Raw genomic sequence first — 57,671 nt, 5'->3', positions numbered from 1 at the left:
CAGGCCCGGTTTTATTAATATCTACATTGAACCCAAAATAATGCGGAATAAACGGCTGATCTTTCAATATCTCTTCAACAAACTCATCTTCTGTCTGCTCTTTAAATGCCCAATTCCCCTGTCGCTCATTCCCTAAAGTACTAGAAGATGCGTCACTCATATTCTTTCCGCATAAAGAACCTGCACCATGCGCGGGATACACCAATGCCTCATCTGGCAGATCTGTGAATTTGTTCTGAATAGTATGATACATTTGCTTGGCAAGATCTATTCTTTTGGCCTTCATATTTCCGGCTTTCTCACGTAAATCGGGTCTACCAACATTCCCTATAAAAAGTGTGTCTCCTGTAAATAACGCCGTTTCATCATCTTTTTTAGCGACAACAGTGATACTATCTGGTGAATGTCCAGGTGTATTTATAGCCTTAAATTCTACGTCTCCAAGCTTAAATGAATCTCCTTCATCAAAACTTTTGTGAGGATAATCTGCTCCCACTTTTTCGCTCACGTAAATGGTCGCACCAGTTTCTTCGTGTATCTGCAAATGACTACTCACAAAATCTGCATGTGGATGTGTTTCAAAAACCGCGACGATCTTAGCATTCTGCTCTTCTGCATAGCGATAATAATCCATTGGATTTCGTGACGGATCTACCAGAGCCATTTCTCCATTGCTTACTATAGCATAAGAATAATGCGCCAGCGGACTATCTTTGAATTGTTTTATGGTCATTTTATTCGATTTTTTAAATATGATTTGGTTCTACTTTCTTTTTTCGGAATGGATACAAGGTTTGATTTCCAAAATCTTCAGGGAAATCTTTATCTCCGCTGAATCCTAATTCAATTTTTTTTCCATTCTTTGGAATATATGCCGTTCCGAAGAGATAATCCCAGATACTGAGACTTAGCCCATAGTTCATTCCGTAAGGTCGTTCTTTTGGTAATTCTTTGGAGTGATGCCAGATATGCATTTTAGGATTATTAAAAATATAACCTAAAGGTCCATAGTTCCAACCCAGATTTGCATGATTTAGATGACCTATAAAAACGGCAAGCATATGCACTACAAAGAATTCCTTTATTCCGAAACCTATCATCGCTAACGGAATATATTGTACCGTTTTATAAATGATCGTTTCCATAAAATGAAATCTAAACTGGGCAGCAAATCCCATTTCTTTCACACTATGATGTACTTTATGAAATTCCCACAGCCAGGGTCTTTTATGCAATTGTCTGTGCACATTCCACTGAATAAAATCTGCGATCACGAACATAATCAGCAACTGTACCCAAACGGCCAAACCATCTAATTCTATTGCTATGATATTCTCAATTCCGAAGAGAGCAAGAAAATCATTGAATAATTCAACTCCAACATTGCTCAGGGCATTATAAACAATAAGCGAAAACAGGAAAAAATTAAAAAGTATATAAAAACTATCTAACCAGAAACCTTTTCTAAAAGCTTTTTGATCTTTTCTCCATGGAATCACGATCTCTAAGATCCAGACTAAAAGCGACAAACCAATAAGCCAGTAAAAATAACTCGTCCAGGTAGGATTCGTTATTTCCGTTACCAGGTAATTAAAATACCCGGTAAACGATTCACTGATTATGTTTATATACTTTTCCAATCTTTTGAAATTCTACCACAAAAATATAAATATCATGTGGTTAAGGAAGTAACTTTTGTTACAGTTATCTACAAAAGCATTAATATCTCAAAAATGCTGAAATTCAGAAGGTGTTTAGAAAACTTAAATTTCAATGAGTCGAAGGTACTGGTTACGCCCGAAGCTTAAAAAATAAATCATATACCCTAGAAAGATCATTAGGAGGGTCCCCAGAAAAAGGCTGTTCGTATTGTATTTAAAATAAATAGCGAAATAAAGAAAGCCGGCAATAATTGCCAGTGGTAGAAAGTATCTAGAAAAAATGAATCCTTCTATTTTAATCCTTCTATTTTAATCCTTTTAATTTCATCTTCTTTAATTTCAATATTCAACGGCTGGCTACCACACCAATCTATTTTAGCTATGAGTTGGTATTTACCTTCCGGAATTTCAAAGGACAGAAGCTGTTTATCCTTAATTTCTGCAAATTTTCTTCCATTTAAATACAGATCGAATAATCTCATTTTATTGGCCCATTCTGAATTTCTTTTAATGATAAGTTTTGGCATTTCTTCGCTTTCTAACTATCTGCTTATTCCTGCTTTCTAAATTACTAAACAGTTATTATATCTATTTTGAAGTTTTACTTGACACAATTTTTTCTGCAAATAGAGATAAATATTACGTATAATATTGAATTACTTCCTCTAAACTTTTTCTATGTATGTCCGGCACAACGGCATCTTCAGAAGAATATCCAACCGGAAGCAATAGATAAGCCCGTTCATTTTTAGGTCTTTCTAATAATTCTGCAAGAAAATTCATGGGACTAGGCGTATGAGTTAGAGTCACCAGACCAGCATTATGAATGGCAGATATCAGCATTCCACAAGCAATCCCTACAGACTCATTTACATAATAATTCGTAAGTTTTTCACCATTCTCATCCAAATTATAAACTTCTTTAAAAACTACAATTAACCATGGCGCTATTTCCAGAAACTCTTTATTTGTATCTGTTCCCAAAGGAGCGAGATCTTTGAGCCATCGCTCACTCATTCGATTATTATAATTTTCCTGTTCTTCTTTCTCTGCTGCCTCCCTTATTTCTGATTTTAATTTCGCATTCGAAATAGCACAAAATTTCCATGGTTGTTTATGAGCTCCGGAAGGTGCAGTTGCGGCAGATTTTAAAATATTATTTATCACTTCTTCCGGTACTACATTATCAGAAAAGTGACGTACTGAACGCCTACTATCAAGGAATTGATAAAAGTCCTCGCTTCTACTGCTCATTTCTTCAGCTATAAAACCCTTATTCCTATAAGGAATATGTTTATAACCATTGATCATTTTTTCTTTGCCCGCCATATCAATATTATTGGTATTCATTTCAAATTCAAAAAGAAAATACTACGTTTTAAATCTTAATATCTTAGTTTTCCCTTCGATTACGCTAAGGGTGACAAAAGTACTTGTTAGATTTTTTAAACAATATTCAAGAATTTAATTTATGCATCAAACCTTTGTAAGTTTTCCCATGACCGTAATAAGCTTCCTCTTAAAATCGGTGAAAGGTGGATGAAGAAAATCTGAAGCTGCAAATCGTTTTTGGTGCATCACCGCGCGTTTCTTTGAAAAAGTTTTGAATCCATCATAACCATGATAATGTCCCATTCCGCTTGCTCCTACTCCACCAAAAGGCAAATTATGCTGAGCCAGATGATAAATACTATCATTAATAGTTACCCCGCCAGACAACGTGTTTTTAAGAAGCCAATTGATCCTTTTCGTATTATCATCGAAATAATAAAGAGCTAAAGGTTTAGCATTATCGTTTACATAGTCCACTGCTTCCTCCGGTGTTTCGAGATTGAGAACCGGTAAAATAGGTCCGAAAATCTCTTCCTGCATGAGTTCCATTTCAGCATTTACATTAAACACCAGTTTGGGAGTCATGAACTGAGGCTTATCAATAGAGTTATCGCTCAATTCTACTATTCTTGCTCCTTTTTCTTCCGCATCTTTAAGAAGGGAGTTCAACCGCTTAAAGTGATCGGAATTTATAATCCTGCTGTATTGCTCATTTTCAGAAATATCAGGATAGAATTTTTTCACAATCTTTTTAACTTCCTGCTCAAAATCGTCGTTTAAAGCCTGCGGCATGATCACATAATCGGGAGCAACACAGGTTTGTCCGCAATTAAATAATTTTCCGGCCATGATCCTTCTGGCAGCTAATGCTGTAGAATAAGAATTATGAATGATTGCAGGTGACTTCCCGCCTAACTCAAGGGTTACCGGGGTGAGATTGGGTGCTGCCGCAGCCATAATTAATTTTCCAATTTTGGTAGAGCCTGTAAAGAACAAATGATCAAACGGAAGCGAAGAAAAATCTTTAGCCAGTTCAGCATCGCCCGTAACGCAATGAATATATTCTTCGGCAAAATTGGAATTAATAATCTCTTTAATAACTTCTGCTGAAGCAGGAGCCATTTCAGAAGGTTTCAAAATAGCATGATTTCCCGCAGCAATAGCATCCACCAAAGGACTAAGTGTTAGTAAAACCTGGTAATTCCAGGCTCCCATGATGCCTACCGAACCTAAGCCCTGATATTGATAATAAGCTGAACTCGGTAATAAAAACCATGCCCCCTGTACATATCTTCTTTTCGCCCAGCTACGCAGATTTTTCATTGCATGCCTAATTTCATCCTGCAACGGGAAAATTTCCAGAAAAAGGGTCTCCTCCTTCGAGCGTATTCCAAAATCTTTGTAAACAGCGTTTATTAAACGGTCTTTGTTATTATCAACGATATCTGAAAGCTTTTTTAAATTATCCAGCCTGTACCTAACATCTGGAGGAGATTTTTTAAAAGCAGCCTGTTGCCTTTCCAGCAATCCGTTCAATTCAGTTTTATTCATGAGTTCTACCTTTAAATTTATCCATGGAATTATAGATTCCGAAAAACTTCCCTATAATGAGATCCAGCAACCTTTTAGGAAAAAGGCCTTGCATTAACGGAAGCGTATATATAATTTTTGGAGTTCTTAGCACTATTTTATTTTTATCAATAGACCGAATAATCTTCCAAGCGACCTTTTCGGGTTTTAAAATTGGAATCACCGGAGACTTTACTCCTTCAAACATGCCTGTATCTATATAATATGGCGTTACCGTGAGTACTTTAATCCCTGTCCTTTCCCTCTCCATTTCCAGTCGTAAAGAATCAGACCAGCCCGTCATGGCCCATTTGCTGGCACAGTAAACAGACATTCCCGGATTTGAAAGCATACTGGCTGCAGATGAAATATTTACAATATGACCGCTTTTTCTCTTTAACATTTCCGGAAGCAACAATTTAGTGAGTTTCATCGGTGCAATAGCGTTCACTTGCATATTGCGATCTATATCCTCAAGATTATGCTCGCTAAAATTCTTTCCGGTAACTACGCCGGCATTATTTATGAGAATATCTACCTGCAGGTTTTGGGCAGTAATTTTCTTTACAGCATTTTCTATTTGTATCTCATTAGACAGATCTGTTTCAAAACTTAAAATTTGGCAAATATTGGTCTTAAGTTGTAATTCAACCTGTTGTAAAGCTGGTTTATCAATATCTAGTATGATAAGTGCAGAAGCGCCTTTTTCTATAGAAAATTTAGTTAAAAGCAATCCGATACCTGAAGCGCCACCGGTAATAAGTACGGTTTTATTTCTAAATTTAGTCAAATGCTCATTTTTGAATGAGTTTAAAAATAGAGCTTTTAAAAATAATCACTTTAAAATTGCTAATCTCACCCTTACTTTCTTCTGAAAAGTCCGAAAGTAAAATTCTGTACCGCATCCCAGGGTGTTTTGTGATCAAGATTTTCTAAACGCACAACCTCAAAATCCTTTTCAAATAATTGCTGCATTTCTTCGGTAGAATATTTTCTAACTTCAATACCACTGCATTTATCAGGGCCCTCTTCAGAAAAAGTGGCTAAAATAAAATAGCCGCCAGATTTTAAGCAATTATTGAGTTTAGAAATATAGCGTTCTACCTGATTATCTTCGGTTAAAAAATGAAAAGCTGCACGATCGTGCCATACCTCAAAGCTTTGTTCAAAATCATGTTTAGTGACATCACTAGAGATCCACTGTACCTTTCGAGATTTTTCTCCCAGTCTGGACTGTGCAGTTTCTATTGCCGTTTCAGAAATATCTAAAACACTTACATTCTCATAGTCCAGTTCTAAAAGGTGGTCTACTAAATAACTATTCCCTCCACCAATATCCACAATGGAAGCTTTTTTTGAAAGTCCCAGGGATTGAATAATACTTAAGGAAAGTTCCGGTTTCTTCTGAAACCAGCTCGTCTCTTCAAATTCTTTTTTTGAATAGATATTTTCCCAGTGAGTTTTAAGATCTTTCATGATTGTTCTAATTCTAAAATAACATTATTGAGGTCTGTAGTTAACTATATTCCATTTTAAAGTTATAAAAAACTGATTATGAAGGTCAGAAAAATAACTCTTTTGTCAGTTCAATCGCAATTAAGAACTATTAGTCAGATACAGTTAGGTTTCGACTTCGCTCAACCTGACAAACAACAACATTATTAGCTTTTAAACAGGTAATAATCTCCTTACTTCTATTCATTTAAGCTTTACTCAAATTCTGCGCAATCGCCCGAAGGTATATTTACTCCTGCCGCCTGTTGATACACCAGTTCAGCTCCTAAATGACCCACGTACATTAACATCCCCGTTCCAAAAAGCATCAATAATACCAGGATAACCGAGACAATTCTGGTTTTAATAATATCTATATATCGCATTAATAATTCCAGTACCAATGCAGCTGTAAAGATCCATGCCGTGGTATAAGCATGATTTTCATGATCCTTAAGAATTGTAGGATCGCAGAGCTGTCTTGCCACGATTCCATCAGCGAGATCTCCGGTATAGATCGATATCCAGATACCAATCACCCCTAAAAGCAGCATTAGTCTTCCCCCGTGGTCCCAGGTGATTTTTGAAGACCAAAGCCCAATCAATTTGAAAAGCGTTGCCATGAGCAACAAAACTATTGGAAAATGAACGGACAGAGGATGAAACACCTCTGTCCGCCAAAAATCTGGTAATTCTGTCATTATTATTCCATTATCTTAACTGAAATAGGATCCAGTCTTTTTCCATTTTTTTCCACTTCAACTTCTACCTTCTGTCCTTTTTCTAATTCTGAAAAATCTACTTCACTCCCGTTTCTCATAAGACTGGTAGTTTCAGTGAAATAGAGCTCTAATGTTTTATCATCATCTGTAGAAACATAGATTTCGGTTTTTTCAGCTTCAACTTTCTTAATAGTTCCCTGGTAAGTTCCAGATTCTACCACATCGGTACTTTCTCCACAGGCGATAAACAAAATTAAAGTACTTAAAAAGAGTCCTTTTTTAATAATTGATTTCATAATATTCTGATTAAATTTAGTTTTCAAAATTGAAAATACCCAAAAAAGTAGGTTTACACAAAGTTAAACAAAGCTTTAAGCCTTTTTTAGGAATCTTATTCAAAAAGTGAATTATCACTCTTATGAAGATCTTGACGGAAGTTTAATCATATTAAATGATTTCATCAGATGAAACAACCCTGGTAAAATGATTCCTCCTCCAATGATCAGGGAAATTCCCAAAACTTTTATAACAGAATCTGGCGCCACTCCTGCAAGCATATTCACTTCCCCGGTTTGGGTAATAATGAGATTTGGAAAATGGGTATATACAGCAGCGAATATCACCAGTAGTATTTGCATACCCGCAAAAATTCGGGTAAGTAATCTGTGTTGATTCCTGATAGCTCGCCATAGCGGAATTAGTATTAAACCTGATAGCCCTACTGCGATAAGCGAAACCCAATTATGAAGAAAATCTTCTACAAAAACCATCTCCGTAAGGTATCCATACCCTAGTACCGTCCCCCCAATAACCACAAGCACCACCGTAAAAATCGCAGATTTTCTGCTATACATTTTTCTTATGTCTCCTGTTGTTTCCCCAATTAATAAAGTGGAAGCCAGGAAAGCACATAAAGAGGCGTAAAATAGCCCGGTTAGAAAAGTGAAAATATTAAGCCATGGATCCATAAATATCTCCGGAAAAGTTGTTTCAGAATAATCATTGGTAACCATAATCTTTCCACTAATCAAAGCACCGAAAGACATTCCAAGAAAGATTGGCGTTATTAAACTGGAAATTCTAAACATATGATTATACCAGTCCTGAGATTTATCTACTACGGCATCATAATGCCTGAAAATAAAGGCTACGCCACGCATGGTGATTCCCAGCAGTACCAGTGTTAAAGGTATGTGCAGGTATATTATGATGATATTGAAATATCCTGGGAAAGCGATCCAAAGAATCACGATAAGAATAATTAGCCAAATGTGATTCGCTTCCCATACCGGTCCTATCACATTATAAACAGTGTCTCTATTTAGTTTTTTGTTCTCTCGAGATGAGAACAATTCTACGATACCTGCCCCAAAATCGGCACCTCCAAGTAGTACATACAAAAACAGCGAAAAAAATGTGAAGAATAAAACAACGTATAGCATAATTATTCTGTTGGATTGTTAAGCACCTTTATCTGCCTGCTCATTAGCCAGGCTACTGTAATTGCTAAAATAATATACACGGCTACATAGAGATAAAAGCTATATTTTAATCCCGGCATTGGAGTCACAGCTTCAGAGGTACGCATAATATTGTAAACGATCCAGGGCTGCCTACCAACTTCGGTAACTATCCAACCGGCTTCTACCGCTACAAATCCTAAAGGACTCAGTAAAGCAAACAGCCACCAATAAATTCTTTTAGTCATCCAGCTTTTTTTCTTCAGACTTATAAAATAGATAAGTGCCGCCAGAATAAGTAGAGAGCCTATACCTACCATAGTTTGAAAAGCATAATGAACTATAGAAACCGGTGGTAAATTCTCTTCAGGAAAATCATTTAAGCCTTTCACTTCCGCATCAAAATCACCAAATGCCAGAAAAGAAAGTGCTTTTGGAATTTCAATTTTATGGGATACTTCTTTTTTCTCTTCATCTACAATCCCACCAATAAATAAAGGAGCTCCTTTTTCAGTTTCATAATGAGCCTCCATAGCCGCAAGTTTTATTGGTTGCCGCTCTGCAACATCTTTTGCTGAAATATCTCCGCTAATTGGTTGAAGCAAGGCAGCCACCGCTCCAAAAAATATGGCAATTTTAAAGGCTTTTTTATGGAGTTCTGGCCTATTATTTCTAAGAATTTGAAACGCATGAATCCCTGCTACGGCAAAACCTGTAGCAGCAAAGGCAGCTAAAGTCATATGCAAAGCCTGCGTAAACCAGGCATCATTCAGGAATGCGGCTACTGGATCTATATTCACATATTCACCATTTATGACGTCAAAACCTGTGGGTGCATTCATCCAGGCATTTGCTGATACTACCAGTATTCCCGATAGTACGCCTGAAATCCCAATTATTATCCCTGTAATCCAATGAAAGGTTTCAGGGAGTTTCTTCCATCCATAAAGGTAAAAGCCTAGGGCAATCGCCTCAACAAAGAAAGCCGCACCTTCCAGGGAAAATGGCATTCCAATTACAGGACCTGCATGTTTCATGAATTCCGGCCAGAGCATTCCCAGTTCAAAAGAAAGTGCAGTCCCGGAAACAGCTCCGGTAACAAAGAAAATTGCTACTCCCCTTTGCCATGCCTTTGTAAGATCCAAATAAATCGGGTTCCGGGTATTCAGCCATTTCTTATGGGAAACCACCATAAAAAAAGGCATGACCATACCAATACAGGCAAATATTATATGAAATCCGAGGGTAAAAGCCATTTGGAGTCTGGCGTAATCGAGGTTTTCCATCAAGGGAAGTTTTTCTTTGGTGAATTTTCAGCAATCGCTAAAATCACACTGTTCTTTCGGCTTATAAATTTAAGGAAAATTAGAGTTTTGGTTCCATTCACCCATGATTAATTTCAAAGATTTTGAAATATTAAGAACTGGAGATTAATAGAAAAATATTGAATAAAACGTTAATAAATATCCGGATAACTGAGCGGTATAACCATTCTAAACGAAGCCATAACCCAAAATACTTTCAGCTTCTATTGAGGATAAGGTTTATGCGGTTGCAACGCAGAGTTTACGTGCATTTGTTTCCCCCCAACCATCACTCCTGAAAAACATTGCTCAGAAATCCGGATAAAAATTTATAAATGAACTTTTATAATAAGTGTAACTAAAGCAGAACACTATTTTTAAATACCAGGGGGGATTGGAAATTTATTAATTTCCGCTAATCATAAAAATACACTAAATACCTGAATCTTAGTGGCTTTATGATCACAAAAATTAACTGTGCTCCCTACTTTTAGAATAATTCACTCCAAATAATATAAATACCCATAAGCAGGACAAACCAGCCGAAACCTTTTTTAAGTTTCTTACCATTTATAAAGTTATTTAGATAAACACCAAGCCAGATACCACCTATAGATATCCCTGTAAAGATCAATAAGAATTTCCAGTCGATTTCTATATTTTCAACATCACCAATAAAGCCAATAAGTGATTTTACAGCTATGATCATAAGAGAAGTAGCCACAGCTTTTTTCATTGGTAGTTTTGCAAGAATAACCAAAGCGGGAATAATAAGAAATCCGCCACCTGCTCCAACAATTCCAGTAAGCAAACCTACCACCAAACCCTCGATAATTATTAAAGGATAGTTATAGCTTACTTTATCCTCTTCGGTATTCTGAGTACTTTCTTTTTCGCTAATCATCGATATGGAAGCAATCACCATAATAATCGCAAAGAATAACATGATCCCAATATTTTTGGTGATCATTAAACCGAAAATGGAAAAAATCTCTTCAGGTATCGCCGGCACCAAAAATTTTCTGGTTAGATAAACCGCAATAAAAGCAGGAATTGCAAAAACGATGGCCGTTCTAAAGTCTATAAGTTTCTTAGGGATATTTCTGATAGCTCCTACCAGTGAAGAAGACCCCACTACGAACAAAGAATAGGCCGTTGCAGTAACAGGATTAATTGCCATAAGATATACCAGTACCGGAACTGTAAGTATAGAGCCTCCGCCGCCAATTAATCCTAAAACGACTCCTATAAGTAATGCTCCAAAATAACCCAGAATTTCCAGTATATCCATTTCAATATTTATTTGGAGCAAAAGTATCTCGTTGTATAAATGCCCACAGTAACAAGTGTTACAGAGATGTTTTAAAGATCTATGACCGTTATATTATTACGTTTTAGAGATATCTTTCCTTCATTTTCAAGCTTTTTAAGCAACCTGGAAACCACCACACGGGAAGTATTGAGATCGTAAGCAATTTCCTGATGCGTACTCTGGATGATTTCATTCGAATTCACTTTTCCTTTGTCCCGAAGATATCTCATCAGTCTTTCATCCATATTTAAAAACGCAATAGTATCAATGGTATCAAGCATTTCCGAAAGTCTAGTATGATACGATTCAAAAACAAAATTTCGCCAGGATTTATATTTTGCGGTCCACTCCTCCATTTTAGAAATTGGAATCATAATAAGAGTAGTGTCATTCTCTGCTACTGCGCGTATTTCGCTTTTAGTTCGTCCCAAACAGCAATTAAGAGTCATTGCACAGGTATCACCACGTTCGAGAAAATAAATTAATAGTTCGTTACCGTCATTATCTTCCCTAAGTATTTTGATAGCTCCATCCAACAGTAGAGGCATTACCGTGACATAATCTCCAATTTCAATAATCCTCACACCCGCAGCCGCCTTTTTAATAGTACCACTTTCAGCGATCTCGTTAATCAATTCTTTATCGAAGAGAAATCCGTAGGCCTCTTCCAGTTCAGTACGCATGGCTCCTTATTTTGAACAGTAAAATTAGGAAGAAAAATCAAGAAGAAAACCTAGCGGTATGGTAGGATTAATAAGATTCGTCCTACAACTAAGGATTCAGAATTTTACGAAAACTTTAATTAGAATCAATCATTTTCAAGCTTTGTTTAACAAGCCATTATTATATAAGGGCTTGTATTCTGTCTATCTTTATTCGAAGAAAAATATTGCTAATTAAAAGAAAAATTATGTCAGAAGAAAAAATGATGAAAACAATAGATCCAACCACCGGTAAAACGCTTAAGGAGTATAAGACCATGACGAATGATGAGATGAATTCAGCAGTTAAAGCCTGCCATGAAGCATTTCTAGAATGGAAAAATAAATCTGCGGAAGAGCGTGGAAAAGTAATTGCTAATATTGGGAAAAAGTTGGACGAGCATAAAGATGAGCTTGTAAAACTTATGACCAGTGAAATGGGGAAGCTTTTAAAGCAAGGGGAGCAGGAAGTTGAATTATGTTCAGGAATTTGTGATTATACCGCTAAGAATGGCCCGGAAAGCTTAAAAGATGAGGAGCGCGAATTGCCGGAAGGTGGTAAAGGTTATATAAGCTATTCTCCTATAGGAGTTATCTACGGAATACAACCCTGGAATTTCCCAGCTTACCAGGTAGTTCGTTATTCCATTGCAAATTTAATGGCTGGAAATGGAGTTCTTTTAAAGCATGCTGAAAATGTAACTGGAAGTGCACTCTTACTTGAAAAAATTTATATTGAAGCCGGGCTTCCTGAAAATCTTTTCAAAGTATTACTTATTTCACATGACCAAAGTGATTCGGTAATAGAAAATAAACTGGTACGTGGTGTTACCCTTACAGGAAGTCCTGATGCGGGTAAGATCATTGGAAAAAAGGCTGGTGAAAATCTAAAGAAAACGGTACTTGAACTGGGTAGTAATGATGCTTATATCGTCTTGGAAGATGCCGATATAGATTTAGCCGTAAAAACCTGCGTTGAGGGAAGATTATATAATAATGGAGAAACCTGTGTTGCTGCAAAACGTTTTATTGTAGTAGATAAAGTTTACGATAAATTTAAAGAAGCCTTTGTAGAGCAAATGTCACAGATAAAAGCTGGTGATCCTACCAAAGAAGATAGTGATATTGGCCCAATGGCGCGAAAAGATCTTAGAGATGAATTGCATGAACAGGTTGAAGAAAGTGTGAAAAAAGGAGCTAAAATTCTATGTGGGGGTAAAAAACCAGATGGTGATGGGTTCTTTTATCCGGCAACCATTCTCGATGAACTTAAACCCGGAATGCCGGCTTACGATGATGAACTATTTGGCCCCGTAGCTTCTTTAATTAAAGCTAAAGATGCCAAAGATGCTATGGATATTGCAAACAGCAGTAGATTTGGCCTTGGTGGTGGAATTTTCTCTAAGGATGAAGAAAAAGCAAGGGAACTTGCTAAATATCATTTTGATACCGGAATGGTGTTTATCAATTCCTTTGGATTAGCCAAGCCTAATATGCCTTTTGGAGGGGTGAAAGATTCTGGTTACGGCAGAGAGCACGGCGGATTTGGTTTACATGAGTTTGTAAATGTAAAAGCCATTATGCTAGCTTAGTACGCCTTAAATAAGAATATCCCAACCGGAACAAAATGTTCCGGTTTTTTTATATTCAAAAATGAAGTTAATAACGTAGAGATCAGTTGTTAAGTGCGTATAATTTTAAATTTATAAAAAACTGATTTAGAAGGCCTTAAAAATTAGCCAACTATCAGTTCGACCTCAGTCGAGAACTATTGGTCAAGTAGATTTAGGTTTTGACTTCACTCCCCCTGCCATGCACAGGTCTAATAAATATTTGAATATGAAACTATCTAATACCCTCTATAATTTCATTTCATAACTCAAACAAAACACACGAACAAAAGATCTTAATTTATTGATTTTCAGTATATTTAATTGATTTATTTATAACTGAAAAATATCAATGGAATTTAACCTTGCCGAAAAATTAGCGATTGTAAAGGCTATTGATAGAGTGATCCTTGCCGATAACAAAGTTGCAAATGCAGAAATGGCATACCTGGGTCAACTCATGGAACTTCTAAACTTCGATTCAGATTTTGTGGAAGAGGCGCGTAAATTCAACGTGAAACAGGCAAACGGGATCCTCGAAAATATGGGCACAGCTAAAAAGCATTCCCTGGCTATTATATTGCACGAAATGGCTTACGCTGATGGAGAAATGGATAAGGAAGAGATCAAAGTATTATTCACTGTATTTGAGAATGCCGGAATCAAAATTGAAAAATCCGGGAATACACTTTCAGTATTTGATATTTCAGATATATATTTTAAATCTTCCCGCCACTATATTCATTCGAAAGATCAGAATATATCAGAATCTTATTCCGGAGAAAAAAGAGCTATTAAGATAGAGCCTAATATTGAGGGGAAAAAAGGTTATTCCGTTACTAGCTTTTTTATTAATGGGATGAGTTTTCTATGGGGTAAGAAAGTAGAAATGTCTCCTAAGCAAATGGAAGTTGTACAGATAAGCAATAACAAAGTACTTTTACGAGGTTACGATGATCTGAATATTAAAGGTGAGAAACATTCAAATTACAGCATTAGTATATTTCATAACCATACGGAAGTGGAAAAGATCATTATTCATCACCACAATGAAAATATAGATGTAGAATATCTAAAATAAGCAAGCATTCTCTCCCTCAAATGAGTCAAACATTTTATGTCTATCTATCTGATTTTTAGCTAAATTTATGGTTTATTTCTTTCTATGAAAAAATTAAATCTTTTTTTGTTCTTGCGTGACAAACATGTAAATATAGGTATCGATTTTCGATATGATGAAAACGTGAAATCAAAACTAAAATTGATGCAGGAGGTCAAATGGTCTGATACGAATCGCTGTTTTTATATTCCGGCAGAACGTACTTTACTGAATAAACTTTTAGTACATTTTAAAGGTTCAGATGTAGCGATCGATGATTCCCTAATAGATTTTTCAAAACTTTCATCAACGTCAATTCCAAACAATCGCCTTCCCTCCCCCATAAATGCTTACAGAGTATACATGAAAGGTTTAAGATATAGCCAGAGTACTATAAAGACGTACTGTACTTTTACTGAAAAGTTTTTAAAATTTCACAATTATAAAACTACTTTTTCCCAGAATGATGTTTCCCGATTTATGGAGGCGGAAATAGCTTTAAAATCATATTCTATAAGTTCTCATAGGCAATGTATAAGTGCCTTAAAGCATTATTTTGAATTTAGCGATCAGGCTGAATTTGAGATTTCGGAATTAGTAAGGCCTAAGAAAAGCAGATTCCTCCCAACTGTTCTAAGCAAAGAAGAGATCATAGATTTACTTAGACTTACAAGAAATTTAAAGCATCGCTGTATACTCGCATTGATCTATTCTTCTGGTCTGAGAGTGGGAGAACTGATAAATCTTCATTTGAAAGATATTGATATTGACCGAAAACAGATTTTGATTAAGCAGGCGAAAGGAAGAAAAGACCGATATGTGATGCTGGCAGAAAGTTTTTTACCGCTTTTGTATAATTATCTGCAAACTTATGAGCCTAAGCGTTATTTCACAGAAGGCTATGATAATAAGAAATATTCCAGTTCTGCAATTAGAAGTTTTCTTAAAGATTCCTGTCGCAGGGCGAAAATCAGCAAAAAGGTAACTCCACATACCCTGAGACACAGTTTTGCTACCCACATGTTAGAAAACGGAACCGATCTTAGATATATACAGGAACTGCTTGGACATTCCAAACCGGAAACTACTATGATCTATACTCATGTAGCCAAAAAAGATCTAATGAAAATACAGAGTCCGTTAGATGCGAGTATCAAGGCGATTTTAAAGCGACACGATAAAGGAGAGTCAAACCTGCGTTTATCCCGAAACATACTCGGATAAATAACTATATTTGGTTTGATATAACGAGTTACATGCCATTCGCCAGCCCTGGGCGAGCTCTCAGCATCAAGCAAACAGGAAGAAGCTTAGGAATAAAAAATCGTGGTACCGCTATCTTAGCGAGTTTGCTTGCGGCTAACGAAGAAAAGCGTGCTTTTTAAAGTGATAGCTGCAAACTCGCTGTAAAGGAAGAAGAAAAAAATAATAAAAGAAATTAGGGATTCCACTCATTTTTAGCCATCCTACTGTTTGCTCCCCGTTCCAGAACGTCGCCTATCCTAAGGATAAACGCAATTCTAAACGGTTGAAGCGGGATGGCCCGAGGGTCAGGTCCGTCGAACGACGCTCGCAGCATTTCTGCAAAATGCCGCTCTACTGCACGTAACAACGAATAAGAAGAATAGGGGCAACAAAGAAATGTGTATATTTCAAAAAATATTAAAATAAAATTTAGAAGCCCCTACTCTTCTTATTCGCTAACGTTACACACAATGGCTCCGAAACAGTTGTAGCTACTATAAACTATGAAAATCTAAGCTGATAAGATCAAATCTTAATAAAGAAAATCAGGAAATAGGTAATTGATAAAATACCGTATAATATCAAAAGTTCAGAAAATAATTTGGCAAGAATTCAAAGCTAAAGAACCAAAAAAATCTCAAAAAAGAGTTCAAACTAAAGAAGCTTTTACTTTTTGCAAAAAAACAAATTAGCTACTAAAAATCTTGAAAGTTCTAAGCTGACAATTTTAAAATCCAAAGTAATCTATTAAACAAGGAATTTTTAGAAAATCGATAATTGACAAGATCCAGGTTCTATTCAAAATTCTTTAAAAATTAACTTCGAATAAAAATTTGCCTAAACAACTAAAAAGTGCGGTAGAAATTTTACAAAAAGAACCTTTTTTGTATGTGCTCAAAATCAAATTCGCAAATAAAAACAAAAAAGATTAAAAGAATATTTAGAACAAAATAACAGCAACTCACTCGGGCGCAATAATTGTAAAAAATGAGATAGATTTTTTTAAAAATAATGTGTATTCCCGAGATCGGCATATCTTTGGTTCTCACTCGGCTGTGTCGCCACAGTGTGTAACAACGGTTAATCGCAAATAACGGGTAGTTGGCTGAAAATTGCTATTTTAGAGACCAATTATAAAAATAACTAATCCGACAAGTTCGCGTTCCTATTCCCGCAACTTGCGATAACCGGAGCCGTTGTGAGCAATTTTGCAAGAAAGTTTTCGTGAATGAAATTTAAAATATCTAAACCCGAAAATAATTGGTATTCGATAAAAATTGAAGATGAAAGTTTTCAATGGGAATTATATGCTTCTGGTATTCCTGAAAACCCAATAACCATTCTCTGTGAAAACTTGATACTTACTATAAATGGCCTTGAAACATCAACCAGATTTAACTTAGAACCAGAAGAATTTATATTGGTTTTGAAAAAACATAAAAATCAATATAATTTGGAAATTTTTTGTCCGAAGAAGGGTGGTTCTATATTTTCAAAATCTGGAAAATTTGAGAAGATTATTTTGCCCATTTATCGAGGAATCAAAAACTTAACAAGTAGCAATAATTCTTCAGAAGAAATAAATTATGAAAAAGTAAAAAAATTAGAGGATTTAATTCGCGAAAAGAAATTAGAAAATAAATTTCAAATTGACGCCTATAATATTGTGGATTGGAAATCATTCCATAAGGAGTTTAAAAATAAGCTAAAATTTCCAAATTATTATGGCAAAAATATGGATGCTTGGATTGACTGCATCGATGAAATATCTGAAAATTCAGATGTCGTAATTAGAATAAAAAACAGCCGAAGTTTAAAGAATAAAAATCCTGAAATTTTTAACAGCTTGATAGAATGTTCAGAATTTGTAAATACAAGAAAAATTGATCAAGGGGAAAAGAACAGGGTAATTTTAGATTTAGAATAACTAAAAACATGCAGCAGCAAAACGGCTCACAACAACGGTTCATCGCCAATAAGCGGCACCGTTAGAAAGAAAATAATTAACTTGACCAACAAACCAATACTAAGCTGACAAATCCGCGTTCCTTACTCCGCCAACTGGCGATAACCGAGACCGTTCTACGCAATTTTGATGAAAAATTTTAACTCAATAATTATTATTCTGACTTTTCTGAGTTGCGGAACCCAGAGAAAAAATATTGATTCTAACAAATCATCCTATAAAAAAAATGAAATTAAAGAAATAGCTGAATGGAAATATGGTTACAATTTGGTAGAAAATAATTTTTGTGATCTATATATTATTGATGGAGTTCCCTATGATAATGAAAATATTGATTCTACTTTAGCGACATTTAAGAAATCTGACTTTGGAACAATAACCTTTTTTAAGAAAAACGAACAAAATACATGGATACATAAACCTTGTGATTTAATAGCAGTTTTAAGATTAAAAAATCAAAAGGATATTGAGAAAAAAGAAATTTTGATTAAAACTAAGAATCTTTTAAAAGAAAAGGTTCCGGATTTAAGTAATAGAGATTATAAATGTAGTGAATGTCCAGTTTTTATAATTGATCAAAAACTGATTTGGAGTCCATATGAAAAAAAGAAAATAATAGACGGTTTAAAACTTTCAGATATAGAATTTATTTCTTTTATAAAACAAAAATTGAATCAAGAAACATACGGTTTTGCAGCAAAAAATGGTATTATTGAAATAGAAACTAAGTGAAAAAATTTAAGTACATAATTCTGGTTCTAATTCTTATTTCTTGTAATAAGAGTCAAGAAAAAGTATCAGAAAAGAATCTTTCAAAATTTGATTTGAAATCAGATTTTAAAGACTTTAAATCTAAAATGGAAGAAGTTGATACACTCGAAATTTGGTTTGATCATTCTGTTTGTACTTATCAAGGTTATGAGAAAATACAGATCACAAAATTTTCGGACTCAATTAAAATAAAAAGTAGATTTAAAGAATTATCATATTCAGACAATTCAGAATGGATGAAAGTTTACGAAAGAAATATTGCTATTTCTGATACTACCTGGAAAATTGAAAAGTTTTTAAAAAGGAACAAAAACAGAATAAAAAAAGATAGTGCTGATTACCCACAACTTCAATTAAAATATAAAGATCAAAAAATTGAATATTTCACAGACGGATTAGTTGACTTAAATAGATTCTTAGAGGATTATTATCTAACTATGAGAAAGCTATTCCCAGAAAATAAAAACAATATTTACGGAGTAGATGTCGTACTTCAATAGAATTTTATTGGAACAAAACTGCGTAGAACAACGGTTCATCGCAAATAACGGGTAGTTTGCTGAAAATTGTTATTTTAGAGACCAATTATGGATAAAACTAAGCCGACAAATCCGCGTCCCAACTCCCGCAACTTGCGATAACCGAGACCGTTACATGCAATTGCTCCGAAACGATTTTAGCTACTAAGAACTTTAAAAATCTAAGCTGACAAATTTAAATTCATAAGCCTGCTAAAGAAATTATAACAAAGATTCTTTAATGAATCGATAATTGACAAAATCCAGGTTCGCTTCAAAATTCAAGGAAAATCCTTCAGAAAAAATTAAATAACTAAAGAATAAAAAAGTCTAATTGCATGTTTACACTAAAGAAGTTTTGGTAGGTGCTCAAATTCAAATTAGCTACTAAGAACTAAAAGGATCAAAAGAAAGCTTAGAACTAAAGAACGAACACTTACTCGGTCGCAATAATTGTAATAAATGAGAAAGATTATTTTTTAAAAAAAATATGTATTCCCGACGGCGGCATATCTGGAGTTCTTACTCGGCTGTGTCGCAACAGCATGTAACAGCGGTTCATCGCAAATAACGGGTAGTTTGATAAAAATGGTTATTTTAGAGACCAATTATAAAAATATCTAATCCGACAAGTTCGCGTCCCTACTCCCGCAACTTGCGATAACCGCAAACCGTTACATGCCATTCGCCAGCCCTGGGCGAGCTCTCAGCATCAAGCAAACAGGAAGAAGCTTAGGAATAAAAAATCGTGGTACCGCTATCTTAGCGAGTTTGCTTGCGGCTAACGAAGAAAAGCGTGCTTTTTAAAGTGATAGCTGCAAACTCGCTGTAAAGGAAGAAGAAAAAAATAATAAAAGAAATTAGGGATTCCACTCATTTTTAGCCATCCTACTGTTTGCTCCCCGTTCCAGAACGTCGCCTATCCTAAGGATAAACGCAATTCTAAACGGTTGAAGCGGGATGGCCCGAGGGTCAGGTCCGTCGAACGACGCTCGCAGCATTTCTGCAAAATGCCGCTCTACTGCACGTAACAACGAATAAGAAGAATAGGGGCAACAAAGAAATGTGTATATTTCAAAAAATATTAAAATAAAATTTAGAAGCCCCTACTCTTCTTATTCGCTAACGTTGTGTGTAATTTTATAGCGAAATTCTGCTAAGAAAATAATAAACAAAAATGATTAAAAATTTATTACTCAGTTCAATTTTTCTCATAGGTATTACAGCTTTTTCCCAAAACATTTCAGGGAAATATCAACGGAAAGATAAATTTAGTGGTGGAGAAGAAAGTTATATAGTAACGTTTAATATTGATTCAACTTTTGAAGATATTACAATTGAAAATCTCGGAATATCAACGAAAAGTATTGGGGATTATTCATTTAAAGGTGATACTTTAATTCTTAATTATCACGAATCTAAAATGAAAGAGGTTTTAATTCAAAAGAAAGAAAAGATAAAACAGAATAACATTTCTCATGATTTATTGACTAATTTATTTATAAATATTCACGATCGAGATGGAAAAAGAAACGAAGATGCCATACTCCATTTTAAAGATGAGAAAGATTACTTTTTAGCATTACCAATTAATTCAAATATCGAATTTAGTTTATATAATGATCAGTTAAAATCTTTTGTTATTTCTTCCCTAGGAAGACATGATATAAAAATAGATCTTGAACCGTTATTAGGATATAGTTCAACTATTGACATATATCTTTCTACAACGAAATATGAAAAAGTCTATCCTTTTAAACAGAAATTTTTAATTAAGGAGTTAGATAATAGTTATCTGAATTTAGTTTCTACAGATAAAAATGGAGCTAGTTGGATATTAGAAAAAATTTAATAAAACTACACACAACATCGGTTAAGCGCAAATAGCGGGCAATCTAGTGAAAAGTGCTATTTTAGAGACCAAGTAAAAAACTACAAAGCCGACAAGAACGCGTCCCTACTCCACGCCACTTGTCTTAACCAAGACCGTTACATGCCATTCGCCAGCCCTGGGCGAGCTCTCAGCATCAAGCAAACAGGAAGAAGCTTAGGAATAAAAAATCGTGGTACCGCTATCTTAGCGAGTTTGCTTGCGGCTAACGAAGAAAAGCGTGCTTTTTAAAGTGATAGCTGCAAACTCGCTGTAAAGGAAGAAGAAAAAAATAATAAAAGAAATTAGGGATTCCACTCATTTTTAGCCATCCTACTGTTTGCTCCCCGTTCCAGAACGTCGCCTATCCTAAGGATAAACGCAATTCTAAACGGTTGAAGCGGGATGGCCCGAGGGTCAGGTCCGTCGAACGACGCTCGCAGCATTTCTGCAAAATGCCGCTCTACTGCACGTAACAACGAATAAGAAGAATAGGGGCAACAAAGAAATGTGTATATTTCAAAAAATATTAAAATAAAATTTAGAAGCCCCTACTCTTCTTATTCGCTAACGTTGCCTGCAATACTTTAGAAAAATTTTGCTACAATTTATAATCCAAAAACTTCCAAAATGTAAACTAATTAGTTAACTTTGTTTCGTGATAAGAGAAATAATAAGTTACAAAAGAAATTTTGTTGATTTCTATAATTCCCAAGACGATAAAATTCAACGAAAAATTGAATATGTTTTGGATCTGGTACGATATGAAAAACGAGTTCCAAAGAAGTTCTATAAATTATTGAAAAATACGGACGGAATTTATGAAGTAATAGTTATAACAACATTTAAAAGTATTAGAATCTTAGGTTTTCAGGACAAGGGGAATTTAGTAGTATTGACAAATAGCTTTATTAAGAAAACTCAAAAAACCCCTAGAAAAGAAATTAAACTTGCTGAGAAACTAAAGAAAGAATATTTAAAAGAAAAAAATGGCTGAGATGAAAAATGTAACAAAATTTGAGGATTTACTTGTTGCTAAATATGGCAAAAAAGGAACAGAAAAAAGAGAAAAATACGATGCGGATTCTCTTTCATTTCGACTTGGAATAATGCTAAAAGAAGCAAGAAAATCAGCTCAATTAACACAAGAACAACTTGCGGAACGTACCGGTACAAAGAAAAGTTATATTTCAAGAATTGAACGTGGATTGAGTGATATTCAAATTACCACTTATCAAAAACTAATTGAGATCGGACTTGGAAAAGAATTAAACATTTCAATTGGATAAGGTAAAGTACAGCAGGCAACAACGGTTCATCGCAAATAACGGGTATTGCCGAAAAAGTGTAATTTTGGATACCAGGAAAGAAAATGGTTAAGCCGACAAATCCGCGTCCCTACTCCCGCAACTTGCGATAACCGGGACCGTTGGCAGCAAGGCAACAGGAAATCTATTAAAGAACAAAATCAAAATAAATGAAAAAAAGTATTGAATCTTTTTTCGAAGAAAGTAAAAAATGGAAGAAAGAATATACTTTTTTGAGAATGATCCTTTTAAAAACTGGATTAAAAGAAGAATTTAAATGGGGAAAACCCTGCTACACATTTCAAGGTAATAATATTGTTCTTATTCACGGGTTTAAAGACTATTGTGCTTTACTTTTTCATAAAGGTGTTTTACTTAATGACACAAACAATATCTTAGTTCAACAAACTAAAAATGTACAAGCTGCTCGTCAAATTCGATTTACAAATATTGAAGAAATAAAACAAATTGAAAATACCTTAAAAAAATACATTTTTGAAGCTATTGAGGTTGAAAAACAAGGTTTAGAAGTAAAAATGAAAAAAACTTCAGAATTTGAAATACCAAATGAATTTAAAATAGAATTAGATAAAAATAGAGATTTAGAAAAAGCTTTCAAATTATTAACTCCAGGAAGACAACGAGGTTATCTTTTATATTTTTCTGGTGCAAAACAATCTAGTACAAGATCAAAAAGAATAGAAAAATACAAGGAAAAAATTCTTATTGGATTGGGTTTGAACGATTAATATAAATTAGTAGTAGAGATAGCACCACTAAGCCCAGCTGCCAACATCGGTTATAGCAAATAGCGGGTTTTGCCGAAAAAAGTGTAATTTAGAAAACCAAGAAATATACGTTAAGCCGACAAATACGCATACTTATTCCCGCTACTTGTCCATAACCGTAACCGTTGTAAACAAGAAAAACTGAGAGATTTTTACAAAGAAGAAAAGAAAAAAGTAACCGGAAGAAAAGAAAAAACTGAAAATTGGCAAAATAAGCGACTGTTTTTCTGGATATAATTTTAATAAAAAGATTCTGCTCCGATTCACAAAAAATAAAAATACTTTCATTTAAAGTTTATCGATAAATGACAAAAAAAACAGACTATTTCAAAATGATGATTTTTCTTCACGATTAAGAAAAAAATAGATTCTCGATAATCGACAAAAATAACGCCGACTATTTTTAAGAAAAGTTGAGCTTAAGAAAACAACTTTAAAAAAATAAAATAAGAAAAATATGCCTTATAAAACCAACTCCTACTTAGCTCTGAAGGTTGCAAATAATGAAAAAGATTATTTTCAAATAGTTCTGAAAAAATAACTTCTAAACAAGTAAAAATTTGAAGGAAATGGCAGATAAAAACGAAAATCGAAAAAATTTGTTTAGGTTGTCAAAACAATAATGCTGGAGTTTTTCCAGTTTACAACATCGCATATTCGCAATTGTGGCAATACAAATAAAAGTGTATTTTTAGAGACCAGGAAAGTGTAATTGTAGCGGACTAATCCGCGTACCAACCACCACAACTGACGAATATACGTATTCCAAGGTTAAATCAAAGCTTTTTCTATTATTTCTCAGGCAGCAAATTTGTGTAGTTCCACATATGGGGTTCTTCTTTTTACTACCGCAAACACCCTGGATAAAAGCTTGTTACGAACATTGTTCAGCGCAATCATCTTAAGTTTACCTTCTTCTCGCTTTTTTTTATAATACTGCCGTAATTCACTGTCATATTGAATGGCTGTACAGGCCGCCATGCTAAGCAGGCTCTTCATTTGGCGATCTCCCATCGGGTGGCATTTTCGCTTTTTATGAATACTACTTCCCGAACTATGACCAAAGGGAGCCGTTCCGCAATAACTGGAGAATTGTCTCCAGGTCTGAAAACGTTTAAAGTTATTAGTATGATACAGCAATTGGGCACCTACTATCAGGCCTACACCTTTTAAAGAGGTCACTAGCTTATAATTCTGTGATAAGTGTTCAGAGTCCTTTATAACGGTTTTTAGTTGCTTCTCAATTTTATTTATTTGAGATGTTAGATGGGTAATAGAGCTTACGAGCGTCTTGCAACAGGTGTCCGTTGAACTGCTGTTTAGCAATTTCTTTAACTCTGAGTGTGTGTTTTTTAAACCCGTACGACTACGGACCAGCTGATCCCGTAAAGCCAGCAATCTGCCTACTTCCAATAGTTCATTATCTTTCAATTCACTTGGAGAAAGTTCCTCGCGATGAAGCCAGCCATACCGGGCGATCATCATCGCATCTACCACATCATTCTTCTCTCTGATCACTCCGGAAGAGCGTTTGATTACTACAGGGTTTTCTTGCACATATACCTGCTTCTTTGAAGATAAATACAATGCTAACTTTAACGAATAATGACCGGTATTTTCAAAACAGAAAAACACTTTTTGTTTCTTACCGTTAGCCCATTTAAGCAAGGCTTTATAACCTAACACATCATTACTGAATTCACGGTGGGAACCACGATTGTGCCCATAAGCATCTAACTTGCTTTTTGAAACATCAATTCCGATTACTTCTTGGTAATTTTTCATATTTTTAAAAAATTATTATTTGAAGGGCGCATTAACTAACTCCTTTAACGGGTCCATAAATAGACCTGGTATTCCAAATGGTTCTTGCTACCCATATGAAGAATGGAGGACTCTTACGGATATTGGATCTGTAATCTAGAGACCGTTTTAGTTCTCCTCCTTCTTCAATTCAAAGGTATATTTATTAATAAGCGAAGTAAAGGAGACCGTTGGCAACAAGCAAAGAAAAAATGAGTAATAAAGAATATGAATTGATTCTCGGAATACTTTGTTTAATTTTATCATTTATATTGCTTTATATTGAAATTAAAGATTGGCTTCAAATAGATAAAAAAGACTATATGAGAAAATCTTATAAGATTGAAATAATAACCGGAGCTGCAATATTTATGATTACTGGAATAACAGGAATCTATAGATATTTTAAATAAAATTAATTGGAGGAAAGAATGAAAACTATAGAAAACTTCCTTAAGAAGTACACAGAAAAACCTAATTCAACTTTTAAAAGATTATTCGTCACTTTCCTTTTCGGTTTTTTACCATTTGCTTTGTTCTTTTCAATCTTAAGTTTTTTAGAAGTTGAACCAGTAAGCTTCAACGGAGAAGAATATTATGGTTTTAGAGGCACTTTAATTGTAATGATTGCAACACCAATTTCAGCTTTTATTTTTTCAATTTTTATATATATTTATTTGTTGTTGGGATATTTAGTTTTAAACGGACTAAAGAAAATATTAATCAACTAATTGCCAGTTGCCAACAACGGTTAATCGCCAATAGACGGTAGCGTTAGAAAGAAAATAATTAACTTGACCAACAAACCAACACTAAACCGACAAATCCGCGTTCCTTACTCCGCCAACTGGCGATAACCGAAACCGTTACATGCCATTCGCCAGCCCTGGGCGAGCTCTCAGCATCAAGCAAACAGGAAGAAGCTTAGGAATAAAAAATCGTGGTACCGCTATCTTAGCGAGTTTGCTTGCGGCTAACGAAGAAAAGCGTGCTTTTTAAAGTGATAGCTGCAAACTCGCTGTAAAGGAAGAAGAAAAAAATAATAAAAGAAATTAGGGATTCCACTCATTTTTAGCCATCCTACTGTTTGCTCCCCGTTCCAGAACGTCGCCTATCCTAAGGATAAACGCAATTCTAAACGGTTGAAGCGGGATGGCCCGAGGGTCAGGTCCGTCGAACGACGCTCGCAGCATTTCTGCAAAATGCCGCTCTACTGCACGTAACAACGAATAAGAAGAATAGGGGCAACAAAGAAATGTGTATATTTCAAAAAATATTAAAATAAAATTTAGAAGCCCCTACTCTTCTTATTCGCTAACGTTAGGCAGCATAATTTTATCGTGCTTGGAACTTCTAATTTTTAATTTTTTACTTATCTTTGACGTTAGTAACGTAAAACAAGTTTATTTGTGATAAAATCATTTGCAGACAAAGAAGCTGACAAAATTTGGAATGGAACCCAATCAAGAAAGCTTCCTGCTAATATTCAGAACGTAGCTAGAAGAAAATTAAGAATGGTAAATAATGCTCAAAATATAAATGACTTAAGAATTCCTCCAGCTAATCGTTTGGAAAAGCTGAGTGGAAACTTAGAAGGTTTTCATAGCATTAGAATTAATAAACAATGGAGAATAATGTTTAAATGGGAAAATGACAATGCTTTTGAGGTTCAAATTGTTGACTACCATTAAACTTAAAAAAATAGAAAAATGAAAAAACTTAAAAACATACATCCTGGAGAAATCTTAAAAGAAGAGTTTTTAGATCCAATGGAAATTACAGCATACCGACTTTCCAAAGAAACATTTATTCCCCAAACAAGAATAAGTGAAATCATTAAAAAGAAAAGAAGAATAACTGCAGATACAGCACTCCGACTTTCAAAATATTTTGGAACAACTGCTAAATTCTGGTTAGGTTTACAAGATGATTACGATTTAGAAGAAGAAAAATCTTTAAAGGAGAAAGAATTCAATAACATAAAACCGTTAGAAAATGACGCAGCCTAACAACGGTTAATCGCCAATAAGCGGCACCGTTAGTAAGAAAATAATTAACTTGAGCAATGAACCAATACTAAGCCGACAAATCCGCGTCCCATACTCCGCCAACTGGCGATAACCGAAACCGTTAGCCACAAGCTGAAAAAAAATACAATGCAAACAATAATTTTGATCGGAATTATAACTTTATTTGTTAAATTCGGTTATTCTCAAGAAAAAACTGAATTAAACCAAATAGAAAAAGATATGGAACAAAAATCGATTTTAGGTTTAAGAACTACAATATACAAAGTGAGGGACATAAAAAAAGCAAAAGAGTGGTACGAAAAAGCATTTGAAACAAAAGCCTATTTTAATGAACCGTATTATGTTGGTTTCAATATTGGTGGTTATGAATTAGGACTTCAACCGGAAGAAGGACCAGAAGGAGAAAAAATAGAAAGTGTTATTTCTTATTGGGGAGTTGAGAAAATTCAAGAAGTTTATGACCGACTTATATCAATTGGAGCAACTGAAAACGAAAAGCCTTATAGTCCAGGTGGAGAAATGATGACAGCAACGCTAAAAGACCCATTTGGGAATGTAATTGGACTGATATACAACCCATATTTCAAACCAGCTGAATAATCTTTATGAAGAGCAAGACAAATATAAAATTAGAACTTTCTAAGAACGAAAGAAAAGGTCTGCGAAAAAACAAAATAAAGAAATCCGAAATTTTAGAATATGCTTCTGACGAATTAGCTGTATTGTTAAATATTTCTGATTTAAGAGCAAAAGAAATTTATGCTTTAGCCGATTTTCAGCGGATACCGTCAATCGGAATTGAATTAGCTAAAGATTTAGTTTTTTTAGATTTTTACAGCGTTCAGGAATTGAATGGAGAAAGTGGAGCGGTATTGACCGACCGTTATGAAAAAAAGAAAGGATACAAAATTGACCCTTGCGTAGAAGACCAATTTAGATTAGTAGTTAATTTTGCTAAAAATAAGGATTATTCGAAAAAGTGGTGGGATTTTACGGATGAAAGAAAACGATATAGAACCGATTTTGGTTATCCAGAAAACAGGCCAAAAGTGAATTGGACAGAATTTTAAATAGTGGAACAGCCAGTGGCTAACATCGGTTCATCGCAAATAACGGGTTTAGCCGGAAAAAGTATTATTTTAGAGACCAATTATGGAAACAACTAAGCCGACAAATCCGCGTCCTTACTCCCGCAACTTGCGATAACCGTAACCGTTACCCACAAGAGCTCCGAAACGATTTTAGCTATTAAAAACCTTAAGAAACCTAAGCTGACAATTTCAAATTCTTAAGCATTCTAAAGAAAATCTTGAATAAAGAACTTTTAGAAAATCGATATGTGACGAAATTCAATTTCAGTTCAAAATTCAGGAAAAATGGTCTCGAAGAAATGCAAAACTAAGGAACAAAAAAGTCCAATAGAAAGTTTACGCTAAAGAACTTTTAGAAAATCGATAATTGACAAAATCCAGGTTCTCTTCAAAATCCAAGAAGAATCGTCTCGAAGAAATTAAAAACTAAAGAACGAAAAAAGTTTAATTGAATGTTTACACTTTAGAAGCTTTTGGTAGGTGCTTAAATTCAAATTAGCTACTAGAGAACTAAAAAGATCAAAAAAACTTAGAACAAAGAAACGGACTCTTACTCAGGCGCAATGATTGTAAAAAATGAGAAAGATCTTTTTTTTAGAAGAATATGTATTCCCGACGGCGGCATATCTTTGGTTCTCACTCGACCGTGTCGCTCCAGTGGGTAACAACGGTTCACCGCAAATAACGGGTATCTAGTTGAAAATTGTTATTTTAGAGACCAGGTATTAAAACAACTAAGCCGACAAATCCGCATCCCAACTCCCGCAACTTGCGGTAACCGGGACCGTTGTACCCAATTAATATCAAACTTTGAACTTAAATGAAAATAACTGAATTAAGAGATTATCAGATTGAATTTGAAAAGAAAAGAGAATATTTTAATTCAGGTTTTAAAGAAATAAATGGCTTACGTAAAAAGTTCACAACTGACTATCCAATTAACGGAATTAAAGACCTGACAAAAGATGAATATGTCATAGGAAAAGGCGATTCAACATTTTGTAATAGAATAGAAAACGATCTTAATGAGTGGGGTAATATTCACGGAAGTCCAGCTATAAAGTTTGGCTTATATTTCGGTAAATACGGAGAAGATAAAACACGAAAATATCGAATTGGACGAAAAGAATATGGAACGGATGAAAATATTGCTTTTGAAAAAATACTTTCAGCAATCGTTGAACTATTAGAAAATAAAGATGATTTTAGGATTTTAAAAAAGAATCCAATATCACCAATGTTTAAAGGTAAAATATTATCGGTTTATTATCCAAATGACTTTTTAAACATATTCTCTGCAAAACATCTAAATTATTTCATTAACATTCTTGGATTAGATAATGAGTCAAAATCTGAATTAGATAAACAAGCACTATTACTTAACTTTAAAAAGAGCGACAAAGTAATGGAAAAATGGAGTGTCTATGAGTTTAGTAAATTCTTATACGCATCATTTGGAAATCCTAATAATGAAATTAAAGAGGAAAAAATCTCTAAAGAACTTAAAGATTTCAAACTCAAAGATTTTCCGCCAATTGAAATTTTAAAATTTGACTATGTTGACTTACAAACAAATGTATTGTCTGAAACACAAGGAAAAGGAAAAAATAAGGGAACAAAAATTGACTATTCTAACCGTTCGAGAAAATTTAAACGAATTGGAGACAGAGGAGAACAAATTGTTTTAAGAGCCGAAAGAAAATTTTTAAATGAAAATGGAAAAAAGGATTTAGCTAAGTTAGTTGATCAAATTTCAGAAAGAGATGATAGTGTAGGTTATGACATTCTATCATTTGAATTGGATGGTACAAAACGACTAATTGAAGTAAAGTCAACATTAAGAAAAATAGGAAAAAGCAGTATTTACCTTTCAGCAAACGAATTAAAAGTAGCGGAAAATGAAAAAAACTATTATTTCTATATCATTTACGAAGCTGGTAGTAAACGACCTAAAATATGGAAAGTAAAAAGCTCGGATTTATTGAGCAATAACAATATTATAAAAGAACCGATTTTATTCAAATTAAATATGAACACCAATTAACTGGGTACAACATCGGTTCATCGCAAATAACGGGTAGTTTGATGAAAATTGTTATTTTAGAGACCAATTATAAAAAAACTAAGCCGACAAATCCGAGTCCCTACTCCCGCAACTTGCGATAACCGTAACCGTTGGCACTAATTTTTCAATAGAAAAATGGAATATTTATTTAAGTATCATCAAATTAATATTAACCTTTATAAATCGTTACAAAAAAATGAAGTCTGGTTTGCGAATCCAAGCACATTTAATGATCCATTTGATTGTAATTTAAAATGTCATTATATAATTGATAAGTATTATCAAGAACAAATTAATGAGGAACAACGTATTGCTTTCAATTCAGCGACACATAACGAGATTTTTTTTAGACAGCATAAAAACTTGATGAAAATAGCTGAAGGACATGAAAAAGATCGGAAAGAGAAAACGGAAAAATTGAATTCGGACTTACAAAAGAGAGTTTCAGAAGTTGGTATTTCATGCTTTTCTAAAACACATTTAAGTATTTTAATGTGGTCACATTATGCCAATAATCATTCTGGTGTTTGCTTGAAATTCAACACCAAAGACAAATCCTTTTTTGAAGATTATAAAGAAGTAAAATATTCAGAGGAATTTCCCACTTCTGATGATATCGCTAAGCAGGACAAATCAGATAATTTTCTTTTTTTCACCAAATCACAACAATGGTCTTACGAACAAGAAGTCAGACTAATGAAAAAAGCAGATAGTCTTGAAATATTTGATCCACAATGTTTAGAAGCCATTTATTTTGGTCTTGATTGCGTTCCAAAAGAACAAGAAAAAATTATTCAGATTATTCAATTAAATAAAGGCTATAATAATGTAGACTTCTACAAAATGCAGAAATCACCAAAAAGTTTTGAATTAATAGAAGAAAAAATTAATTAATGGAAATTAACTTGTCTCATGTAATTACTTCAATAATAGCTTTTATAATTGGACTAATAGTTAAAACTCTCTTAGATCATAACTTGGCAATATGGATAGTAAAATATTGTCATAAAACTCCAGTCCGATTTATATACAGAACAAATCCCATTAAGCTGGCAGGAGATTGGGAACAAAATTGGAGCTTCTCTAATGCTAAGAAAAACTATAAAAAGGATACCGAACGTCACAGTTTTACAGAGGTAAAACAGTTAGGTAAATATTTGTATTGTGAATTTTATTCCAGAAATGATAAGTTTTATTTTTTCGGAGAAATTAAAAATAGTTTCGTTGTTGGGACTTGGGGTGAGATTTATGATGAAAATTCTTATCACGGAAGTTTTGAATTAAGAATAATTGATTCTAGTAACTTACAAGGAAAGTGGATTGGCCATTCAAAATTTCAACCAAAAATTAATGCAGATGAATGGATTTGGAGTAAGAAAAACTAGTGCCAACAACGGTTCATCGCCAATAAGCGGCAGCATTAATAAGAAAATAATTAACTTGACCAACGAACAAATACTAAGCCGACAATGCCGCGTCCCTTACTCCGCCAACTGGCGATAACCGTATTCCAAGGTTAAATCAAAGCTTTTTCTATTATTTCTCAGGCAGCAAATTTGTGTAGTTCCACATATGGGGTTCTTCTTTTTACTACCGCAAACACCCTGGATAAAAGCTTGTTACGAACATTGTTCAGCGCAATCATCTTAAGTTTACCTTCTTCTCGCTTTTTTTTATAATACTGCCGTAATTCACTGTCATATTGAATGGCTGTACAGGCCGCCATGCTAAGCAGGCTCTTCATTTGGCGATCTCCCATCGGGTGGCATTTTCGCTTTTTATGAATACTACTTCCCGAACTATGACCAAAGGGAGCCGTTCCGCAATAACTGGAGAATTGTCTCCAGGTCTGAAAACGTTTAAAGTTATTAGTATGATACAGCAATTGGGCACCTACTATCAGGCCTACACCTTTTAAAGAGGTCACTAGCTTATAATTCTGTGATAAGTGTTCAGAGTCCTTTATAACGGTTTTTAGTTGCTTCTCAATTTTATTTATTTGAGATGTTAGATGGGTAATAGAGCTTACGAGCGTCTTGCAACAGGTGTCCGTTGAACTGCTGTTTAGCAATTTCTTTAACTCTGAGTGTGTGTTTTTTAAACCCGTACGACTACGGACCAGCTGATCCCGTAAAGCCAGCAATCTGCCTACTTCCAATAGTTCATTATCTTTCAATTCACTTGGAGAAAGTTCCTCGCGATGAAGCCAGCCATACCGGGCGATCATCATCGCATCTACCACATCATTCTTCTCTCTGATCACTCCGGAAGAGCGTTTGATTACTACAGGGTTTTCTTGCACATATACCTGCTTCTTTGAAGATAAATACAATGCTAACTTTAACGAATAATGACCGGTATTTTCAAAACAGAAAAACACTTTTTGTTTCTTACCGTTAGCCCATTTAAGCAAGGCTTTATAACCTAACACATCATTACTGAATTCACGGTGGGAACCACGATTGTGCCCATAAGCATCTAACTTGCTTTTTGAAACATCAATTCCGATTACTTCTTGGTAATTTTTCATATTTTTAAAAAATTATTATTTGAAGGGCGCATTAACTAACTCCTTTAACGGGTCCATAAATAGACCTGGTATTCCAAATGGTTCTTGCTACCCATATGAAGAATGGAGGACTCTTACGGATATTGGATCTGTAATCTAGAGACCGTTTTAGTTCTCCTCCTTCTTCAATTCAAAGGTATATTTATTAATAAGCGAAGTAAAGGAGACCGTTATGCAGCAGTCAAAAAGATCGAGAAAAGAACGAAAAAATTAATCTCAAAATTGTAAATTTGAGTTATGGATATAAATATTCAAAATAAAAAGATCGAATTAATTCAGTGGTTATCTACCCTGAATGATGAATCCGTTATTGAAAAAATAATGAAATTGCGAGAAAAAGAGAAAACGGACTGGTGGCAAGAAATATCCAAAGAAGAAAAGAATTCCATTGAACAAGGAATTAAAGATGCCGACTCCGGAAAATTAAAATCTCATTCAGAAGCAAAGAAATTATATGAAAAGTGGTTATAAAATTTTGTGGACTGACCACGCACTTTACGAATTACAAGAAACAATTAAGTATTTAGAAGAAGAATGGACTGAAAAAGAATTAGAAAATTTTTCAGAACAACTTGACCATACTATCGAACTGATCTCTAAAAATCCAGAACTATTTCAAGTTTCAAAAAAGAAAAAGAATATAAGAAGAGCAGTTATAGCAAGATTTAATACAATGTACTATCGTTTGAATAATGAAAATGTAGAAATACTTTCATTCTTTTCAAATCGACAAGATCCTAATAAAAGAAAAATTTGAGATAACCGCTGCATAACAACGGTTCATCGCAAATAACGGGTAGTTTGCTGAAAATGGTTATTTTAGAGACCAATTATAAAAAAACTAAGCCGACAAATCCGCGTCCTTACTCCCGCAACTTGCGATAACCGGGACCGTTGGCAATAATTAAAATTTAATGAAATACTTTATAACATTAGGATTAATCATAAATCTTATCGCCTGTAAAAAACCAGTTGAGGATAAATTTAATGTAGATGTTAAAGTGAAAGGAGATTATTCTGGATATCTGTATTTAATTACTAATAAAAAATTAGACAGTTCATTAGTTATAAATGGAAAAAGTCAATTTTCAGGAAGAGTTGATTCTCCACTAAAAGCTGGTATAATTACAGACACCATTTCAGGGTACAACAAAGAATTTTATTTGGAGAATAATGATTTAGAACTGGAAATTAATGTTACAAAAAATAATTTTGGTAATGGTCCAGTTGATTGGATAATTGTAGAAAATGTTACGGGATCAAAAACAGAAAAAATTAGAGAAAATTTTGAAGAATTTAAATCTTTGAATGCTGAGAAAGAAAACTGGAATAAAAAGCTTTATAATGAATTATATAAATTAATTACAGAAAACCAAAACAATAGACTGCCTGGCGATCTACTTGCAGAAGTTTCTTCAACTTACACATTAAAAAAAATTCAGCTTCAAAACTTATATTTTAAGCTTGATAAAAAGGTTCAAGATCCTTTCACAATAAAAAAGTTAGAAGAAAATATTTATCCAGATAAAATATTCACCGTAGGTGATCAATTATTTGACATAAAAGGTGAAAATTATCTTTCCAAGGAAGTTTCAACTCAAGATTTTAGAGGCGATATTTTATTGATTGATTTCTGGGCAAGTTGGTGCAAACCTTGTATAGATCAGTTCCCTGAATTAAAAACACTAGAAAAAAGGTTCAAAGAGGATAATTTAACCATTATCGGAATTTCCTTAGAAGAAGAAAGAAATAAGTGGACAAAGGCTATAGATAAATACAATTTAACTTGGACGAACATTTTTATCAATCAAAATATGACGGGTGAAATCTCAAAAATATATGGTATAAACGCAATTCCATTTAATATTGTGATCAATAGAGAAGGTCAAATTATTGCAAAAAATGTAAGTGAAAATGATATATCCCAAATAATCGATGAATTAAAAGAAGCATCTTAGATTTTTAACTATTGCCAACAACGGTTAATCGCCAATAGACGGCAGCGTTAGAAAGAAAATAATTAACTTGATCAACAAATCAATACTAAGCCGACAAATCCGTGTCCCCTAATCCGCCAACTGGCGATAACCGAAACCGTTGGCAGCAAGCTGAAACAATAATATGACAAAAAAGAAAAATATTGCAATTTTGTTTCAAGCACAGAAACCACCTATTCAAAAAGGAATTCAAAAACCAATGAAACCAGGTGGATATTCTGACAGTGGAGCCGATATTGCTTATTCTTTAAAAAATAAGGACTTACCAATAATAACTCCTGTAGAAAATCCTGATTTAAAAAACGATTATGATTGGGTTTTTCCTGATACGAAAAATGGTATCCAATCCGCTTTAGATAAAGGGGCTACTATATTTTGGTTGAATACCGTTTTATTTAAAGATCATCCAATAGAAACTTTTTTTGATGGAAAAATAGAAATAGTTGGACAGCAACCAAAAGATGCGGATTTATACGATGATAAATGGAGGACAAATCAATTATTAAAAGAACAAAAATTGCCAATTCCTAGAGCTAAAATTTTTTCAAAAAAGAACTTAAAAAATAATAGCTTTGATTTCACTTTTCCCATTGTAACCAAACCTATTAGAGGTCGAGGAAGTCAAGGCGTTCACGTTGCCCAAAATCAAAAGGAATTATTTCAATTAATAAACGAGTTAATCGATTCAGATAAATATGGTAAAGAAGTTTATATAGAAGAATATTTATCAGGTCAAGAAATCACAATAACTGTGATGCCTCCAGGAAAATATCTTCTTCAAAATAAGGAAGAAAGAATTCATTCTTATTGGAGTTTGCCGGCTATAAAAAGATTTAATCATCATAATGGTATTGCTCCATATAATGGAACTGTTGCAATTATTGAAAATAGTTCAATTTTAAGCGATAGTGAACAACAAAAAGATGAAATTATATTAATATCAGAACAATGTGAAAAAGCTGCAAAAATCATAAAAGCAAAAGCACCGATTAGAATAGATTGTAGAGCAAATGACAACGGTGATTACTTCATATTTGATTTAAATATGAAACCTAATATGACTGGACCTTCAAGATCACACCGAAAAGATCAAGATAGTTTAACTTCTTTAGCTGCCAGAAAAATTGGTTGGAATTACGAAGACTTATTGATAAATTTATTAGAACAAAAATGGACTACGCCAGCTGCCAACAACGGTTAATCGCAAATAACGGGTTTAGCCGGAAAAAGTGTAATTTTACTAATCAAGAAAGAAAACAACTAAGCCGACAAATCCGCGTCCCAACTCCCGCAACTTGCGATAACCGTATTCCAAGGTTAAATCAAAGCTTTTTCTATTATTTCTCAGGCAGCAAATTTGTGTAGTTCCACATATGGGGTTCTTCTTTTTACTACCGCAAACACCCTGGATAAAAGCTTGTTACGAACATTGTTCAGCGCAATCATCTTAAGTTTACCTTCTTCTCGCTTTTTTTTATAATACTGCCGTAATTCACTGTCATATTGAATGGCTGTACAGGCCGCCATGCTAAGCAGGCTCTTCATTTGGCGATCTCCCATCGGGTGGCATTTTCGCTTTTTATGAATACTACTTCCCGAACTATGACCAAAGGGAGCCGTTCCGCAATAACTGGAGAATTGTCTCCAGGTCTGAAAACGTTTAAAGTTATTAGTATGATACAGCAATTGGGCACCTACTATCAGGCCTACACCTTTTAAAGAGGTCACTAGCTTATAATTCTGTGATAAGTGTTCAGAGTCCTTTATAACGGTTTTTAGTTGCTTCTCAATTTTATTTATTTGAGATGTTAGATGGGTAATAGAGCTTACGAGCGTCTTGCAACAGGTGTCCGTTGAACTGCTGTTTAGCAATTTCTTTAACTCTGAGTGTGTGTTTTTTAAACCCGTACGACTACGGACCAGCTGATCCCGTAAAGCCAGCAATCTGCCTACTTCCAATAGTTCATTATCTTTCAATTCACTTGGAGAAAGTTCCTCGCGATGAAGCCAGCCATACCGGGCGATCATCATCGCATCTACCACATCATTCTTCTCTCTGATCACTCCGGAAGAGCGTTTGATTACTACAGGGTTTTCTTGCACATATACCTGCTTCTTTGAAGATAAATACAATGCTAACTTTAACGAATAATGACCGGTATTTTCAAAACAGAAAAACACTTTTTGTTTCTTACCGTTAGCCCATTTAAGCAAGGCTTTATAACCTAACACATCATTACTGAATTCACGGTGGGAACCACGATTGTGCCCATAAGCATCTAACTTGCTTTTTGAAACATCAATTCCGATTACTTCTTGGTAATTTTTCATATTTTTAAAAAATTATTATTTGAAGGGCGCATTAACTAACTCCTTTAACGGGTCCATAAATAGACCTGGTATTCCAAATGGTTCTTGCTACCCATATGAAGAATGGAGGACTCTTACGGATATTGGATCTGTAATCTAGAGACCGTTTTAGTTCTCCTCCTTCTTCAATTCAAAGGTATATTTATTAATAAGCGAAGTAAAGGAGACCGTTGTGCAAAATGCATTGAAAATGAGATTAGTTTATAATTGAAAAACAATTTAATGTAATTGGATATTAAATGATCAAATTCAATTTTTTCAAAAAAGCAAGCGTGATAGCACAGAACATAGATTAGTCACCTTCACTGAGGGAAAAGCTTCCATCACCATTAAAGGAAGAAAGAGTAATTTTTACTGACCAGATTCCCGAAGTTCCACTGGATGTTACACCTGAAAAAGAATCAGGTTCCATTGAACCGTTTAAAGATTTATCTAAAACAATATTGCCATTTGCATCTTTAACCTCCATTTTAAATAAACCATTACTTAAAGAAGTAATATCAGCGTTATAATCTGCTGTACTTAGAGAGTTTTGCCAAAAAAATATACGTGTTGCACTACCACCATTACCAGTAAAATCCCCATCAATATCACCTACAAAATCATCTCCATCGTCAAAAATAACTGTTCCATTGACAGTTACTTCTGCGGACTGGGCTGAATCATCATCAGAACTACATCCAATATTTAAAGTTAGAAGAACTGAGAAAAAAACTAAAAAAGCTAAATTGGGAAATTGACTTTTAGACATAAGAAGGAATTTATAGTAATTGTAATAAAACGTCAAAATTAATTTAATATTACAAAATTTTATACTTTAAAGAAAATTTATGGATAAATGCACTTTGCACAACATCGGTTCATCGCAAATAACGGGTAGTTTGCTGAAAATTGCTATTTTAGAGACCAATTATGAAAAGAACTAAGCCGACAAATCCGCGTTCTCATTCCCGCAACTTGCGATAACCGAAACCGTTAGCTCCAATATTTTATCAAGAAAATAGTTCCCAATTTGGGATTTTAATTTATCTTTGTTTTAAAATAATTTAATGTGAGAATTATTGCAAAACGAACCTTACGTGATTTTTGGACAAAACACGCTGATAGTGAACAACAATTAAAAGCCTGGTATCGAGAAACGGAAAAAACAGAATGGAAAAATATCAATGATCTAAGGAATGATTATCCCAGCGCAAGTATTTTACAAGACAATAGAATTGTTTTTAATATTAAGGGAAACAACTATAGATTAATTGTAAAATTCAATTTTGAATATCAAGTTTGCTATATAAGATTTATTGGAACTCACGCGGAATATGATAAGATAGACGCTAATAATATTTAAAAAAATGAATATAAAACCAATTAGAAACGAAGAAGATTATCAGAATGCTCTTCAAAGACTTGATGAAATTTTTGATGCAAAAAAAGGTACAGAAGAAGGTGACGAACTGGAAATATTAATTATTCTCGTTGACAATTATGAGAATGAACATTTTCCGATTGGAATGCCCGATCCGATAGAAGCTATTAAATTCAGAATGGAACAAATGGGAATGAAGCAAAAAGACTTAGCAGAAGTTTTTGGTTTCAAAAGTAGAGTTAGTGAAATTTTAAATAAGAAAAGAAAACTGACTTTAGAAATGGTAAGAAAATTAAATACTACGCTACATATTCCAACAGAGGTTTTAATCCAAGATTATTAATTGGAACAAAAAATACTGGGAGCTAACAACGGTTAATCGCCAATAGACGGCAGCGTTAGAAAGAAAATAATTAACTTGACCAACAAACCAATACTAAGCCGACAAATCCGTGTCCCCTACTCCGCCAACTGGCGATAACCGTATTCCAAGGTTAAATCAAAGCTTTTTCTATTATTTCTCAGGCAGCAAATTTGTGTAGTTCCACATATGGGGTTCTTCTTTTTACTACCGCAAACACCCTGGATAAAAGCTTGTTACGAACATTGTTCAGCGCAATCATCTTAAGTTTACCTTCTTCTCGCTTTTTTTTATAATACTGCCGTAATTCACTGTCATATTGAATGGCTGTACAGGCCGCCATGCTAAGCAGGCTCTTCATTTGGCGATCTCCCATCGGGTGGCATTTTCGCTTTTTATGAATACTACTTCCCGAACTATGACCAAAGGGAGCCGTTCCGCAATAACTGGAGAATTGTCTCCAGGTCTGAAAACGTTTAAAGTTATTAGTATGATACAGCAATTGGGCACCTACTATCAGGCCTACACCTTTTAAAGAGGTCACTAGCTTATAATTCTGTGATAAGTGTTCAGAGTCCTTTATAACGGTTTTTAGTTGCTTCTCAATTTTATTTATTTGAGATGTTAGATGGGTAATAGAGCTTACGAGCGTCTTGCAACAGGTGTCCGTTGAACTGCTGTTTAGCAATTTCTTTAACTCTGAGTGTGTGTTTTTTAAACCCGTACGACTACGGACCAGCTGATCCCGTAAAGCCAGCAATCTGCCTACTTCCAATAGTTCATTATCTTTCAATTCACTTGGAGAAAGTTCCTCGCGATGAAGCCAGCCATACCGGGCGATCATCATCGCATCTACCACATCATTCTTCTCTCTGATCACTCCGGAAGAGCGTTTGATTACTACAGGGTTTTCTTGCACATATACCTGCTTCTTTGAAGATAAATACAATGCTAACTTTAACGAATAATGACCGGTATTTTCAAAACAGAAAAACACTTTTTGTTTCTTACCGTTAGCCCATTTAAGCAAGGCTTTATAACCTAACACATCATTACTGAATTCACGGTGGGAACCACGATTGTGCCCATAAGCATCTAACTTGCTTTTTGAAACATCAATTCCGATTACTTCTTGGTAATTTTTCATATTTTTAAAAAATTATTATTTGAAGGGCGCATTAACTAACTCCTTTAACGGGTCCATAAATAGACCTGGTATTCCAAATGGTTCTTGCTACCCATATGAAGAATGGAGGACTCTTACGGATATTGGATCTGTAATCTAGAGACCGTTTTAGTTCTCCTCCTTCTTCAATTCAAAGGTATATTTATTAATAAGCGAAGTAAAGGAGACCGTTGCCCACAATAATATTTTGAAAATTTTGCTTAAAAAATGAATAAAAAGCTTCTTCTGATAATAATACTAATTGGATTAAATTCCTGTGCGCAGGTAAAAAAATCTGAATTAAACTATAAAATAATAACTACTGATATTGATAACTTTTGGAATGCGTATGATGCTTTAGAAGGAAGTCAAGATAGCATTCAAACTTTTCAAAATCTTTATATTGACAAAGCAAGCCCCGAATTTGAAAAATTCTTAGAATTAAGAAATTTCACCGCAAAACAATATGTTAATTGGATAAAAGGAGCACCAGAATTTTGGAAAACGATTAGACCTCTCACATTAGAAGTTAAGAATAAAAAGAAAGAAATTGATTCTATTTACTTTAAAATGGATGAATACTATCCTAATTTTAAAGCACCAAATATTTGTTTCGCTATTTCTCCAATTCAATCTGGTGGTACAACAGATAAAGGTTTGATTTTAATAGGAACTGAAATTGCTACAGTGAATCCTCAAAAAGTAGAAATTTCAGAAATAAATGGATTTATGAAAAAGGTTTTTGAAAATAGTACCGGAGATATCAAATCTTTAGTTGCTCACGAATTAGTGCATACTCAACAACCAAATGGCGATAATGAAAATGAATCTCTTTTATCTCAAGCAATAACAGAAGGTTCAGCTGATTTTATTGCCACTCTATTATTAGAAAAACAATCTATGAATGCAGCAATATTTAGATATGGACAGAAAAACGAAGAAAAATTATGGTTAGAATTTAAGTATGATGTGGAAACTGAAAAAACTTTTGAAGAAACAGATTGGTTTTATAATTACAACTCTAAACGTCCAGCCGATTTAGGCTATTATATTGGATATAAAATAGCCGAATCTTATTACGAAAATTCTGATAATAAAAAAGAAGCTATCAAAGACATTATAAATATGAATGAGCCTAAAGAATTTTTAGAAAAGAGTTCTTATGATAAATCTTTCTAATTAAGTTTAGGTACAATATTACAGTGGGCAACAACGGTTCATCGCAAATAACGGGTAGTTTGCTGAAAATGGTTATTTTAGAGACCAATTATAGAAACAACTAAGCCGACAAATTCGCGTCCCAACTCCCGCAACTTGCGATAACCGAGACCGTTACAAACAAGAGCTCCGAAACGATTTTAGCTACTAAGAATCTTAATAATCTAAGCTGAAAAATTTGAATATTGAACTTTTAGTTGATCGATATTTGACTAAATTCAATTTCAGTTTGAAATTTTCAAAAAAATGGTCTCGAAGAAATGAAAAACTAAAGAACTTTCAGGAAATCGATAATTGACGAAATCCAGGTTCTCTTCAAAATCTAAGAAGAATCGTCTTGAAGAAATTAAAAACTAAAGAACGAAAAAAGTTTAATTGAATGTTTACACTAAAGTAGCTTTTGGTAGGTGCCTAAATTCAAATTAGCTACTAGAGAACTAAAAAGATCAAAAAAACTTAGAACAAAGAAACAGGCACTTACTCGGACGCAATAATTGCAATATATCAGATAGATTTTTTTAGAAGAATATGTATTCCCGACGGGGGCACATCTGTGGTTCTCACTCGGTTGTGTCGCTCCAGTTTGTAACAACGGTTAATCGCAAATAACGGGTAGTTTGCTGAAAATTGTTATTTTAGAGACCAATTATTAAAACAACTAAACCGACAAATTCCCGTCCTTATTCCCGCAACTTGCGATAACCGGGGACGTTATACACAAGTGCTCCGTAACGATTTTAGCTACTAAGAACCTTAAGAAACCTAAGCCAATAACTTCAAATTTTAAAGCTTTCTATTGCCAAATTTGAACAAAGAACTTTTAGTAAGTCGATAATTGACAGAATCCAGATTCGCTTCAAAATTCAAGTAAAATCGTCCAGAAGAAATTAAATAACTAAAGACCAAAAAAGTCCAATTGAATGTTTACACTAAAGAAGCTTTTGGTAGGTGCTCAAAATCATATTAGCTACTAAAGAATTAAAAAAATCAAAAGAAAGCTTAGAACAAAGAAATGGACACTCACTCGGTCGCAATAATTGTAATAAATGAGAAAGATTATTTTTTAATAGAATGTGTATTCCCGACGTCGGCATATCTGGGGTTCTCACTCGGCGGTGTCGCACCAGTGTATAACAACGGTTAATCGCAAATAACGGGTAGTTTGCTGAAAATTGTTATTTTAGAGATCAATTATGGAAATAACTAATCCGACAAATCCGCGTCCTTACTCCCGCAACTTGCGATAACCGGGACCGTTGTACACCATTTTATAGAAAAAATTCAATGAAAAACATACTTTCAATCTTCATACTTATTTTACCATTTCTTTTATTTTCTCAAAAACAAGAAACATTAAATTGGATTAAGAATAATTCTATTGAAATTGAAGATGCACATCCAGATTCTGAATTAAGAATTTTTGAGGAAAACACCCCTAATAAATTTTCCAGAGCCAAGATTTATGGATTTGGAGAAGCATCACATAACACAAAAGAATTTTTTGACTTAAAAGCCAAGTTCTTCAAATATTTAGTGAAAAAAGAAGGTGTAAAAACGTTTATAATGGAAGAATCTTACCAAGCTGAATCTGGAATAAATGAATGGATAAGTGGGGGAAAAGGAAATATTAAGACGATTGCAGAAAATTTTAATATTGGTTTTTGGCATACTAAAGAAATTGTAAATCTTCTACAATGGATGAGAGAATACAATAAAGGCAAATCCAAAGAAGAGCAAATTCAGTTTTATGGTATGGATATTCAAATAGGCAAAAAACTTAATCAAGAGATACGAGAATTTGTTGATAGCAATAAAATTTCAATAGACGAAAAGCTTTTAGCTGTTGCCGATAGTACTGCAAATAAGAAAATAGAATATGGTAAAAAAGAAACTTGGTGGCAAATTCAACTTCCAAAATTAAACGAACTTAAACATCAAATACTTAAATCAAACTTAGAAAGTGAGACTTATGAAAATGTCCTAAGAAGTTTAGATTACTTAATAAGTTATACGGAATATGCTTCCTTAGTTAAAGAAGAATATCCTAAGAGCACAGAATTCAGAGATTCAAAAATGTTCGAAAATGTAAAGTATATAGTAGAAAACCTATCTAAAAACAAAAAAGTATTTATATGGGCTCATAACGAACACATTAATAAAAAAGAAATGTACAGTACGGGTAGTAATATTATTAACCTGGGCCGTAATTTAAAAGATCATTATAATGACGATTATTACGCAGTAGGATTCGATTTTGGAATTGGAAAAATAAACGGTTTAGTAACTGATAATAAGAGGGGGAATTATTGGAAAACTTACGAAATAGAAAAGCCGGTTAGAAAAACTTATGCAAAAACCTTAATGTCTGTAGACAAAGATATCTATTTTATTCAATTCGACAAAAATTTAGAATTCTTCAACGAAAAGTCAAAGCATTTGCTAATTGGTGGTGGGGGATATAAACCAAAACCTTTGCATAGAATTTTAATTAATAAAGTATATGTAGAAACGTATGATGCATTAATTTTTGTAAAAAAAATTTCAGTGCCAGATTACAATTTAAATTGAGAAATAAAACGGTGTACAACATCGGTTAATCGCAAATAACGGGCAACATTTAAAAGAAAATAATTAAATTGACCAACAAATCAGGTCTAAGCCGACAAGTCCGCGTCCCTAATCCCGTGACTTGCGATAACCGTATTCCAAGGTTAAATCAAAGCTTTTTCTATTATTTCTCAGGCAGCAAATTTGTGTAGTTCCACATATGGGGTTCTTCTTTTTACTACCGCAAACACCCTGGATAAAAGCTTGTTACGAACATTGTTCAGCGCAATCATCTTAAGTTTACCTTCTTCTCGCTTTTTTTTATAATACTGCCGTAATTCACTGTCATATTGAATGGCTGTACAGGCCGCCATGCTAAGCAGGCTCTTCATTTGGCGATCTCCCATCGGGTGGCATTTTCGCTTTTTATGAATACTACTTCCCGAACTATGACCAAAGGGAGCCGTTCCGCAATAACTGGAGAATTGTCTCCAGGTCTGAAAACGTTTAAAGTTATTAGTATGATACAGCAATTGGGCACCTACTATCAGGCCTACACCTTTTAAAGAGGTCACTAGCTTATAATTCTGTGATAAGTGTTCAGAGTCCTTTATAACGGTTTTTAGTTGCTTCTCAATTTTATTTATTTGAGATGTTAGATGGGTAATAGAGCTTACGAGCGTCTTGCAACAGGTGTCCGTTGAACTGCTGTTTAGCAATTTCTTTAACTCTGAGTGTGTGTTTTTTAAACCCGTACGACTACGGACCAGCTGATCCCGTAAAGCCAGCAATCTGCCTACTTCCAATAGTTCATTATCTTTCAATTCACTTGGAGAAAGTTCCTCGCGATGAAGCCAGCCATACCGGGCGATCATCATCGCATCTACCACATCATTCTTCTCTCTGATCACTCCGGAAGAGCGTTTGATTACTACAGGGTTTTCTTGCACATATACCTGCTTCTTTGAAGATAAATACAATGCTAACTTTAACGAATAATGACCGGTATTTTCAAAACAGAAAAACACTTTTTGTTTCTTACCGTTAGCCCATTTAAGCAAGGCTTTATAACCTAACACATCATTACTGAATTCACGGTGGGAACCACGATTGTGCCCATAAGCATCTAACTTGCTTTTTGAAACATCAATTCCGATTACTTCTTGGTAATTTTTCATATTTTTAAAAAATTATTATTTGAAGGGCGCATTAACTAACTCCTTTAACGGGTCCATAAATAGACCTGGTATTCCAAATGGTTCTTGCTACCCATATGAAGAATGGAGGACTCTTACGGATATTGGATCTGTAATCTAGAGACCGTTTTAGTTCTCCTCCTTCTTCAATTCAAAGGTATATTTATTAATAAGCGAAGTAAAGGAGACCGTTGTAAAAAATTTTTAACAAAAAAATAGAATCAAAAAATGTCAAAATTTCTGAACACTACAGGTGTTTCTTATCATCTTGAAGAATTAATTAAAAACACAACAGATCGTTTAATCTTAATAAGTCCATATTTACAATTTCATAATAGAATAAAAGATCATATTCATAATCTTAATATTCAAAAGAAAGATATCAGAATTGTTTATAGAGAAAGTAAACTACAATTAGAGGAAAGTAATTGGTTAGAAACTCAGATCGGAGTAAGAACAAGTGTTTGTTCTACTTTACACGCAAAATGTTATTTAAATGAAAGCGAAGCTATTGTAACATCAATGAATTTATATTCTTTTTCCCAACAGAATAATGATGAAATGGGAATTTATGTATCAAAAGAAAAAGATCCTGAGTTATATAATGATATTTATACAGAAGCTCAAAGATTACTAACGATTAGCGAAGAAATTCGAGTTACAGTTAAAAAAGTTGATAAGCAAGCCGAGGATAAAGTAAGAGAAGATAAAAAACCAAATAAACAAACTAATGATTTCTCTAACTCAAAATACTTAACGACTAAAGAGCTTTCTAAAATAACAGGATTGAGTAGTCGAAAAGTCAATTCCATATTGGTGGAAAAAGAAATGATGTATAAAAAAGATGATGATTGGTATTACACCAAAAAGGGAAATGAGTTCGGTGCAGAGCAAAAAGAAGGTGCTTATGGTAAGTTTATTGTTTGGCCAGAGGAGATAACAGATAGTATTCTTAAATAATTTGAACAAAAAAACTTTTTACAACATCGGTTCATCGCAAATAACGGGTTTAGCCGGAAAAAGTGTAATTTTAGAGACCAATTATGAAAACAACTGAGCCGACAAATCCGCGTCCCAACTCCCGCAACTTGCGATAACCGTAACCGTTGTAATGCATTTTTTAAATGAGAATTGTGATTTTTAAGAAGAAAAAAGAAAGAATAAAAGATATATTAATTGATCACGTTTATGACTTCTGTAATAATGAGATAGTTCAAAAAATGGAAGGTGGTGGTAATTCTCTTACTTATGATGATCCTGTTCATTTAAAAGATCCAGAAACAAAGGTAATTGCAGAATATATTAAAAAATCAAAAGATTTAAAACTATATTATACAACTAGAAATGACGAATTCTGTGAAATCATTACAAAACCAGATTATTTACATTCTACATTAATTAAAAAACTTTTAAATTCAGGATTTTCAAAAGGAAAAAATCTTCATAAAAATGTTGTTAAAGCACAAGATTTTTTGGTCGCCAGAAGTTACTTTATAAAAGGAAATCCGATTAAATCAAAAGTAAAACTAACCGAAAAAGGAATTAAACACTATTTGGATGGTAAATCATTTGAGGATGATTATATAAATAGAAGAAATTCCAACATAGCAATAGTTATTAGTTTAGCTTCAATTTTAATAGCTATAATCGCAATTTTAAAATGAGAACACATTTAAATATTTCAGATTCTGGAAGAGAAATAGAATTGCAACCAGGAATTTACAGTGTAAGAGTATTAGGAGGATGGAAAATAAAAACGAATGAATTTTCACTTGAACTAAGACATACAAAGTCAGATTTAAAGATTGAATTAAAAAAGACCTTTTGGCGAACTCAATCTTTTGAATTAAAAACTAGAGCAAAAAAAATTGGTTCTGTAGATATTCCAAAATGGGGAAATTATACCATTCATTTCAAAAATTCGGAAGATTTAAAAGTGAAAAGAGATAATATTCCTTTTCTTAGTATTTTCCAGAAATATCAATCGACTGAGAAAATTCAAATCGTGATTGGATAATAAAAAACGCATAACAACAACGGTTAATCGCCAATAAGCGGCAGCATTTAAAAGAAAATAATTAACTTGACCAACAAACCAATACTAAGCCGACAAATCCGCGTTCCCTACTCCGCCAACTGGCGATAACCGGGACCGTTGGCAGCAATATTTTCATTTCATTTTCCAAATCCAAAGAAGCTTTTATGGATAAAAATGAATCATTTATCTATTTTTTTAGATTTTACCGTTAGAATTGATTTTTTAGTAATAATTTGATTTAAAATACTATCTAACAACCTTTTATCAACTTTATCTAATCATGAAAAATTCAACCAGATTACTACCATTATTGCTAATCCCTTTTCTATTATTCCAATCCTGCACTAACAATGAAAATGAAGATTTCCAGGTTTATGATTTAAAAGGCCAGAACTCAAAGGGAAATGAAGTTTATATTCCAGATGGGAATTTCTTGAATACATTGCTAAATACAAACTGTGTAGATGCAAATGGAGATGGAGAAGGTGACTTTAATGCAGATTCTAACAATGATGGAATTTTACAAAAGAATGAGCTAAATTCAATTGAAAACTTGATTTTGAAATTTAACTATGGTTCCCCAATTAAATATGTTGATTTAACTGGAATTGAAAATTTTGGAAATGTAAAATCTTTAAAAATTTCAGGTACTACAGATTATATTCAAGTTGATGATGTCCTTAACTCAGAAAATTTAAGTTATGATTTTACCGGTCTTAGAAAATTAGAATATTTGAAGATTAGCTATTTAGGAACTGAATACTTTGATAGTATAAATGTATCTGGTCTGAATAAACTAATGGAAATTGATTTATCACAAAATAGACCAATGGATTATTACACTGAGCGAAATAAATTTTTAAATATTAATATGGAAGGTTGCTCAAATCTTAAATCATTAAATATAACAAATAGCTTTATTAACATTGATTTTTGTCAAATCCCATCCTTAGAAAAATTAAATATGTTTTATCTAGAAGGCGGTGAACCTGATATTTTTGACTTTCATTGTCTAGTAAATCTAAAATGGTTAGATATTTCAGAAAATAGAATTAACAAGCTGATATTAAAAAATTCATCAGTATTAGAAACATTAATTTGCCAAGATATTGGTTCAGAAGATGAATTCATAAATTACCCATTCCCTAATTATTTATGTATTGATGATCTACCACTAGAATGGGAACAAGTAGCAACAATGATTGGCCCGGATAATATTGTTATAACTGATTGTACATTCTAAAAATACCTATATTACAAAATACAGCTGCCAACAACGGTTCACCGCAAATAACGGGTAGTTAGCTGAAAATTGTTATTTTAGAGACCAATTATTAAAATTGCTAATCCGACAAATCCGCGTCCTTACTCCCGCAACTTGCGGTAACCGAAACCGTTGGCAACAATATTTATAGAAACAGAATTATGAACAAAGTGAGAATTTTAGGTATAATATTATTAATCCTTGGTATTATAATATTGAATTATTTTGAGCATAAAAATTATCACCTATTAGCAGGGATTTTATGTGGTGCAGGATTAATATGGTCAATAACAGGAAAAATACAATTTAAGAGAAATGCAAAATAGAATTGCAATAATTGAATCTTTCAAATCATTTCTTGGAGAAAGAAAGAAATCAATTGATAATCGATTAAGATATGTTGAAGTACCCCCATTTATTAGGACAGCTTAGCTGCTAAATTAAGTTCTATTTTTCATTTATTAGGCAGCTTTTCTTTCTTGTTCTAAATATCGGTTAAGGGGTATTTCATTTTCTATTCCCTGATGTCTTCTTCGATGGTTATAAAAATCAAAATAGTTTTCTAGTTGTTTGTAAAGATCTACTCCAGATTCTGGCGGATTGAGATAGATGCTTTCATATTTCACACTTCTCCAGAGGCGTTCTATAAACACATTATCTATAGCCCTTCCTTTGCCATCCATACTGAGTTTAATGTTCTTAGAGAGTACACTATGAGTAAAAACCTCCGAGGTGAACTGACTTCCCTGATCAGTATTGAGTATCTCAGGCTTGCCATGTACGTCAATGGCTTCTTCTAAAGTTTCTTTACACCACTGGGCATCCATGGAATTGGATACCGACCAGTTGAGTACATAGCGGCTATGCAGGTCGATGATCGCTACCAGGTACATAAAACCTTTCCGCATCGGTATGTAAGTAATATCGATTGCCCAAACTTGATTGGGACGATCTACCTTCAAGTTCCGCAACAAGTAAGGATATACCTTATGTTCTTTATTGCGTCTGGAGGTATGCTTCCCAGGCATAATGGCCTGAAGCCCCATCACTCTGGAATATAAACGCTCAATACGTTTTTTATTGATCGTATATCCTTTATCCATCGTAAGCCAGGTATGCATCCGCCTGGCACCTTTAAAGGGATGATCGGTATAATGTTCATCCATCAGGCGCATCAGTTCTAAATTGAGCGTGCTTTCTCCGCGGGGTTTATAATAAATTCCGCTGCGGTGGATTTGCAATAGCCTGCATTGTCGCTGTAGGCTGAGTTTTGAATGATCCTTGCTTATCATTGTTCTACGCTCCTTTAAAGGTTTTATCGCAAGGCGTTTTTTAAAAAATCATTTTCCACTTTTAGCTCCCCAATTACTTTAAGGAGTTGGTCTTTCTTTTCCTCTTCTTCTGATTTCTTAGACTTACTTCCTTTAGAAAAGACCGCATCAGCATCTTTTAAAAATTCTCGTTTCCAGGTACTGATTTGTTGCGGAGTGATTTCAAATTTTTGTGCGAGTTCCTGAGTCGTTTGACGCTCTTTTAGCGATTCAAGGACTACTTTCGTTTTGAACTTTGAGGTGAATTTTCTTCGTGTCATAATACAGTAAAATTAAAGTTATTTTTGAACTTAACTTACTGTCCTAATTTTAGGGGGATGATCATGTCGAAATACTTAAATTTTTCACTGCTGCTTTCATTTTACTGGTAATTATCATCATTATAAGATCTCTTTTACCATTTAATATTTTAAGCGATAAACTAGAATGGAATAATTCAGCAGTAGTTATAATCTTTTCTATAACTTATTTACTACATGGACCAAGATATTTCTATGAATCAAAACTTTTAAAACATTTAAAAACACTAAAAAAGGAAGAAAAAGAATTTTCTGATAATGAAACTTTAAATGTTCAATTGAAAACTACAATTAATGATCTCAATAATCATAAAAAGAATTGGTTCATTGTTGCCTCAGTTGTAATCATAATGATTGCAAGTTTAATACATGTAATTATAGATGATTTTGAGTATTGGAAATATTTAAAAATCCCTTTCCTCCTATTTATAATATTAATTTCATTTGATTTTCTTAAAAATTATAATCGTTTAAGTAAGAACATCAAAGAATATGAAGAACAATAAATACAGTTGCCAACAACGATTCATCGCAAATAACGGGTATTGTCAAAAAAGTGTAATTTAGAAAACCAGGAAACAAAAACGGTAAGCCGACAAATCCGCGTCCTCACTCCCGTGACTTGCGATAATCGAGACCGTTGTGTACAATTATGAAAAAAATTTTACTCACAATTATATTATTATACTACTCATCAATTTTCTCTCAAATCAAAATTGATACTTCGTCTGTAACTTCAATTCAATATGAATGGAAAATTGATAAAAATGATTCTACACTGACGAAAATATTGACAAAGTACAAAGGCGGGATTTATAAAGAAGAATTTCCAAATTTTAAAAAACCAAATCACAAATATCCATTTGTAAATATTTTTGAATCAAAAACGGATTATCTAAATAAGGAAATAAAAGAAAGCTTAAAAATTCATTATTGGTCTTTAATGAATACTTATCAAGAAAATTATTATGATAAAAACGGCTATAGTGATAGCATTTATAGAAAAGATTTTCAAGATATCGGAGAAGTGGCTCGTAAGATTAAAAAAGAATATAACCGAAATGGCAAGATTAAATTTCTTATCAATAAGAACAAGGAAAAAGAAGTCTATCAATACAACTTATTCGGCCAATTAAATAAAATCAATATTTATAAAAATTCCATTCTTGTACAACAAAATAATTATAAAAAAGGTCTCCTAATAGATGAAATATATCCCGCAAAAAAGCTGAGTCATCATTATGAATACGATAGAAAAGGTAGATTGACTCGAAAATATGAATATGACTATTATTACTATAAATATTACTATTCGGACTTAGGTATAATTAGAAAAGAAAAATTAATACAGAAGAATGATCGTATAATAGAGTATAGTATTTATGAATACAACCCAAAGGGGGAATTGGTTAGTAAAAAAGACTATGACAAAAGCAACAATTTACAATCTAAATATACATATATAATAGAAAAATTCTAACACCATAACTGTACACAACATCGGTTCATCGCAAATAACGGGTAGTTTGCTAAAATTGGTTATTTTAGAAACCAAGTATTTAAAAACTAAGCCGACAAATCCGCGTTCCAACTCCCGCAACTTGCGATAACCGTAACCGTTAGAGGCAATAATTTTACACAGATGAGAATTACATATTTTTTTATTTTGTTCATTATAATTAGTTGTTCAACTCAGAAAAAAGGATTTGAAGAATATGATGATTTACTATATACAGGACTAATTGAATATAAAGATCAAGAATATAAAAGTGCTTTAAATCATTTAGAACAAGCTATAGAAATTTTACCTAAAGAAAATGAACAATCATATTTCTATGCTGCAGCAGCCGCTTTTCATTTAAATCAAGATGAAAAAGCCAAAAACTTACTGAAATCGGCTTTAGAAAATACATATATAAATCAGGATTATTTCAACAATTTTGAAGAATTTATTCCTTTTAAAAATAAAGCGATATTTAATGAATTAGATGAAAACTTTTCCAAAAACACTAAAACTTTCTATTCCAATTTAGAGCATCCAGAAATTTTTAAAGAACTTGATAGTTTATTAGATGCTGATCAAAAAGTTCGCACAGATGGAAGTACTACAGAAGAAATGGCTAAAATTGATTCAACTAACATTGTACGTCTAATTGAAATCACTAAAAAATATGGGTGGCAAGATAAAGGACAATTATTGCTATGGCACCAAAGAGGAAACTATAAGGAGCAAAATTGGGTTTGGAATTATTTCAAGCCCTTCATAAATAAAGAAATTGAAAGAGGAAAAATTAGAAAAAGCTTCTGGGTTCAATATGAAGAGTTCGAAAATGTTATCAATGAGAAATATCAGCTTTATGGAATGTACCCTCAGAACTATGATATGTTCCCTTTGAAAGATCCAAAAAACGTTGACAAAAGAAGAGATTCTTTAGGTTTACAACCATTATGGGTAATGAACAAGATTTATGATTGGCCTTTACCAGAAAATTATGACAAAAATTACAGCCTCTAACAACGGTTAATCGCCAATAGACGGTAGCGTTAGAAAGAAAATAATTAACTTGACCAACGAACCAATACTAAGCCGACAAATCCGCGTCCCTTACTCCGCCAACTGGCGATAACCGGGACCGTTAGGTGTAATTTTTTATGAAAAAGATTTTAGAGAAAACGTTTTTAATAATAATTGGAACTTTTGCATTCTTTGGACTGATAAGTTTCTTCACGATAATTCTGAATAAAGCCTATCTAAAAAATCATGAGTTAGTTATTGATACAAAACTAGCTTCAGAATTTGGTGACTTTTTTGGAGGTTTTATTGGTACAATTTTCAGTATTATCAGTGTACTACTTTTGATTTACACAATTTATAAGCAAGATTTCAATTCAAAGAAAATTGAAATTGAGACAAATTTTTTTAGAATGCTTGATTATCACAATCAAAATGTAAATCAACTAAAAATACCAAACGTATTTACTCACAAAAAAAGTCAAATATCGGAAGGAAGAAGAGGATTTGTAGAATTTAAAATTCAATTTCACTATCTACTTGAAATTATTCGAAAAATCAATAGTACTAAAAATTTTAATTTAAGGGAAAGAGAAATCGTTGATATTGCCTACATAATTTTCTACTATGGATTACAAGGATCTTGGATAGATTTTATAGAAAAAAAGTTAGATAAGTATGAAAATTATCAATCTATAACATTTTCAATTAGCCAGGAAATTTTACAGCAACCTGAAAAGGACTTAAAAAGAACAAATCAAACGAACTTAAGTACATATTTTCGAAATATGTTTAATGCTATAAAAATGGTGGATGAAAGTAAATATTTGAGTCACCGAGAAAAGAAAAACTTGATCAAGATATATAGAGCTCAACTTTCAAACCCGGAATTATATATTTTATTCTTTAATGTGCTTTCAAGATTTGGGAAAAAATGGATTTCCAATAATTACATCGAGAAATATGAGTTGTTCAAAAATATCCCACATAATTATTGTGATGGGTATGAACCAAAAAGATTTTTTAAAGGTAATTATGAAGAAGATTATTACTAAAAAACTACACCTAACAACGGTTAATCGCCAATAAGCGGCACCGTTAGAAGGAAAATAATTAACTTGACCAACAAACCAATACTAAGCTGACAAATCCGCGTTCCCTACTCCGCCAACTGGCGATAACCGGGACCGTTGTGCAAAATTAAACACTTAATTCTGCTCATCAATGAGAACAGATTTAATTGCTGAATTAAGACTATTAAAAACGACTTTTTTCTCTTTAGGAATATCCTCTTCACTAATAGAGAAAAAGAGAAGATAAGAAACGGGATACTCCAAAGCTTTACAGATTTTGTGAATAGTTTGCTTCTGAGGAAATGAAGAATTGATTTCTATTTGACTCAAGGCATTGACTGAAATATCACATAAATCAGCCAATTCCTTTTGAGTCATTCCTCTACTCTTTCTTAAAATCTTAACAGCACTTCCTATTTCCATAATTTTATAAATATTTGCCTATATCAATATCGAAAAGATCTAGAATATCTTTTCCAACTTCGCAAACGCTAAAAAAGGTTTTTAAGAATCCATCCAAATCAGGACTTCTACCTTCCAAATATTTTATTAACAACAATTTATCGTCAACTGATAAATTGCACTCTTTTACTTTATCTTTTAAATACTCAATATCTTTGTTTCGCATTTTGGTAAAAACTTTAAAAATTTAAATAATTTTAAAGCTTCTCCCGTAAAAAAATCTTTACCAGAGAAGCGTGAACGATTCGCTTCAATGGTATTATCTTCATCATCGGAAAAAATATGATAGTGAAAACAGACTAATATTGAATGTATACTAGAGCGTAAATCTTTTAATATATATTTTAGTTTTACATCAATTTTTATCCTATACCTAATTCGACTGAATACATCATCAGTAAAATTGTAATCAACAAGATTATTTAATTCTGAGATTGATTCCCGTAGCTCAATTTTATCAATTAACTCAAAGAAAAAATCAATTATAAGGCGCTCATCAAGTTTCTTTTTGAAAACCTGGTCTTTGGGATCAGGGTCAAAATAAAAAAACGTGCTCCTTTTAATAAATTTCGAGAAAAAGATTCTTGAATCCTCAATTTCATCCTGTGATAGATATTTTAAATTTTTGGATGTTCTACTGTAATATGATTTAACTGCTTTTACATAAGCCTTAGAAAGAACTCCTAGATGTGCATCATTTAACTTTGTAAACGGAATATTATAGATATCAAATCCTGCATTTCTTAATAAATTTATAACCCCCTCCTGTTCAATTCCTAAAATTGTTGAAATTCCAAGAAGGCTTACTCGTCCAGTTGCAAATTTTATTTCAGCACTCATTTTCTATAACTTTAAAACAAATATAAATTAAAAAAACAAAATTACAACTGAAACTTGTATTTTTCTGTCTATTATATTTTTAAGACATGTAGCAATTTAACTTTGCACAACATCGGTTCATCGCAAATAACGGGTTTTGTGGAAAATGTGTAATTTTAGAAACCAGGAAAGAAAATGGTTAAGCCGACAAGTCCGCGTCCCTACTCCCGCAACTTGCGATAACCGGGACCGTTACATGCCATTCGCCAGCCCTGGGCGAGCTCTCAGCATCAAGCAAACAGGAAGAAGCTTAGGAATAAAAAATCGTGGTACCGCTATCTTAGCGAGTTTGCTTGCGGCTAACGAAGAAAAGCGTGCTTTTTAAAGTGATAGCTGCAAACTCGCTGTAAAGGAAGAAGAAAAAAATAATAAAAGAAATTAGGGATTCCACTCATTTTTAGCCATCCTACTGTTTGCTCCCCGTTCCAGAACGTCGCCTATCCTAAGGATAAACGCAATTCTAAACGGTTGAAGCGGGATGGCCCGAGGGTCAGGTCCGTCGAACGACGCTCGCAGCATTTCTGCAAAATGCCGCTCTACTGCACGTAACAACGAATAAGAAGAATAGGGGCAACAAAGAAATGTGTATATTTCAAAAAATATTAAAATAAAATTTAGAAGCCCCTACTCTTCTTATTCGCTAACGTTGTAGCCAATATTTTTAAAAAAAATCGCGATCTAAAATTCATTTAAAAGATGAAATTATTAAAAACTGAAGAAATCGTAAACGAGATTAAAAAGAAAAAAATAACTGCATATCAGATTGCTTCAGAGACCGATTTAAGTGAAGTAGGAATAAATAAAATATTAAACGGACAAGTAAAAAAGCCCCGAAAATCAACTATCAAAATTTTAAGTAATTATCTAAACTCTTCGGATAACGAGAAAAATTCCACGCCAAAAACAGACCTAATAGATAAAAGATTTGAAGAAATCGTGGCTTTTAAAGTTAAAGAAATAATTCAGTCAGATATAAATGAACTTAATCAAGAAATAAATCAACTTCAACAAAAAGTTGATAATCTGATTTCTATTAATTCCAAATTACTTCTAGAAATTTCTCTTAAAAATGGAAAATAAAATCAATGCTATTTAATAAGTTTTGGAACAAAAAATACTGGCAACAACAACGGTTAATCGCCAATAGCCGGCAGCGTTAGAAAGAATATAATTAACTTGACCAACAAACCAATACTAAGCCGACAAATCCGCGTCCCTTACTCCGCCAACTGGCGATAACCGGGACCGTTATATGCAATTGCTCCGAAACGATTTTAGCTACTAAAAAGATTAGAAATTCAATCTGACAAATTCAAATTTTAAAGTCTTCTATTGATAATTTTCAACTAAGAATTTTTAGTAAATCGATAATTGACAAAATCCAGGTTCGCTTCAAAATCCAAGAAAAATCGTCCAGAAGAAATAAAATAACTAAAGAACAAAAAAGTCCAATTGAATGTTTACACTAAAGAAGCTTTTGGTAGATGCTCAAAATCATATTAGCTACTAAAGAATTAAAAAATCAAAAGAAAGCTTAGAACAAAGAAACGGACACTTACTCGGTCGCAATAATTGTAAAAAATGAGAAAGATTCTTTTTTTAGAAGATAGTGTATTCCCGACATCGGCATATCTTAGGTTCTCACTCGGCTGTGTCGCAACAGCATATAACAACGGTTAATCGCAAATAACGGGTAGTTTGCTGAAAATTGCTATTTTAGAGACCAATTATAAAAATAACTAATCCGACAAAGTCGCGTCCTAACTCCCGCAACTTGCGATAACCGGAGCCGTTACATGCCATTCGCCAGCCCTGGGCGAGCTCTCAGCATCAAGCAAACAGGAAGAAGCTTAGGAATAAAAAATCGTGGTACCGCTATCTTAGCGAGTTTGCTTGCGGCTAACGAAGAAAAGCGTGCTTTTTAAAGTGATAGCTGCAAACTCGCTGTAAAGGAAGAAGAAAAAAATAATAAAAGAAATTAGGGATTCCACTCATTTTTAGCCATCCTACTGTTTGCTCCCCGTTCCAGAACGTCGCCTATCCTAAGGATAAACGCAATTCTAAACGGTTGAAGCGGGATGGCCCGAGGGTCAGGTCCGTCGAACGACGCTCGCAGCATTTCTGCAAAATGCCGCTCTACTGCACGTAACAACGAATAAGAAGAATAGGGGCAACAAAGAAATGTGTATATTTCAAAAAATATTAAAATAAAATTTAGAAGCCCCTACTCTTCTTATTCGCTAACGTTACCTGCAATATGAAAACAAAATTTTTCTTATTATTTTTTCTGGTTATTCAACAATCATTTTCACAAAATAGATTGGAGGGAATCGTGTTGGATCAAGAAACAAGGAAGCCGATTGAATATGTAGATATTTACAACGATAAAGATTATACTTCTACCAACGAAGAAGGAAAATTTTTATTCGTTTCAAAAGAAGATTCATTGAAAATTGGCATTTTAGGATATGAACAAAAATTTACAACTTTTCAACTGCAAAAAAATGATACAATTTTATTGAGGAAAAAAATTCAGGATCTTGATGAAGTTGTAATCAATTCAGATTCTAACCTCTTTAAATCAGTATTAAAAAAATTAGATAAAAACTATCCTTTAGAAGAATATAAAGAAAAGTTTTTCTTGAGAAGTGTGCTTAAACGAAATGATAAAATAATAAAATTAGTAGATTTCAGTGGAAAAATAGAGAGAAAAACCCTATTCTCCACAAAGAGCAATCCAATGCCAAAAAAGAACTATTTCGTAGAAATAGAAAACTTAAGAAAAGCTGGAATTAAGGAAGAAAATATAGAATTTACACTTTCATCATTTGAGGAACTTTTTAATAGTTTCATTACAATATATATGAGTCCTGAGATTTATGATTTTAAACTTATTCCTTTTAAAGACTCAAAATTTGTAAAACTTGAATTCCATCCAAATAGTTCAAAAAAGGGAAATTCATCTGGATATTATTTAGTTAATTTAGAAGATAAAGCATTTAATGAAGTCCACATATCTAATTCTCAAAAGACAGATTACATTGATAAAAAAGAATTAAAATACCGGACTACCAACTATGATGTAAACATCACATTTAAAAAAGATCCAGGTTCAAAAAAATATTTTATAGATAAAGCTAGTATGTCTGCAACTGTAGAAGTTGTTCCTGACAAAGCAGATAAAATAATTTATACGGTAAACTACAAATTATACACTTTTGATAATTTTCAAGATTTTGAAATAAAAAGTAATATCAATCTATCCAAAGATATTTTTGATCTAAAAGAAAGTTACGATCAATCATTTTG

The 57,671-nt window shown here is 33.4% G+C and carries 60 protein-coding genes (2 of these 60 running past the window's edge); 36 read left to right on the top strand and 24 right to left on the bottom strand.

Annotation, left to right across the window (positions count from 1 at the left end; all coding sequences use genetic code 11):
• From GFO_RS04550 to GFO_RS04490, 13 genes are all read right to left on the bottom strand, one after another.
• Nucleotides 1-733, bottom strand: partial view of an MBL fold metallo-hydrolase gene (locus tag GFO_RS04550; RefSeq protein WP_011708865.1) — the 5' portion only. Its footprint begins 605 nt before the window's first position; 733 of the gene's 1,338 nt are visible here — the first part of the coding sequence; the start codon lies at nucleotides 731-733; its stop codon lies beyond the left edge, outside the window.
• A 13-nt stretch (nucleotides 734-746) separates the two neighbouring features.
• A complete protein-coding gene (locus GFO_RS04545; protein ID WP_011708864.1) occupies nucleotides 747-1,640 on the bottom strand; it encodes a sterol desaturase family protein in 894 nt (297 codons plus the stop codon).
• A gap of 311 nt (nucleotides 1,641-1,951) precedes the next feature.
• Nucleotides 1,952-2,188 (bottom strand): hypothetical protein, encoded by a 237-nt coding sequence (locus GFO_RS04540; RefSeq protein ID WP_011708862.1) that lies wholly within the window; start codon nucleotides 2,186-2,188, stop codon nucleotides 1,952-1,954.
• Between the two features lie 112 nt (nucleotides 2,189-2,300).
• Entirely contained in the window at nucleotides 2,301-2,990 is a 690-nt protein-coding gene (locus GFO_RS04535; RefSeq protein ID WP_041250245.1) for a nitroreductase family protein, read from the bottom strand.
• 147 nt (nucleotides 2,991-3,137) lie between these two features.
• On the bottom strand, nucleotides 3,138-4,544 hold the full coding sequence (locus tag GFO_RS04530; protein WP_011708860.1) for a coniferyl aldehyde dehydrogenase: 1,407 nt from the start codon (nucleotides 4,542-4,544) through the stop codon (nucleotides 3,138-3,140).
• Nucleotides 4,537-5,352, bottom strand: coding sequence for an SDR family oxidoreductase (locus GFO_RS04525; RefSeq protein ID WP_011708859.1), 816 nt, complete (start codon nucleotides 5,350-5,352; stop codon nucleotides 4,537-4,539). The genes GFO_RS04530 and GFO_RS04525 overlap by 8 nt, the downstream gene beginning before the upstream one ends.
• Before the next feature lie 71 nt (nucleotides 5,353-5,423).
• A complete protein-coding gene (locus GFO_RS04520; RefSeq protein WP_011708858.1) occupies nucleotides 5,424-6,038 on the bottom strand; it encodes a class I SAM-dependent methyltransferase in 615 nt (204 codons plus the stop codon).
• 233 nt (nucleotides 6,039-6,271) lie between these two features.
• The gene (locus GFO_RS04515) at nucleotides 6,272-6,757 is read right to left on the bottom strand and encodes a DUF2231 domain-containing protein (RefSeq protein ID WP_011708857.1); all 486 of its coding nucleotides are present in this window, start codon (nucleotides 6,755-6,757) and stop codon (nucleotides 6,272-6,274) included.
• 2 nt (nucleotides 6,758-6,759) lie between these two features.
• Nucleotides 6,760-7,074: a hypothetical protein gene (locus tag GFO_RS04510; protein WP_011708856.1), complete on the bottom strand. Its 315-nt coding sequence runs from the start codon at nucleotides 7,072-7,074 to the stop codon at nucleotides 6,760-6,762.
• 120 nt (nucleotides 7,075-7,194) lie between these two features.
• Nucleotides 7,195-8,220: a cytochrome d ubiquinol oxidase subunit II gene (locus tag GFO_RS04505; RefSeq protein WP_011708855.1), complete on the bottom strand. Its 1,026-nt coding sequence runs from the start codon at nucleotides 8,218-8,220 to the stop codon at nucleotides 7,195-7,197.
• Between the two features lie 2 nt (nucleotides 8,221-8,222).
• Nucleotides 8,223-9,524 (bottom strand): cytochrome ubiquinol oxidase subunit I, encoded by a 1,302-nt coding sequence (locus GFO_RS04500; protein WP_011708854.1) that lies wholly within the window; start codon nucleotides 9,522-9,524, stop codon nucleotides 8,223-8,225.
• A 508-nt stretch (nucleotides 9,525-10,032) separates the two neighbouring features.
• Nucleotides 10,033-10,833: a sulfite exporter TauE/SafE family protein gene (locus GFO_RS04495; protein WP_011708853.1), complete on the bottom strand. Its 801-nt coding sequence runs from the start codon at nucleotides 10,831-10,833 to the stop codon at nucleotides 10,033-10,035.
• Nucleotides 10,834-10,904: 71 nt separating this feature from the next.
• A complete protein-coding gene (locus GFO_RS04490; protein WP_011708852.1) occupies nucleotides 10,905-11,537 on the bottom strand; it encodes a Crp/Fnr family transcriptional regulator in 633 nt (210 codons plus the stop codon).
• 227 nt (nucleotides 11,538-11,764) lie between these two features.
• On the opposite strand from GFO_RS04490, the gene GFO_RS04485 reads away from it, so the two are divergent.
• From GFO_RS04485 to GFO_RS04440, 10 genes are all read left to right on the top strand, one after another.
• Complete coding sequence (locus tag GFO_RS04485) at nucleotides 11,765-13,147, top strand: NAD-dependent succinate-semialdehyde dehydrogenase (protein WP_011708851.1); 1,383 nt, start codon at nucleotides 11,765-11,767, stop codon at nucleotides 13,145-13,147.
• Between the two features lie 370 nt (nucleotides 13,148-13,517).
• Nucleotides 13,518-14,246, top strand: coding sequence for a tellurite resistance TerB family protein (locus tag GFO_RS17840; protein WP_011708850.1), 729 nt, complete (start codon nucleotides 13,518-13,520; stop codon nucleotides 14,244-14,246).
• 84 nt (nucleotides 14,247-14,330) lie between these two features.
• Nucleotides 14,331-15,488, top strand: a complete 1,158-nt coding sequence (gene xerA, locus GFO_RS04475) for a site-specific tyrosine recombinase/integron integrase (RefSeq protein WP_011708849.1) — start codon at nucleotides 14,331-14,333, stop codon at nucleotides 15,486-15,488.
• 1,249 nt (nucleotides 15,489-16,737) lie between these two features.
• Nucleotides 16,738-17,436, top strand: a complete 699-nt coding sequence (locus tag GFO_RS17220; RefSeq protein ID WP_011708846.1) for a barstar family protein — start codon at nucleotides 16,738-16,740, stop codon at nucleotides 17,434-17,436.
• Between the two features lie 168 nt (nucleotides 17,437-17,604).
• A complete protein-coding gene (locus GFO_RS04465) occupies nucleotides 17,605-18,207 on the top strand; it encodes a hypothetical protein (RefSeq protein ID WP_011708845.1) in 603 nt (200 codons plus the stop codon).
• Nucleotides 18,204-18,746: a hypothetical protein gene (locus GFO_RS04460; protein ID WP_011708844.1), complete on the top strand. Its 543-nt coding sequence runs from the start codon at nucleotides 18,204-18,206 to the stop codon at nucleotides 18,744-18,746. Before GFO_RS04465 ends, GFO_RS04460 begins: the two co-directional genes overlap by 4 nt.
• Before the next feature lie 1,195 nt (nucleotides 18,747-19,941).
• Nucleotides 19,942-20,616 carry a hypothetical protein gene (locus GFO_RS04455; RefSeq protein ID WP_011708843.1) on the top strand — a complete coding sequence of 225 codons (675 nt, stop codon included), beginning with the start codon at nucleotides 19,942-19,944 and terminating at the stop codon, nucleotides 20,614-20,616.
• 676 nt (nucleotides 20,617-21,292) lie between these two features.
• Nucleotides 21,293-21,631, top strand: a complete 339-nt coding sequence (locus tag GFO_RS04450) for a type II toxin-antitoxin system RelE/ParE family toxin (RefSeq protein ID WP_011708842.1) — start codon at nucleotides 21,293-21,295, stop codon at nucleotides 21,629-21,631.
• Nucleotides 21,624-21,923 (top strand): helix-turn-helix domain-containing protein, encoded by a 300-nt coding sequence (locus GFO_RS04445; RefSeq protein ID WP_011708841.1) that lies wholly within the window; start codon nucleotides 21,624-21,626, stop codon nucleotides 21,921-21,923. The genes GFO_RS04450 and GFO_RS04445 overlap by 8 nt, the downstream gene beginning before the upstream one ends.
• A 188-nt stretch (nucleotides 21,924-22,111) precedes the next feature.
• The gene (locus GFO_RS04440; RefSeq protein WP_011708840.1) at nucleotides 22,112-22,690 is read left to right on the top strand and encodes a YdeI/OmpD-associated family protein; all 579 of its coding nucleotides are present in this window, start codon (nucleotides 22,112-22,114) and stop codon (nucleotides 22,688-22,690) included.
• Between the two features lie 837 nt (nucleotides 22,691-23,527).
• On the opposite strand, the gene GFO_RS04435 is transcribed toward GFO_RS04440, so the two are convergent.
• Nucleotides 23,528-24,514: an IS110 family RNA-guided transposase gene (locus tag GFO_RS04435; protein WP_011708766.1), complete on the bottom strand. Its 987-nt coding sequence runs from the start codon at nucleotides 24,512-24,514 to the stop codon at nucleotides 23,528-23,530.
• 230 nt (nucleotides 24,515-24,744) lie between these two features.
• On the opposite strand from GFO_RS04435, the gene GFO_RS04430 reads away from it, so the two are divergent.
• The 9 genes from GFO_RS04430 (at nucleotide 24,745) to GFO_RS04390 (ending at nucleotide 31,103) form a co-directional block, all read left to right on the top strand.
• Nucleotides 24,745-24,945 carry a hypothetical protein gene (locus tag GFO_RS04430; protein WP_041250005.1) on the top strand — a complete coding sequence of 67 codons (201 nt, stop codon included), beginning with the start codon at nucleotides 24,745-24,747 and terminating at the stop codon, nucleotides 24,943-24,945.
• A gap of 18 nt (nucleotides 24,946-24,963) precedes the next feature.
• Nucleotides 24,964-25,263 carry a hypothetical protein gene (locus GFO_RS04425; protein ID WP_148264593.1) on the top strand — a complete coding sequence of 100 codons (300 nt, stop codon included), beginning with the start codon at nucleotides 24,964-24,966 and terminating at the stop codon, nucleotides 25,261-25,263.
• Nucleotides 25,264-25,941: 678 nt separating this feature from the next.
• Complete coding sequence (locus GFO_RS04420; RefSeq protein WP_011708837.1) at nucleotides 25,942-26,223, top strand: type II toxin-antitoxin system RelE/ParE family toxin; 282 nt, start codon at nucleotides 25,942-25,944, stop codon at nucleotides 26,221-26,223.
• 18 nt (nucleotides 26,224-26,241) lie between these two features.
• The gene (locus GFO_RS04415) at nucleotides 26,242-26,541 is read left to right on the top strand and encodes a HigA family addiction module antitoxin (protein ID WP_011708836.1); all 300 of its coding nucleotides are present in this window, start codon (nucleotides 26,242-26,244) and stop codon (nucleotides 26,539-26,541) included.
• A 147-nt stretch (nucleotides 26,542-26,688) separates the two neighbouring features.
• Nucleotides 26,689-27,162 carry a VOC family protein gene (locus tag GFO_RS04410; protein ID WP_011708835.1) on the top strand — a complete coding sequence of 158 codons (474 nt, stop codon included), beginning with the start codon at nucleotides 26,689-26,691 and terminating at the stop codon, nucleotides 27,160-27,162.
• Between the two features lie 122 nt (nucleotides 27,163-27,284).
• Nucleotides 27,285-27,632 carry a helix-hairpin-helix domain-containing protein gene (locus GFO_RS04405; protein ID WP_198408247.1) on the top strand — a complete coding sequence of 116 codons (348 nt, stop codon included), beginning with the start codon at nucleotides 27,285-27,287 and terminating at the stop codon, nucleotides 27,630-27,632.
• An 841-nt stretch (nucleotides 27,633-28,473) separates the two neighbouring features.
• Nucleotides 28,474-29,697 (top strand): protein NO VEIN domain-containing protein, encoded by a 1,224-nt coding sequence (locus GFO_RS04400; protein WP_011708832.1) that lies wholly within the window; start codon nucleotides 28,474-28,476, stop codon nucleotides 29,695-29,697.
• A 156-nt stretch (nucleotides 29,698-29,853) separates the two neighbouring features.
• Nucleotides 29,854-30,612, top strand: coding sequence for a DUF2971 domain-containing protein (locus GFO_RS04395; RefSeq protein ID WP_011708831.1), 759 nt, complete (start codon nucleotides 29,854-29,856; stop codon nucleotides 30,610-30,612).
• Nucleotides 30,612-31,103 (top strand): hypothetical protein, encoded by a 492-nt coding sequence (locus GFO_RS04390; RefSeq protein ID WP_011708830.1) that lies wholly within the window; start codon nucleotides 30,612-30,614, stop codon nucleotides 31,101-31,103. Before GFO_RS04395 ends, GFO_RS04390 begins: the two co-directional genes overlap by 1 nt.
• Before the next feature lie 158 nt (nucleotides 31,104-31,261).
• Here GFO_RS04390 and GFO_RS04385 read toward each other — a convergent pair whose 3' ends face one another.
• Entirely contained in the window at nucleotides 31,262-32,248 is a 987-nt protein-coding gene (locus GFO_RS04385) for an IS110 family RNA-guided transposase (protein ID WP_011708766.1), read from the bottom strand.
• Between the two features lie 276 nt (nucleotides 32,249-32,524).
• Between GFO_RS04385 and GFO_RS04380 the strand changes: the two genes are divergently transcribed.
• From GFO_RS04380 to GFO_RS04365, 4 genes are all read left to right on the top strand, one after another.
• A complete protein-coding gene (locus tag GFO_RS04380) occupies nucleotides 32,525-32,758 on the top strand; it encodes a hypothetical protein (RefSeq protein WP_011708829.1) in 234 nt (77 codons plus the stop codon).
• Nucleotides 32,742-33,044, top strand: a complete 303-nt coding sequence (locus tag GFO_RS04375; protein ID WP_011708828.1) for a type II toxin-antitoxin system RelE/ParE family toxin — start codon at nucleotides 32,742-32,744, stop codon at nucleotides 33,042-33,044. Before GFO_RS04380 ends, GFO_RS04375 begins: the two co-directional genes overlap by 17 nt.
• A 157-nt stretch (nucleotides 33,045-33,201) precedes the next feature.
• Nucleotides 33,202-34,245 carry a TlpA disulfide reductase family protein gene (locus tag GFO_RS17215; RefSeq protein WP_011708827.1) on the top strand — a complete coding sequence of 348 codons (1,044 nt, stop codon included), beginning with the start codon at nucleotides 33,202-33,204 and terminating at the stop codon, nucleotides 34,243-34,245.
• A 163-nt stretch (nucleotides 34,246-34,408) separates the two neighbouring features.
• Complete coding sequence (locus tag GFO_RS04365) at nucleotides 34,409-35,485, top strand: ATP-grasp domain-containing protein (RefSeq protein WP_011708826.1); 1,077 nt, start codon at nucleotides 34,409-34,411, stop codon at nucleotides 35,483-35,485.
• Nucleotides 35,486-35,628: 143 nt separating this feature from the next.
• Here GFO_RS04365 and GFO_RS04360 read toward each other — a convergent pair whose 3' ends face one another.
• Nucleotides 35,629-36,615 (bottom strand): IS110 family RNA-guided transposase, encoded by a 987-nt coding sequence (locus tag GFO_RS04360; RefSeq protein WP_011708766.1) that lies wholly within the window; start codon nucleotides 36,613-36,615, stop codon nucleotides 35,629-35,631.
• A 331-nt stretch (nucleotides 36,616-36,946) separates the two neighbouring features.
• Entirely contained in the window at nucleotides 36,947-37,405 is a 459-nt protein-coding gene (locus GFO_RS04355) for a hypothetical protein (protein ID WP_049792081.1), read from the bottom strand.
• Between the two features lie 300 nt (nucleotides 37,406-37,705).
• On the opposite strand from GFO_RS04355, the gene GFO_RS04350 reads away from it, so the two are divergent.
• Nucleotides 37,706-37,999, top strand: a complete 294-nt coding sequence (locus GFO_RS04350; RefSeq protein WP_011708823.1) for a type II toxin-antitoxin system HigB family toxin — start codon at nucleotides 37,706-37,708, stop codon at nucleotides 37,997-37,999.
• Nucleotides 38,000-38,003: 4 nt separating this feature from the next.
• Entirely contained in the window at nucleotides 38,004-38,360 is a 357-nt protein-coding gene (locus GFO_RS04345) for a helix-turn-helix domain-containing protein (RefSeq protein WP_011708822.1), read from the top strand.
• Between the two features lie 178 nt (nucleotides 38,361-38,538).
• Here GFO_RS04345 and GFO_RS04340 read toward each other — a convergent pair whose 3' ends face one another.
• Entirely contained in the window at nucleotides 38,539-39,525 is a 987-nt protein-coding gene (locus GFO_RS04340; RefSeq protein ID WP_011708766.1) for an IS110 family RNA-guided transposase, read from the bottom strand.
• A 246-nt stretch (nucleotides 39,526-39,771) separates the two neighbouring features.
• On the opposite strand from GFO_RS04340, the gene GFO_RS04335 reads away from it, so the two are divergent.
• Together GFO_RS04335 and GFO_RS04330 are read left to right on the top strand one after the other, a co-directional pair.
• The gene (locus GFO_RS04335; protein WP_011708821.1) at nucleotides 39,772-40,722 is read left to right on the top strand and encodes a gliding motility protein GldB-related protein; all 951 of its coding nucleotides are present in this window, start codon (nucleotides 39,772-39,774) and stop codon (nucleotides 40,720-40,722) included.
• A 1,323-nt stretch (nucleotides 40,723-42,045) separates the two neighbouring features.
• Nucleotides 42,046-43,329, top strand: coding sequence for an erythromycin esterase family protein (locus GFO_RS04330; RefSeq protein ID WP_011708819.1), 1,284 nt, complete (start codon nucleotides 42,046-42,048; stop codon nucleotides 43,327-43,329).
• A 170-nt stretch (nucleotides 43,330-43,499) separates the two neighbouring features.
• Here the strand turns inward: GFO_RS04330 and GFO_RS04325 are convergent, their stop codons facing one another.
• On the bottom strand, nucleotides 43,500-44,486 hold the full coding sequence (locus tag GFO_RS04325) for an IS110 family RNA-guided transposase (RefSeq protein ID WP_011708766.1): 987 nt from the start codon (nucleotides 44,484-44,486) through the stop codon (nucleotides 43,500-43,502).
• Nucleotides 44,487-44,732: 246 nt separating this feature from the next.
• On the opposite strand from GFO_RS04325, the gene GFO_RS04320 reads away from it, so the two are divergent.
• From GFO_RS04320 to GFO_RS04305, 4 genes are all read left to right on the top strand, one after another.
• Entirely contained in the window at nucleotides 44,733-45,464 is a 732-nt protein-coding gene (locus tag GFO_RS04320; protein ID WP_011708818.1) for a phospholipase D family protein, read from the top strand.
• Between the two features lie 173 nt (nucleotides 45,465-45,637).
• Nucleotides 45,638-46,168 carry a hypothetical protein gene (locus tag GFO_RS04315; protein ID WP_148264592.1) on the top strand — a complete coding sequence of 177 codons (531 nt, stop codon included), beginning with the start codon at nucleotides 45,638-45,640 and terminating at the stop codon, nucleotides 46,166-46,168.
• A complete protein-coding gene (locus GFO_RS04310; protein WP_011708816.1) occupies nucleotides 46,165-46,521 on the top strand; it encodes a hypothetical protein in 357 nt (118 codons plus the stop codon). Before GFO_RS04315 ends, GFO_RS04310 begins: the two co-directional genes overlap by 4 nt.
• A gap of 301 nt (nucleotides 46,522-46,822) precedes the next feature.
• Nucleotides 46,823-47,785: a hypothetical protein gene (locus GFO_RS04305; RefSeq protein WP_011708815.1), complete on the top strand. Its 963-nt coding sequence runs from the start codon at nucleotides 46,823-46,825 to the stop codon at nucleotides 47,783-47,785.
• A 482-nt stretch (nucleotides 47,786-48,267) separates the two neighbouring features.
• On the opposite strand, the gene GFO_RS04295 is transcribed toward GFO_RS04305, so the two are convergent.
• The gene (locus GFO_RS04295; protein WP_262489192.1) at nucleotides 48,268-49,125 is read right to left on the bottom strand and encodes an IS3 family transposase; all 858 of its coding nucleotides are present in this window, start codon (nucleotides 49,123-49,125) and stop codon (nucleotides 48,268-48,270) included.
• Nucleotides 49,122-49,397 carry a transposase gene (locus GFO_RS04290; RefSeq protein WP_011708813.1) on the bottom strand — a complete coding sequence of 92 codons (276 nt, stop codon included), beginning with the start codon at nucleotides 49,395-49,397 and terminating at the stop codon, nucleotides 49,122-49,124. The genes GFO_RS04295 and GFO_RS04290 overlap by 4 nt, the downstream gene beginning before the upstream one ends.
• Before the next feature lie 691 nt (nucleotides 49,398-50,088).
• On the opposite strand from GFO_RS04290, the gene GFO_RS04280 reads away from it, so the two are divergent.
• The 3 genes from GFO_RS04280 to GFO_RS04270 all read left to right on the top strand — a co-directional run bounded on the left by GFO_RS04280 (nucleotide 50,089) and on the right by GFO_RS04270 (nucleotide 53,003).
• Nucleotides 50,089-50,916: a hypothetical protein gene (locus tag GFO_RS04280; RefSeq protein ID WP_011708811.1), complete on the top strand. Its 828-nt coding sequence runs from the start codon at nucleotides 50,089-50,091 to the stop codon at nucleotides 50,914-50,916.
• 162 nt (nucleotides 50,917-51,078) lie between these two features.
• Nucleotides 51,079-51,951 carry a hypothetical protein gene (locus GFO_RS04275; RefSeq protein ID WP_011708809.1) on the top strand — a complete coding sequence of 291 codons (873 nt, stop codon included), beginning with the start codon at nucleotides 51,079-51,081 and terminating at the stop codon, nucleotides 51,949-51,951.
• A gap of 137 nt (nucleotides 51,952-52,088) precedes the next feature.
• Complete coding sequence (locus tag GFO_RS04270; protein WP_011708808.1) at nucleotides 52,089-53,003, top strand: putative phage abortive infection protein; 915 nt, start codon at nucleotides 52,089-52,091, stop codon at nucleotides 53,001-53,003.
• Nucleotides 53,004-53,156: 153 nt separating this feature from the next.
• Here GFO_RS04270 and GFO_RS04265 read toward each other — a convergent pair whose 3' ends face one another.
• From GFO_RS04265 to GFO_RS04255, 3 genes are read right to left on the bottom strand one after another with little or no spacing between them, the layout of a single operon-like run.
• Nucleotides 53,157-53,444, bottom strand: a complete 288-nt coding sequence (locus GFO_RS04265) for a helix-turn-helix domain-containing protein (RefSeq protein WP_011708807.1) — start codon at nucleotides 53,442-53,444, stop codon at nucleotides 53,157-53,159.
• A 4-nt stretch (nucleotides 53,445-53,448) separates the two neighbouring features.
• Nucleotides 53,449-53,649, bottom strand: coding sequence for a hypothetical protein (locus GFO_RS04260; protein WP_011708806.1), 201 nt, complete (start codon nucleotides 53,647-53,649; stop codon nucleotides 53,449-53,451).
• Entirely contained in the window at nucleotides 53,622-54,323 is a 702-nt protein-coding gene (locus GFO_RS04255) for a hypothetical protein (RefSeq protein WP_011708805.1), read from the bottom strand. The genes GFO_RS04260 and GFO_RS04255 overlap by 28 nt, the downstream gene beginning before the upstream one ends.
• Before the next feature lie 735 nt (nucleotides 54,324-55,058).
• On the opposite strand from GFO_RS04255, the gene GFO_RS04245 reads away from it, so the two are divergent.
• Together GFO_RS04245 and GFO_RS04240 are read left to right on the top strand one after the other, a co-directional pair.
• Nucleotides 55,059-55,442, top strand: a complete 384-nt coding sequence (locus tag GFO_RS04245; RefSeq protein ID WP_011708794.1) for a helix-turn-helix domain-containing protein — start codon at nucleotides 55,059-55,061, stop codon at nucleotides 55,440-55,442.
• Nucleotides 55,443-56,619: 1,177 nt separating this feature from the next.
• A protein-coding gene (locus GFO_RS04240; protein WP_011708804.1) for a carboxypeptidase-like regulatory domain-containing protein crosses the window boundary here: on the top strand, nucleotides 56,620-57,671 show its 5' portion. Its footprint extends 106 nt past the window's final position; only the first 1,052 of its 1,158 coding nucleotides appear in the window; it begins with the start codon at nucleotides 56,620-56,622; its stop codon lies off the right edge, out of view.

It is taken from the genome of Christiangramia forsetii KT0803 (genome assembly GCF_000060345.1).
Classification (GTDB): Bacteria; Bacteroidota; Bacteroidia; order Flavobacteriales; family Flavobacteriaceae; genus Christiangramia; species Christiangramia forsetii.
This window is presented reverse-complemented; position numbering and strand designations above follow the sequence as displayed.

Excerpts from the sequence above, each read along its gene's own strand:
- GFO_RS04485 (WP_011708851.1), top strand. The coding sequence starts at position 11,765 with ATGTCAGAAGAAAAAATGATGAAAACAATAGATCCAACCACCGGTAAA.
- GFO_RS04440 (WP_011708840.1), top strand. The coding sequence starts at position 22,112 with ATGAAAAAAAGTATTGAATCTTTTTTCGAAGAAAGTAAAAAATGGAAG.
- GFO_RS04340 (WP_011708766.1), bottom strand. The coding sequence starts at position 39,525 with ATGAAAAATTACCAAGAAGTAATCGGAATTGATGTTTCAAAAAGCAAG.
- GFO_RS04280 (WP_011708811.1), top strand. The coding sequence starts at position 50,089 with ATGAAAAAAATTTTACTCACAATTATATTATTATACTACTCATCAATT.
- GFO_RS04260 (WP_011708806.1), bottom strand. The coding sequence starts at position 53,649 with ATGCGAAACAAAGATATTGAGTATTTAAAAGATAAAGTAAAAGAGTGC.
- GFO_RS04270 (WP_011708808.1), top strand. The coding sequence starts at position 52,089 with ATGAAAAAGATTTTAGAGAAAACGTTTTTAATAATAATTGGAACTTTT.
- GFO_RS04275 (WP_011708809.1), top strand. The coding sequence starts at position 51,079 with ATGAGAATTACATATTTTTTTATTTTGTTCATTATAATTAGTTGTTCA.
- GFO_RS04530 (WP_011708860.1), bottom strand. The coding sequence starts at position 4,544 with ATGAATAAAACTGAATTGAACGGATTGCTGGAAAGGCAACAGGCTGCT.
- GFO_RS04245 (WP_011708794.1), top strand. The coding sequence starts at position 55,059 with ATGAAATTATTAAAAACTGAAGAAATCGTAAACGAGATTAAAAAGAAA.
- GFO_RS17840 (WP_011708850.1), top strand. The coding sequence starts at position 13,518 with ATGGAATTTAACCTTGCCGAAAAATTAGCGATTGTAAAGGCTATTGAT.
- GFO_RS04305 (WP_011708815.1), top strand. The coding sequence starts at position 46,823 with ATGAAAAATTCAACCAGATTACTACCATTATTGCTAATCCCTTTTCTA.
- GFO_RS04385 (WP_011708766.1), bottom strand. The coding sequence starts at position 32,248 with ATGAAAAATTACCAAGAAGTAATCGGAATTGATGTTTCAAAAAGCAAG.
- GFO_RS17215 (WP_011708827.1), top strand. The coding sequence starts at position 33,202 with ATGAAATACTTTATAACATTAGGATTAATCATAAATCTTATCGCCTGT.
- GFO_RS04380 (WP_011708829.1), top strand. The coding sequence starts at position 32,525 with ATGGATATAAATATTCAAAATAAAAAGATCGAATTAATTCAGTGGTTA.
- GFO_RS04330 (WP_011708819.1), top strand. The coding sequence starts at position 42,046 with ATGAAAAACATACTTTCAATCTTCATACTTATTTTACCATTTCTTTTA.
- GFO_RS04465 (WP_011708845.1), top strand. The coding sequence starts at position 17,605 with ATGAAAAATTTTAACTCAATAATTATTATTCTGACTTTTCTGAGTTGC.
- GFO_RS04375 (WP_011708828.1), top strand. The coding sequence starts at position 32,742 with ATGAAAAGTGGTTATAAAATTTTGTGGACTGACCACGCACTTTACGAA.
- GFO_RS04520 (WP_011708858.1), bottom strand. The coding sequence starts at position 6,038 with ATGAAAGATCTTAAAACTCACTGGGAAAATATCTATTCAAAAAAAGAA.
- GFO_RS04390 (WP_011708830.1), top strand. The coding sequence starts at position 30,612 with ATGGAAATTAACTTGTCTCATGTAATTACTTCAATAATAGCTTTTATA.
- GFO_RS04345 (WP_011708822.1), top strand. The coding sequence starts at position 38,004 with ATGAATATAAAACCAATTAGAAACGAAGAAGATTATCAGAATGCTCTT.
- GFO_RS04500 (WP_011708854.1), bottom strand. The coding sequence starts at position 9,524 with ATGGAAAACCTCGATTACGCCAGACTCCAAATGGCTTTTACCCTCGGA.
- GFO_RS04505 (WP_011708855.1), bottom strand. The coding sequence starts at position 8,220 with ATGCTATACGTTGTTTTATTCTTCACATTTTTTTCGCTGTTTTTGTAT.
- GFO_RS04365 (WP_011708826.1), top strand. The coding sequence starts at position 34,409 with ATGACAAAAAAGAAAAATATTGCAATTTTGTTTCAAGCACAGAAACCA.
- xerA (WP_011708849.1), top strand. The coding sequence starts at position 14,331 with ATGAAAAAATTAAATCTTTTTTTGTTCTTGCGTGACAAACATGTAAAT.
- GFO_RS04445 (WP_011708841.1), top strand. The coding sequence starts at position 21,624 with ATGGCTGAGATGAAAAATGTAACAAAATTTGAGGATTTACTTGTTGCT.
- GFO_RS04290 (WP_011708813.1), bottom strand. The coding sequence starts at position 49,397 with ATGACACGAAGAAAATTCACCTCAAAGTTCAAAACGAAAGTAGTCCTT.
- GFO_RS04335 (WP_011708821.1), top strand. The coding sequence starts at position 39,772 with ATGAATAAAAAGCTTCTTCTGATAATAATACTAATTGGATTAAATTCC.
- GFO_RS04455 (WP_011708843.1), top strand. The coding sequence starts at position 19,942 with ATGATTAAAAATTTATTACTCAGTTCAATTTTTCTCATAGGTATTACA.
- GFO_RS04510 (WP_011708856.1), bottom strand. The coding sequence starts at position 7,074 with ATGAAATCAATTATTAAAAAAGGACTCTTTTTAAGTACTTTAATTTTG.
- GFO_RS04535 (WP_041250245.1), bottom strand. The coding sequence starts at position 2,990 with ATGGCGGGCAAAGAAAAAATGATCAATGGTTATAAACATATTCCTTAT.
- GFO_RS04490 (WP_011708852.1), bottom strand. The coding sequence starts at position 11,537 with ATGCGTACTGAACTGGAAGAGGCCTACGGATTTCTCTTCGATAAAGAA.
- GFO_RS04415 (WP_011708836.1), top strand. The coding sequence starts at position 26,242 with ATGAAAAAACTTAAAAACATACATCCTGGAGAAATCTTAAAAGAAGAG.
- GFO_RS04355 (WP_049792081.1), bottom strand. The coding sequence starts at position 37,405 with ATGTCTAAAAGTCAATTTCCCAATTTAGCTTTTTTAGTTTTTTTCTCA.
- GFO_RS04255 (WP_011708805.1), bottom strand. The coding sequence starts at position 54,323 with ATGAGTGCTGAAATAAAATTTGCAACTGGACGAGTAAGCCTTCTTGGA.
- GFO_RS04435 (WP_011708766.1), bottom strand. The coding sequence starts at position 24,514 with ATGAAAAATTACCAAGAAGTAATCGGAATTGATGTTTCAAAAAGCAAG.
- GFO_RS04395 (WP_011708831.1), top strand. The coding sequence starts at position 29,854 with ATGGAATATTTATTTAAGTATCATCAAATTAATATTAACCTTTATAAA.
- GFO_RS04515 (WP_011708857.1), bottom strand. The coding sequence starts at position 6,757 with ATGACAGAATTACCAGATTTTTGGCGGACAGAGGTGTTTCATCCTCTG.
- GFO_RS04540 (WP_011708862.1), bottom strand. The coding sequence starts at position 2,188 with ATGCCAAAACTTATCATTAAAAGAAATTCAGAATGGGCCAATAAAATG.
- GFO_RS17220 (WP_011708846.1), top strand. The coding sequence starts at position 16,738 with ATGAAATTTAAAATATCTAAACCCGAAAATAATTGGTATTCGATAAAA.
- GFO_RS04495 (WP_011708853.1), bottom strand. The coding sequence starts at position 10,833 with ATGGATATACTGGAAATTCTGGGTTATTTTGGAGCATTACTTATAGGA.
- GFO_RS04360 (WP_011708766.1), bottom strand. The coding sequence starts at position 36,615 with ATGAAAAATTACCAAGAAGTAATCGGAATTGATGTTTCAAAAAGCAAG.
- GFO_RS04430 (WP_041250005.1), top strand. The coding sequence starts at position 24,745 with ATGAGTAATAAAGAATATGAATTGATTCTCGGAATACTTTGTTTAATT.
- GFO_RS04400 (WP_011708832.1), top strand. The coding sequence starts at position 28,474 with ATGAAAATAACTGAATTAAGAGATTATCAGATTGAATTTGAAAAGAAA.
- GFO_RS04410 (WP_011708835.1), top strand. The coding sequence starts at position 26,689 with ATGCAAACAATAATTTTGATCGGAATTATAACTTTATTTGTTAAATTC.
- GFO_RS04265 (WP_011708807.1), bottom strand. The coding sequence starts at position 53,444 with ATGGAAATAGGAAGTGCTGTTAAGATTTTAAGAAAGAGTAGAGGAATG.
- GFO_RS04425 (WP_148264593.1), top strand. The coding sequence starts at position 24,964 with ATGAAAACTATAGAAAACTTCCTTAAGAAGTACACAGAAAAACCTAAT.
- GFO_RS04310 (WP_011708816.1), top strand. The coding sequence starts at position 46,165 with ATGAGAACACATTTAAATATTTCAGATTCTGGAAGAGAAATAGAATTG.
- GFO_RS04325 (WP_011708766.1), bottom strand. The coding sequence starts at position 44,486 with ATGAAAAATTACCAAGAAGTAATCGGAATTGATGTTTCAAAAAGCAAG.
- GFO_RS04320 (WP_011708818.1), top strand. The coding sequence starts at position 44,733 with ATGTCAAAATTTCTGAACACTACAGGTGTTTCTTATCATCTTGAAGAA.